Below are 57671 nucleotides of genomic sequence, written 5' to 3' on the forward strand. Positions count from 1 at the left end.
AGTCAACATCGGGCAGCGAAGCTCACCGTGTTTCCTTTATCTCAGTTGGAGCGCTCCAGGCCATACGCCGCTGACCAGGGCGCTTACGCTTTTCTAATTATTGATGATTATAGCTTCTAGGCTTTGTTGATTTGCCGCCGGTTCTTTTTTCACCGCTTCTTGGTTTTACCGGTGCCTTTTTTCTGTTACGGTCACCGCCGCCACCGTATGACCCTCTCGAATCGTCTCTTCTGCGACGGTCACGGTCGTATGGTTTTCTCTCTCTCTTTTGCGGAAGCTGTTCTTCTGTTAATTTAATCGGAGTTGTATCCGGTTCTTTTGTTAACATCTTCAGCACTGCTGCGATAACGGTTGATGCATCATTTTCTTCCAGCAATTCTTGAGCTGCTGCCTTATAATAATGCAGGTTGTTTGATTCAATCGTTTGGACGATTCTTTCAACAACCGCTTTTTGTTGGCCTTCTAATGCTTCATCAAGCGTAGGTGCCTTCATTTTTTCCATTTTGCGTTTTGTTGTTCTTTCCACAACGGCAAGATAAGACTTCTCACGTGGTGTAATGAAAGTTAAGGCGATACCTTTTTTACCTGCACGACCCGTACGTCCGATACGGTGAACATAACTCTCTGGATCCTGCGGAATATCAAAGTTGTATACATGGGTAACCCCAGAAATATCGAGACCCCTTGCAGCGACATCTGTTGCGACAAGAACATCGATTGTACCTTCTTTAAACTTACGAAGGACTGATAAGCGTTTGGCCTGGCTTAAATCGCCATGAATACCTTCTGCTGTATATCCTCTTAACGTTAATGCTTCTGATAATTCATCAACACGGCGCTTTGTCCGGCCAAAAACAATCGCAAGCTCCGGTGATTGAATATCAAGCAGCCTTGTTAATACATCGAATTTATTTCTTTCTTGAACCTCAAGATAATATTGTTCAATCGAAGGCATGGTCAATTCTTTCGTTTTCACACGAACAATTTGCGGATCCTTCATGAACTTTTCTGCCATTCTTTGAATCGGTCCTGGCATTGTTGCTGAGAATAACAACGTCTGGCGTTCGGACGGTGTCGCAGCAAGAATCGATTCAATGTCTTCAATGAAGCCCATGTTTAACATTTCATCCGCTTCATCAAGAATCACTGTGGTTACTGTATCAAGGCGCATCGTTTTTCTATTAATATGATCAAGAACCCGGCCAGGAGTTCCAACGATGATGTGAGGGGCTTTTTTTAATGAACGGATTTGTCGGCTGATATCCTGTCCGCCGTAAATTGGAAGGACACGGACTCTTTTCCCGGACCCGAGTTTATAAAGCTCTTCTGATACTTGAATCGCTAATTCACGTGTTGGGGCAATGATAATCCCTTGAATGGCATCCCTTGTTACATCTACTTTTTCAACCAATGGAATCCCAAATGCAGCCGTTTTACCCGTTCCTGTTTGAGCTTGCCCGATCAAATCAATATTTTTCAAACCCAATGGAATCGTTTCTGCCTGGATTGGTGTTGCTTCCTCAAAACCCATTTTGAGGACAGCATTTAAAGTGGCCTGACTTAGGCCCAGTTCTTCAAACTTTGTCAATGTTTTCATTCTCCTTCATCTATTTGAAAATATTTTTGCAAAAGTGCTGAATATATTTCGCGTTACGCATCAAAATGCGGTAATAGGTACGTCTTTATTTTACCAAAAAAAAGACACTCTCCGCAGGAGTATGCCCTTTTCAATCGTTCTTTAGACACGTTGATGGTTATTGTACCACAATTGCTAGTACCTTGCAATAAAGACGAGTTTAATCGTAACATAAACCGGTTTTTATCACTCCATCAAAAAGTCTAAAACTTGAGAAAATAGGGCAGCCTTCTCCTCACAGTGACAAATAAGATGTTTGGATTGCTTAATAAACATCAGCTTTTTCTCTTTAGCACCAATGGTTCGATATAAGTATTCAGCACTTTTGGGCGGCACAATTCCGTCGCACTCTCCTTGTGCAATTAACGTCGGCACTTTCACCTGATTTAACAGCGGCTTAATAAAAGTAACAAGCCTGCGGAATTGCAATGTTGCCGCAAAAGGGGTCTCTGTTATTTTTCTTTTATAATGCAGAAATAATTCATTTTCGCGCAAGTTTCCATGCAGGGAATCCAAAATCGCCATTTTTATATCAGCAGCGAGTTGCCTTGGATTAATATAATATGCTGCAGCACTAAGGAGAATCAGCTTTTTGACAGGATAATTTGCAGCAAGATAACTGGCAATAAGGCCGCCCATGGAAAAACCTATTACATACACTTCATCACAAATTTCGCTAAGCTTGCCTAGTTCAGCTCCAGCGTGATCGATCCACTGTTGATAATGAATTCCCTTTAAAGAGCTGAGTTCCCCATGTCCTGGCAGTGTAGGGACACTAAAAACCCAATCGGTCCGTTCCTGTAAATAGCCGACAAGCGGCTCCACTTCATAAGGCGCACCCGTAAATCCATGAATGCACAAACAGCCAATCATCCTTACTCCACCTGCCAATTACTCCCGATTTTTTTAAGAGATATGAAAGTATAAATTTTTGACTTTGAGAATTGTCCAGCTCCAGCGCCCTAGCGGCTAGTGTCCTTCGCTCTCCGCCCTACAATAAGTCAAGCACGGATGCGCTCCGCTCTCCGTGTTTCCTTTATCTCAGTTGGAGCGCTCCAGGCCATACGCCGCTGACCAGGGCACTTGCGCTTTTAGTTGTTTTGAAGCGCCATTACGATTTCTTCTAATTTCATACCCCGTGAAGCTTTAACCAAAACTAATGTGGATTCATCGACATACTGTTCTAACTTTTGAATCAGTTCTTCCTTGTTTGTATAAGCAAACACTCGTTGTTCTCCCAAAACCTTGCTTGCTCCTTTGGCAATGTCTTTTCCCAATGTCCCAAAAGTGAACAGATAATCAATTTTATCGGCATCTAAACCTTCACCTATTTGCAAATGGTATTGTTCCTCTTGCGGTCCAAGCTCGAGCATGTCACCAAGCACAAGGATTTTTCGCTTGTACCCTTGGATGTTGGCCACTAATTCGATTGCTGCCATCATTGAAGTCGGACTAGCATTATAGGCATCATTGATTATCTTTTCCCCACGGCGCCCCTCAACAAGCTCCATCCGCATATTTGTCAGCTTGATACCCGCTAAACCTGCATTGATTTTTTCAAATGGTATTGAAAAATACTGTGCTATCTCCATGGCTGCCAGTGCATTTAAAATATTATGGGTTCCTAGGACAGGCAGCTCAAAGAAAACGTCCGAACAGTTAATTTTGAAGCGGTTTCCTTGCTCCATTTGCGTGATTTCGGTTGGGTACATATCATTGGTTTCATTTCTGCCAAAGGTTTGAACCCGGAGATTGCCTTCATATTGTTGAATTCGGTCCATTAGCAGCGGCTCATCACCATTTAGCACAGCTAGTCCACCATCTTGCAGTCCTGCTAAAATTTCAAGTTTCGCTTCCGCAATTCCTTCTCGCGAACCAAGATCAAGCAGATGCGACTCACCAATATTCGTGATAACGACGGCATCAGGACAGGCAAGTTTTGTCAGAAACTCAATTTCACCCCTGCCGCTCATTCCCATTTCCAAGACGGCAATCTCTGTATCCTCACTTAAACCTAAAACGGTTAACGGAAGTCCGATATGGTTATTATAATTCCCTTCCGTTTTTTGAACCTTATACTGGATGGATAAAAGGCCGGCGGTCATATCCTTCGTCGTTGTTTTTCCATTGCTTCCCGTAATTCCGACTACTTTAACAGATAATTCTCTTCGATACTTTCGTGCTAGTTCCTGCAAGGCAACCAGGCAGTCATCAACCATAAGAATCGGCAAATCAGCTGGCGGGTTCGGAACATTCTTTTGCCAAAGAGCTGCAGCTGCACCCTTACGGATGGCTTCCTCGACATATTTATGTCCGTCCGCATTCTCCCCTTTAAAAGGAATAAACAAGTTCCCTGCTGCTATTTTGCGGGAATCAATTGTAACTCCATCAATCATTACTTCAGCAAACGGGCTGATATCATTTGTGGCGGAAACCATTTCTGCCAACTGCTTCATCGAACGTTTTATCAATTTGATACCCTCCTTTTTTAAATATAAACGGACACGGCAATCAGCCGTGTCTTCGAATGTTTTTAAAAAGTATATTTAATCTGTTGTTTTTCTTCATGTCTTTCTTTGGCAAGATTAACGAGACGCTCAATTAATTGCGGGTACGCAAGCCCGGTGTGCTTCCACAAAAGCGGGAACATGCTAAACGGGGTAAAGCCCGGCATAGTATTCACCTCATTGATTAACGCCTTTCCATCCTTCGTTAAGAAGAAATCAGCACGAACGAGACCAGAGCAATCCAATGCTTTAAACGCTTGAATCGCCATTTCTTTTATCTGCTCGTATTCTTCATCTTTAATGTCAGCCGGGATAATTAAGGCCGTATCGCCATCCTCATATTTGGCTTTATAGTCATAGAAATCCGTTTTCGGAACAATTTCACCGGGAATGGAGCATTCCGGATAGTCATTCCCTAAGATGCCAACCTCGATTTCACGAGCAACAACACCCTCTTCAATAATCACTTTACGGTCAAATTGAAATGCTTCCACGAAAGCCGTTTCTAGTTCAGCGCGATTCGTACATTTGCTAATACCAACACTCGAGCCAAGATTTGCCGGCTTCACAAAGCAAGGAAAACCGATCTCTGCCTCGACCTTAGAGTACGCCTCTTCTTTTGAGTGCTCCCATTCACTTTTAATAAAAGCAACATAGTTTACTTGCGCGAGCCCGGCTTGTGAAAAGACATTTTTCATCATCACTTTATCCATTCCGGCAGCTGAAGCAAGTACCCCGTTCCCCACGTAAGGTAAGTTTAACAATTCTAATAATCCTTGAACTGTCCCGTCTTCCCCGTTTGGTCCATGTAACAACGGAAAAATAACATCAAGCGGCGCTTCCTGTTTTTCAGCGTGGAATAGCGCTGGTGCAAGGGATAAAGGCGATAATTCATTGTCATTAGAAAACTCAAGCGCTTTAACATTTTCTACCGGCCCGCTAAGCTCTGGTCCTTTAATCCACCGGCCTTCAACATTTATGTAAATAGGATGAATTTCAAATTTTTCAAGATCCAATGCTTGAATTACAGCAAGGGCTGTCTGCAGTGACACTTTATGCTCAGCCGATTTTCCTCCATATAACAAACCTAGTTTTGTTTTCATACCAAAACCTCCATTTTCTCATTCACGTTTTTATTTTAACACTTTATTAAATAAGAAAGGAAATGCAGCAATGTTGTTTTTTAATGTTTTTTCTATACAGTATTTTATGATTCTTAGTGCTTAGTTAACAACAAAAAGAAAAGCGCAAGCGCCTTGGTCAGGGGCGTATGGCCTGGAGCACTCCAACTGAGATAAAGGAAACACGAAGAGCGAAGCGATTCGATGTTGACTTATCGTAGGGCGGAGTGCGAAGGACACTAGCCCCTAGGCGCTGGAGCTGGACAATTCTCAAAGTTCATTGATATAAAGCCTGATATTAAAATAAAACCTCCCCAATGCGGAGAGATTTAAATGACATTTAGCTTCCATTCCTTTGTTTTTTTATCAAAGATAATTTTAGCATGGCAGGGTTTATTGGAGATTTGCTCGTATTCCTCGTGCATATCATCCATATTAGCGAAATCGCCCATCACCCAAATGGGAATTTCAATTCTTGTTCGTTGATGGTCCGCATCCTTTAGAGAAATGCAAATACCTTCTTTGATGAAGGGTGTTAACGACAGGAGGATTTCCTTATTCACCTGCGGATAGGAACGTTTTTTTCTAATCCCAAGAATTGTTTTTTCCAGCTTTAACTCTCCAAGCTTGCCGGCAATTACTTCACTTAGTAAATGGAAAAAATCCTTAAAGCTTCGGTAATAGATTTTGTTTAACCAGCCATCATCATGTGCCAGGTAAACAAAACGGTTGCCTAACTTATTATAAAAAGGCGATTTTAAATGCCTCTTTTGATGACCTAGAAACAGTAATTCAGCCATTTCTTGGTCAGATAGTTCATTCAAGACATCTTCCTCAAGATAATCTATCCAGCAGAAATCTCCGTAACCATAAACATCTTCCTGCGCTAATTTGTTAATTCTTTCTTCCGGGCAATATTCGAGTTGGGTATGCATATTAAAATCAGCGTCATCAAAGCGGTGCTTTAACAAAAGCAATTGGTTTAATGAACCTGAAAAAGCAGCAGCAAATTCACCGAATTCGATACCGTAGGACAATACATACTGATCTGTTTGATTTAAATGGACATAGATGAGATCACGTATGTCTTGATGATGCTTTTTCAAAGCCGAACTCCTCCGATCAAACTTGGGTTAAATGATAATAATAAGACAATTTCCATGAAACTGCCAAATGGTTTTGTCAATACTTCCTCATTTTATCAAATAATAGGACAAATAGCTTATTTCAATTCTTTTACAAATAATATTTTTTGATTAACATCATGACTTTGCACTTTCCAATCGTTAACAATGTCAAGAATTCGATTTTCTTCCTGTTATTACATATACTATTTTTAAGGTTCTATAAACTATTATTTGTTTTTTTTATTTTTTAAGCCGCACCATGGGAAAGGAGCGTGTGCAAGTATGTTCAAAGATATGACGCAAGATGAAATCACCCTATATATCATTAAAACGCTAAAAGAAAACAAAAAAACAGAGTTTGAAGCGGGAATGGAAGAGCTTCATCCCTATGATGTCGCAAAAATCTATCAGGATTTACCCGAGAAACATAAAGCAAGATTTTTATTATTTTTGAAATTTGATGTCCTTGCTGACCTGATGGAGGAGCTTGAAAAGGAAGAGCAGCTCGATTTATTGAACAAGCTTGGAATTGAAAAGTCCAGTAAAGTTCTCGATTTAATGGATAATGATGACTTGGCGCTTCTATTAAATGAGTTATCTCCCGAAAAGAAGGATTCCCTCCTTTCAGGGATGAAGACAGAAGAGTCCAATGCCGTAAAGGGCATTATGAATTATCCGCCGGAAACAGCGGGAAGAATCATGACGAACCGCTTTGTCTGGATTCGCGATTATTTTTCCGTTAGAGAAGCAGTCGATAAGTTTAAAGTCTTCGCCGGATTTGCTGAATCGATTAACTATTTATATGTTATTGATGAAGCACGAAAGCTGGTGGGCGTTGTTTCTTATCGGGATTTACTGCTAGCGGAACCGGAGGAAAAAATCCGCACGATTATGTATGAACGGGTTATTTCCGTTCCCGTAACGGCTGACCAAGAGGTTGTCGCACAAATAGCGGAGCGGTATGATTTCTTAGCAATCCCCGTGGTTGATGTGGACAAAGTCCTTGTCGGGATTGTCACGGTCGATGACATCATCGATATTGTAATCAAGGAAGCAAATGAAGATATTGAAAAGCTATCGGCATCTGGGAAATCGATAGACTTTGAAACGAAAACGCTCGTTGCCGCAGCAAGGAGGCTTCCTTGGCTGATTTTACTGTTATTCATCGGGCTCATTTCAGGAAGAATCATCTCCAGTTTTGAGGATACGCTTCAGCAGGTTGTTGCTCTCGCCTTTTTTATGCCGATGATTGCCGGGATGACAGGGAATACAGGTACACAGTCGCTTGCGGTTGTTGTACGGGGGCTTATTTCACACGATATTGATAAAGGTGTCGTTACCCGTTTAGTGATGCGGGAACTCGGCGTGGGAATAACCATTGGGGTGACATGTGCCATCCTAATTTCGATTATTGCTTATATTTGGCAGGGCAATCTGATATTAGGCGCTGTGGTCGGCTGTTCACTTTTCTTCACGCTCATTATCGGGACACTTGCCGGAACAATTATTCCGCTCATTCTTTACCGCTTCAAGATTGACCCAGCGGTGGCGTCTGGACCGCTGATTACCACCTTAAACGATATCTTTTCCTTGCTCACCTATTTCGGAATCGCGACGATGTTTTTAAAGCATTTAATGTAGTTTCTAGGTAATAGCTTTTTGCAAGGCTTTGTTAAAGCACAATGTTGATTGGAGTGGAAGGCGCGAGACTCCTGCGGGAGCAGCGGGACAGGTGAGACCCCGCAGGCGCTTTAGCGCCGAGGAGGCTCACCGCCCGCCCCGCGGAACGCGAAGCGCCTGGAACGGAAATCAACATTCACTTTTTACACAGCCTTTTTGCAAAAAATAAAGTTGAAACATTTACTGGTAAGAATCGTCATGTTCTATAGATGGTTGTAATATTTTCCCTTAATAGGCTATTGTGAGCAAACTCTTTATTTGCTAGGCTAGAAGGGAATGATCTTAGAAAAATGGGTGTAGCTAATGGACAAACAAATGAAAAAAGCTGATCGCTTTGATTGGACGTTAACATTATTATTATTTCTTTTTTTCCTTGTTAGCTGTGCAGCCATTTACAGCGCCCAAGCCTCGGGACAATATGGCGGAAAGAACTTTTTAGTCATGCAAATTTTTTGGTATATTATCGGGGCCGCTATTATATCCGTTGCCATCTTTATCGATGGCTATCAATATAAGCGGCTTTCTTGGTATTTATATGGCTTCGGCCTCATTTTACTAATTGCCGTTTACGCTGCCCCGGAATCAATCGCACCTGTCAGAAACGGAGCGAAAAGCTGGTTTGTCATTAAAGGAATCGGGCAGATTCAACCCTCAGAATTCGTCAAAACCTTTTTAATTTTAGCCCTAGGCCGTGTCATTACATCCCACCAAGAAAAGCATCTTGAAAAATCACTGAAGACTGATTTTCTTTTACTATTAAAATTAGGAATCACAACGGCTGTACCGCTAGGATTAATCATGCTCCAACCCGACCTTGGGACAGGGCTTGTCATTTTATCAATTTTAACAGGGCTTATCTTTATTTCGGGGATTTCGTGGAAAATCATTATCCCGATATACAGTGCTGGTGCGTCGTTCGCAGCGCTTATTTTCTATCTTGTTTTAATCAAGCCTGAATTTCTTGTAAAATACCTGCACGTTCAAACCTATCAATTTAACCGAATTTACGCCTGGCTTGACCCAAATAATTACGCAACCGATTCAAGCTATCACTTGCTAAAATCAATGAGTGCGATTGGCTCAGGACTAATAACCGGCAAAGGTTTCGGCAATCGTGAGGTGTATATTCCTGAGGCTCATACCGACTTTATCTTCAGCGTTATTGGCGAAGAGTATGGCTTTGTCGGCGGCAGTATTGTAGTTGGGCTCTTCTTCCTGCTCATCTATCATTTAATCAAGACCTCATTGGACACCAAGGATCCGTTTAATACCTATGTTTGTACGGGCATTATCAGCGTGATCGCCTTTCATGTCTTTCAAAATATCGGTATGACGATTCAAGTGCTGCCAATTACGGGGATACCGCTGCCATTTATCAGCTATGGCGGAAGCTCGCTCATGGGAAATATGTTTGCTATGGGTCTAATATACAGCATTCGATACCATCATAAAACGTATTTGTTTTCTTCGGAAAATTCGTTAAGTCAATAGGCAGGAGCAATACTTTGTGCTTTATGATAAACTAGATAAGGTTATAAATAATACATTAGCGAAGGTGAACTATGACAGAATTTATTAACAATATTTTAGAATTCTTATCCCATTTAGGATATTTCGGTATTGCCTTAGGATTAATGATTGAGATCATCCCAAGTGAAATTGTTTTAGGCTATGGCGGCTATATGATTTCGCAAGGACATTTGAATTTTGTAGGAGCGGTTATTGCCGGAACAATCGGCGGTACGATTGCCCAGCTTTTTTTATATTGGGCCGGATATTACGGGGGCAGACCCTTTTTAGAGAAATACGGAAAATACGTACTTATTAAAAAGAGTCATATTGACCTTGCGGAGCAATGGTTTAATAAATATGGAGCCGGAGTTATTTTCTCCGCACGTTTCATTCCCGTTGTAAGACACGCGATTTCGATTCCAGCTGGAATTGCAAAAATGTCAGCTAAAAAGTTTATCCTTTACACGGTGGCAGCCGTTTTGCCATGGACAATCATATTCCTTTATGTAGGGATGGTACTAGGCAGTAATTGGGGCGATATTAAAGAAAAAGCACATCCATATGTACTGCCAACTATTATTGCAGCTGTCATATTAGGTGCTATCTATTTTATTATCAAGAAAACAAAGAAAACCACCGATTAAGCACGGTGGTTTTCTTCTTTTCCAAACTCAAGATAAGAAGATTATAGCATCAGGCCGGTGATTGTTGCTGTTAAAAGACTTACAAGTGTTGCTCCATAAAGTAATTTAAGGCCAAACCTTGCAACAACGTTCCCTTTCTTCTCATTTAAGCCCTTTACTGCCCCAGCAATGATCCCAATTGATGAGAAGTTTGCAAAGGAAACAAGGAATACGGAAACGATACCGATTGTTTTATTGGATAAAGAATGGCTGACTTTGCCTAAATCGATCATCGCGACAAACTCATTGGACAACAATTTGGTTGCCATGATTGTCCCAGCCTCTACGATATCGGATGCAGGCACGCCGGCGATAAAGGCGAACGGTGCAAACAAATAACCCAGCGCCATTTGGAAACTAATCCCGAAAATCCCAGCAAACACATGGTTTATCAAACTAATTAAAGCAACAAAACCAATTAGCATGGCCCCAACAATAATAGCCACTTTAAAACCATCTAAAATATATTCACCAAGCATTTCAAAAAATGTTTGTTTTTCTTCTTGGATATCAAAAATATCTTCTTCCTCACTAACTACATACGGGTTAATGATATTGGCAATGATAAATCCGCCAAATAGGTTTAAAACCAGCGCCGTTATGACGTACTTCGGGTCAATCATTGTCATATAGGCCCCTAAAATCGAAGCTGAAACCGTTGACATTGCTGATGTACACAAAGTATATAGCCGATGCTGCGGCAGATGAGGAAGTAGCTTTTTCACTGAAATAAAAACTTCTGATTGTCCAAAAACAGCCGAGGCGACGGCATTATAGGATTCTAACTTTCCCAGACCATTTATCTTGCTCAAGATTAAACCAAGATAACGTATGATGATTGGGAGCACCTTGATGTGCTGCGCGATCCCTATTAGTACGGAAATAAACACAATTGGCATTAGAACATTTAGGAAGAAAGGCATTTCCCCCTTATTGGCTATCCCGCCAAAAACAAAATTAATTCCGTCAGCTGCATAACTTAGAAGATAGTCGAACAATGCCGATACCCCTTTAATGATTAAAAGACCAAATTCGGTATTTAGTAACACAAATGCCAAAATTAACTGCAAAATAATCATCATGACAATCGGCTTAAACTTAATCCCTTTTTTATTGTAACTGACGATATAGGCGAGTAAAAAAATAACCGCTAACGCCGCTAAAAAAATAATAAATTTCAAATCTTTTTCTCCCTTTCCTGGTGTCAGATTAATTATGTAAAGAAGTGAGAAATAATCAAAATAATTCGACAAAAGTCGACAAAACTTCAAAACACAAATTCGATTATAGAATTAAAATGGAAGGGCTGTCAATTCAAATAGATAAAGTAACAATATTCAGGTTTCCCCTACTTTTCAAATTTATCCTATCTTTCTCGATCACCCCAAAAAGAAAAACAGCTTGGTTAGAAGCTGCTTATCCCTCCTGGGTCACACTTAACCGATCCTTATATAGGAAAAAGAAATAAAGCAACATCGAAATAAAAACGGATATCGCTGCCGCTAGATAAATACTGCTGTAGCTGAATAAGTAGCCAATTTGGCCAAACACGATGGCTCCTGTACCAATTCCCAAATCAAAAAAGGAAAAGAAGGTGGCATTTGCCATTCCTCTTCGATTTAATGGAGCTTTTTCTATCGACCATGCCTGCAGGGCAGGCTGCACCGTGCCAAAACCAAGACCATACAGACAAGCTGCTGTATAAAGAATGGCGCTATTAGGAAGCCAGGCTAACAAAAGCATCGCTGCCAAAATCAACATGGTTCCAGGGATATATACCGCCTGATGCCCCTTCCGGTCATATAGTTGACCGGCAAATGTTCTTGTCACCATTAAGGCGATCGCATACAGAAGGAAGTACCATTGAATGCCTCCTATATGTTCTTTTGCTGTGTACAACGGCAGAAAGGAGGCAATCCCGCCAAACGTGACTGTCAGAAAGAACATCAGCATCGATGGTCTCAGTGCACTTTTTTCGTACAAATCCAGCTTAGCATTTGTTTTTTTCGGTTGTGGTTCAACTTTTTTGTAGCTAATTCTTGAAGACAACAGAAAAGCAATCAGTCCTAAACCGGCACAAATTAAGAAAAAGAATTGAAATGATAGGCTCCCGTTGGTTAAGGCAAGCCCCAGCGCTGGACCGAAAGCGAGCGCCAAATTTCCCGACAAACCATAATACCCCATTCCCTCGCCTCTTCTTGATGGAGGGATTAAATCGGTTGCGATTGTTCCCGACGCAGTTGTGGAAAATCCCCAGCCTACCCCTTGCACCACACGCATGGCAAAAAGAAGCGCGATACTCGTTAGGAACCCAAATGACCCTACAGAAAGGACAAAAATCGCTAAACCGATTAAATAAACAAAGCCTCTCCCCTTTGTTTCAAGCGCATGCCCTGCAATCGGACGCAGAAGCAGGGCTGAGAAGGTAAAGATTCCGACAACAACGCCAATTAATTGATCATTTCCGCCTAATTGTTCAACAAAAAGGGGAATGGTCGGCAGTGTCATCTGAAAGCCAAGAAAGATAAAAAAGTTAGCAAATACAATAAGAACAAAATCCTTTGTCCAGATCTTTTCCTTAGGTCCTTCATTAATCATCTGTTTATCCATTTTTGCAGAGGACTTCCTTCCTATATAAATGAAAAAACGTCTCTACGGCTAGTAGAAACGAACTTTCATTAGATTGTTTTTTTACGATTGGGTCTTTTCTATCACACGCTTCATGGCTTGAATTTGTCCTAAGTGCAGCGACTCATGGAAGACTGCAAAGTTAGCGAGTTCACCAAAGGTTTCTTGACCAAGGAACGGTGTTTTTAGTTTTTCACTGAAACTCTCTGCTGGAATTTCTTTAATCCTTCCTAATTGCTCCTTAAGCTCCGTTGACAAATCTTGAACCGATGGAACGTCACCATTCCAATCAGCCGGTTTCGTGCCAGTCGCAAATAACTCCATATAGTTTGCCGGCAGATTTGTTGATTTTTTGGGAAAACCGAACATAAATTGTTCCGTGACAGTTAATGCATGGCCAATGTGCCAGTGAATCGTATTGTTAAATCCCTCAGGCTGTACATCAACAAGGCTTTCATCCAGCGAAGCTACATTTTTCAAGAAATAGTTCCTCGTTAACTCAAAGCTCTTAAATAGTAATTCACTCATTTCAAATTTCCCCTTTCTAATTTTCCTAGCTATAGTTTATACCATATTAAGCCAGTTTTGAAACAAAACGAACTTACATTTCTTCCGGTGCTTCAACGCCTAATAACCGCAAGCCTTCTTTAAGGACAACCGTAACACTGTAAACAAGTGCTAAACGTGCAGGCTGCTCCGCACTTTCCTCAAGGACTTTTACTTCGGCGTAATATTTATTGAAGGCTTGTGCAAGATCGACTACATATTTAGCAACCTGTGATGGGTCTAGATTTTCACTGGCCCGTTGAATGGCATTCGGGAATTCGATAAGCATGCTTATTACCTTCCACTCTTTTTCCCAAGTAGTATGGCAGTTGGCAGGAGGTACATCCGCCTGCCATTTTCCTTTTCGTAAAATTGAGCAGGCCCGGGCGAACGTGTATTGAACATATGGACCTGTTTCGCCTTCAAAGCGGAGCATTTCCTCTAAGGAAAATTCAATATCGTTCATCCGATTGTTCTTTAAGTCGTGAAAAATAACGGCTCCAACGCCCACCTGTTTGGCCACCTCATCTTTATTTGCCAGGTTTGGATTTTTTTCTTCGATATTATGTCTCGCCATCGCAATCGACTCCGTTAACACCTCTTCGAGTAAAACTACTTTCCCCTTCCGTGTCGACATTTTCTTGCCGTCCTTTAACATCATCCCAAACGGAACATGAACCATGTTCTCTGCCCACGGATAACCCATTTTACTTAACACGGCAATCAACTGTTTAAAATGAAGGCTCTGCTCATGGCCAACGACGTATAAGGATTTAGCAAAGTTGTAATTTTCCTTGCGATAGAGGGCGGCCGCCAAATCACGTGTCGCATAAAGTGTCGCACCGTCTGATTTTTTAATCAGGCATGGCGGCAGCTCCTCATTAGTCAGCTCAACCACCTGGGCTTGATCGGATTCTACCAATAATTGTTGTTCCTCAAGCAGTTGAACAACTCGGTCCATTTTATCATTATAAAAAGCCTCACCAGCATATGAATCAAATTGGATGTTCATCAACTCGTATATCCTTGAAAACTCCTTTAATGATTCATCACGGAACCATTGCCAAAGCATTAACGCTTCCTCGTCGCCATCCTCGAGCCGTTTAAACCAGCTCCGGCCTTGGTCTTCAAGCGATGGGTCGGATTCTGCCACATCATGGAACTTAATATAAAGTGCGAGTAGCTCCTTAATCGGGCTTTGTTTTACCTTCTCGACATCACCCCATAGTTTATAGGCGGTAATTAACTTCCCGAACTGTGTACCCCAGTCACCAAGATGATTAATTTTGATTGGTTTATAACCGCACTTTTCTACGATGAGTGCTAACGCGTTACCAATAACGGTTGAGCGCAAATGCCCCATTGAGAATGGCTTGGCGATATTCGGTGACGACATGTCAATTGTGACATTTCCGCCGCCCCCGAATTCATGGGCTCCGAAATGGCCTGTTTGCGTGATAATTTCACTGACTGCCTTTTCCGAAACCAACTTTTTATTTAAAAATAGATTTAGGTACGCTCCCACCACTTCTGTCTGTTCGAAAATTGGCGATTGAATCTTTTCACCTAGTTCTTGGGCAATCATATTTGGGGATTTCCGTTTTAATTTTGCCAACGTAAAACACGGAAAGGCTAAATCACCGTGCGACGCGTTTTTTGGTTTTTCAATCATCAGTTCCAGTTCATCTGCTGAAATTTCTTGTTCAAGCAGTTCAAACAAGATGGCGGCAAGATCCTTTTTAAAATTCATGCTATAGACCTCCTTTATTGTTAGAAAACAAAAAACCCCCGCCTCTATAAAAGAGACGAGAGTTTGACTATCCCGCGGTACCACTCTAATTGTTCAAAAAGAACCAGCTTTCCCTTTGTAACGGAGTATTCTCCGGCATACCCTACTTGGTTTCGGGTTTGCATCTCAAAAGTGCGCTTCATTATCTAATCTGTATCAGGCTCACACCACCCCCGACTCGCTAAAACATCCTCGATAACTACTCTCTTTTTCATTGATTTTTCCATCTTGATTATCAGTTATTATACTGGAAAGATAAGGATTTATCCAGTCACTATTGAATGTTTTTTTTAGGCAATCCTATTAGTAAAGGAGGGATTTATATGGCGAGAAGAAATAAAATACTTGTTCCGGAAGCGCGAAGTGGATTAGATGCGCTTAAAGCAAAGGTCGTTCAATCTGCGAGCCCGGAAAATGCCAAATTTGAAGCAGCCGAAGAGGTCGGCGTTCCATTGAAAAAGGGCTACAATGGAAAGCTTACATCCGAACAGGCCGGAAAAGTCGGCGGCAGGCTAGGCGGCAGCATGGTTCGCGAGCTTGTGAAAATGGCTCAGGAAAACCTAAGTAAGAGACAGTGACGCTTGGGATCTATTTTGTAGATCCCTTTATTGATTCGATTACCAACTATTGGATTCATTTTTCTCCCTTTCGAATCGGGTTTTGCATCCAAATACCCCTTATTAGATTCATCTTTCTCCTTTTCGATTCGGGTTTTATGAATTACTCTCCACTTTGGACCCTTTACTCTCCGGTTCTGTGGATTTACTGTCCGGTTTTGACTTTTTACTGTCCACTTTTCCTCTTTTACTGTCCACTTCCCTAAATTCACCCGCAAACTCACGAAAAAGCCAGGCGGGGAGCCTGGCTCAGGTAACTTTCCCCTTTACTATCTGGGATAGGGCCCTTTTTGATTGAAGATTCCTTCCAATAACTCCTTTTGAATGACCTTTTTAAAAGGACTTTGTGATTTACTCTCCACTTTGGACCCTTTACTCTCCGGTTCTGGGGATTTACTGTCCGTTTTTGACTTTTTACTGTCCACTTTTGCCCAGTTACTATCCACTTTTCCTCTTTTACTGTCCACTTCCCTAAATTCACCCGCAAACCCACGAAAAAGCCAGGCGGGGAGCCTGGCTCAGGTAACTTTCCCCTCTACTATCTGGGATAGGGCCCTTTTTGATTGAAAATTCCTTCCAATAACTCCATTTTATTGACCTTTTTAAAAGGACTTTGCATTCAATACCCCTTATTGGATTCATTTTTCCCCTTTTCGATTCCGGCTTTGCATCCTATACCCGCTTTTATGGGAACACTCCGTAATAAATGAGAAAACACTCAAAAATAGAAAAACGACTTAAGTCTTAAACTAAGTCGTTTTAGTCTTTTTTTGAAGACCTTTCAAAAGAAACACCTTCATAATCTCAGCGATCTGCTCAGAACTCAACGGTTCGTGGTTCCTTTCCCAGTCATACACAAGGGCAATATACATTTTTAATAAAAGAAAGCTGGTGACTTCTGTGTTAGCTGCAGGAATGGCTCCTTTAGCAATGGCGGTCTCAATTTTTTGCTTTAAATAGTCGATAATCTCATTTTCAACATGCTGGAGCATTTCCGAAACCGCTAAGGTCCCCATTTCCGCTTCCTCTTGAACCAGCTTAATCATGAGCTGGTGCTGGGAGCGGTATTCTAATAATCGGTACAAAGCGCGATGGACATTTTCTGTAAACGGTAATTCCGGCTGAATGGCTGAGTCCGCCTCGACAATCATTTCCTTCACCAGCGAAGAAATAATCTCCTCAAACAATTCTTCTTTATTTTTGAAAAAAGTATAAATGGTTCCCTTTCCGACATTCGCAAGCTTCGCAACCTGATCCATGGTCGTTGCTTTATAGCCAAATAACGAAAAGGATTTTGTCGCCGCTGCAACAATCATTTTCCTTCTGTCGGGTGCCATAAAACCCACTCTCCCTATTGACTAATTTAGTTTTTCGGTCAAGATCATCTAATTTCACTATAGCATAGTCAATATTTCGTTTCAATTTATTTGGAAAGCTTTTGGAAATCAGAAAAACTTTTCTGCATAATGGGCAATACTAGCCAAACGTTTGATTAAATCCGGATCAGAAGGTGTTATACTAATCAATCATTTGATTAAATGGACGCCGGAAATGTACTATACTAATCAAACGTTTGATTAATTACAAGCTTTATGGGTAAAGCAAACTTATCTTTTCTAACGATCACTCAATGATTAATATAAATGAAAAACCACGGCACCTTTTTGATTCGTGCCATGGCTTCTATCGTCAGTATTTTTTACTTATCTTGCTATTATGGAACTAGATTTCTTTAAAACAAATGACAAGCAACCCAATGATTTGGTTTCGCTTCTTTCCAAATAGGTGTTACTTGTGCACATGTATCTGTTGCCATAGAGCATCGTGTTCTAAACCTGCACCCACTTGGCGGGTTACTTGGACTGGGAAGATCACCACTTAGAATAATACGATTGCGCTTCTTTTCAATATCAGGGTCTGGGACCGGGACAGCTGAAAGCAAAGCTTGGGTGTATGGATGAAGAGGCTCCTCATATAAATCGTCGGAGGTAGCTAACTCTACTATTCCCCCAAGATACATGACACCCACACGATCACTTATATGTTTGACCATCGAAAGATCATGGGCAATAAATAAATAAGTTAATTCCTTTTCCTTTTGAAGCCTTTTCATTAAATTAACAACCTGTGCTTGGATGGATACGTCTAAGGCACTAATCGGTTCATCCGCGATGATAAATTCCGGCTCAACAGCGAGCGCCCTGGCAATCCCAATTCTTTGCCGTTGGCCTCCTGAAAATTCATGTGGATACCTGTTTGCATGGCTTTTATTCAATCCTACTGTTTCCAGCAGGCGGAATACCTTTTTCTGTCGTTCTTCTTTAGTTGCTGCCAACCCATGAATATCAATTCCCTCAGCAATAATATCCGCTACTGTTTTTCGAGGATTAAGCGAAGAATATGGGTCTTGAAATATCATTTGCACTTTTCGGTTAAATTGTTTTAACTGGGAAAGATTCTTTTTCCCGTGAACCTGTTCCCTTTGAAATAGTACTTCTCCATCAGTAACGTCATACAATCTCATCAAAGTTCTTCCTGTTGTTGATTTACCACATCCAGATTCCCCGACTAGACCTAGAGTTTCCCCTTTATAAATCGTAAAGGAAACATCATCTACTGCTTTCAGCACTTCATTCTTACCCGTTTTAAAATACTTTTTAAGATTTTTGATTTCCATTAATGGTTCTTGCTGAAAGGGTGCTTTTTCGTTCTGTTTCGTTGCCGGACTTTCTACCACTTTTATTTTCTTTCTTAAAAAATCTGATCGCTCCATTTTTGGCGCTTTTCCATGAAGCAGCCATGTAGCCGCATAATGAGTTTCTGAAATTTTATACATCGGTGGTTCACGAAGATAATCAATTTTTAATGCGTGTTCGTTTCTTTCAGCAAAAGCATCCCCTGTTGGTGGATGGAGTAAATCTGGAGGGGTTCCTGGTATAGCAGCAAGCTCCCCTTTCGTTTCCAAATTAGGCATTGAACCTAATAATCCCCATGTATATGGATGCTGCGGGTTATAAAATACTTCTTCGACTGTCCCGGTTTCAATAATCTTTCCGGCATACATGACGGCCACTCGATCGGCAATGTTGGCAACTACCCCTAGATCATGGGTTATGATGATAATCGATGTATCCATTTTCTTTTGAATATCTTTCATGAGATCTAAGATTTGCGCTTGAATAGTTACATCTAATGCTGTTGTCGGCTCATCAGCAATAACCATTCTCGGATTACAAGCAAGAGCAATCGCAATGACAACCCTTTGCCGCATACCACCCGAAAATTGATGTGGATATTGGTTTACCCGCTGTTCAGGATTCGGTATCCCAACAAGCTTCAATAAATCAACTGTTCGTTGCTGTGCTTGCTGCTTATTTAGTTTTTGATGGGTCATGATACTTTCAGCGATTTGCTTTCCCACTGTCATCGTTGGGTTTAAGGCTGTCATTGGGTCCTGGAAGATCATCGAAATTTCCGAACCTCTTATTTTTTCCATTTCTTTCTCAGAAAGGTTCACTAAGTTTTTCCCTTCAAAAAGGATTTCTCCCTCTTCAATTTGAGCAGTTTTGTTAGGTAAAAGTTTCATAATGCTTTTCGATGTGACCGATTTTCCCGAACCAGATTCCCCAACAATTGCTAGCGTTTCACCCTTTTTTAAATAGAGATTAACCCCTCTGACTGCCTGAACTTTACCGGCATACGTTTGAAAAGAAACATGTAGGTTGTTGATTTCTAGTAATTTATCCACAATGTCTTCCCTTCCTCTCTCCTAATTAAAAACTCCAGAAATAAGCCGGTTTTTATCCACTTATAAATTGGTAACCGTTTCACCGTCAATTTTTTCATTATGATGCTTAACTAGCTCAAAATTGGCCTCAATCCGTCCGATCCGGTCCTTTCTCGCGTTTAGTACCGGTGCATTTACATATTGATCTAGTATTTGATAAATGGATTCGTCACCAATTTTTAGTTTCTTTAATACTTCCATTGCAACGACGCTTACTGCTCGCGCATTTCCATCCTCTGCCTTAATGATAATACCGAGGCCTAAATCCACTACCCCAATACATTGAACACCCTCTGCTCCGCCTTTTGCGACAATTTTCCCATTGAAAGCAGCCATTAAATCAGTATCAAATCGGTCCGTTCCGCCTACCATTTCTGGATGCTTCATCATCGCATTGCGAATTCTTTCGAGTGCCTGTGCTCGTTCGCTTTGCTCCCAAGCATTTGGATTTGCTAAGCGGGCAAACCCTAAGGCAGTATTCCTTAATGGAAGTCGATGGACAGGAACACCGCAACCATCAACGCTGATGTCAATTTTCTCCTTCGAATATTGACATACATCCTCAATGGCATGTAATATCCGCTGTTGATGAGGGTGCGTCAACTCTCGATAACTACTTACGTCCTCATTCATGTGGACCACTGCCGTTAACATTCCCGAATGTTTCCCTGAGCAGTTACTATAAACAGGTGTAAGCTCGCCGCCCGCTTTCATTAATGCATTATAGCTTTCAATATCCCTTGGAATATGGGTTCCACATTGGAGACTGTTTTCTTCTAAATGAATATGGTTGATTATGTTCATTACACGGTCCCGATGCCTTTGTTCTCCACTATGTGAAGCACAAATGAGTGAAATATCCGCTTCCTCAAAATCATAGGCATCTGCCGCTCCTGTTTCTAAAACTGCGATTGCTTGAAATGGCTTCATGGATGACCTTGGGAAGGTTAGCCGTTCTGGATCCCCATATGAATAAAGCAGATCCCCTCGTGTGTTAACTACGGCGACATGGATATCGTGTGTACTTTCAAGATACGTTCCACGGTAAACTTTTACTGGTTTTTCCATAACATATTCCACTCCATAAAATTGATATTTAGTTTTCACGTTTTTTACTTACGATGATGATCATTATTTTCTCATTTTCGGATCTAAGGCATCTCTAAGTCCATCCGCTAAAATATTAAAACTAACCATAATTCCAATAATGACTAGTGCCGGATAAAGAAGAAGATAAAAATGGTTTCTCATCCCATGAAAACCATCATTAATTAATACCCCTAAGGACGCAAGCGGCTCTTGCAGCCCCAGGCCAATAAAGCTAAGGAAAGCTTCTGTGAAAATAGCAGAGGGAATGGTGAACATCATATTAATAACAATTAACCCAATCGTATTAGGGATTAAGTGGTGTAAGATTAATCGTGTATTGGATGACCCAAGCGATTTGGCAGCCAAGATATATTCCTGTTCCTTCAATTTAAAGATTTGGGCCCGGACCAATCTCGCCATATTCACCCAACCGGTAATAACCATAGCGACTGTAATGGTGATAATACCTGGTTTCATTAACATAATTAATAAAATAACAACGATTAGATGAGGAATACCTACTAAAACTTCAATTAATCGTTGCAAGGCATTATCGACCTTACCTCCTAAAAGAGCGGAAATTGCGCCAATGGTTACCCCGATGATTAAGTCAAGCAAGGCTGCAAGGATGGCAATATAAAGAGAAATTCTTGTTCCCTGCCAAATTCTAGTCCATTGGTCTCTTCCAAACTTATCCGTCCCTAACCAATGCGTTTGGCTTGGCGCTTGATAGGATGCACCATAATCTGTCTGATAGTATTTAAACTCATTCATATAGGGACCAAATATGGCTAGCAAGATAATAATTAGTAACGTAATTAAACTTATAACCGCACCCTTATTCCTCTTAAGCCTTAGCCAGCTATCTTTGTAAGCGGATAATGTCGGCCGCTCATTTTTTTCACTATCTTCTACCTTTCTTCCAACCACTTCAAACAAATCATCGGAAAATTCATCTGTCGTAAGTGCTTCTGTGTTTTTCATCCTACTCACTCCTTTGCACCGCTAATGCGAATTCTTGGATCAATAAGGCCATAAAGAAGGTCAATGATCAGCATTGTAAGAACAAAAAAGGCACTATAGAAGAGGGTAAGACCCATTATTGTCGTATAATCATTCACTTTAATAGAATCCACGAATAAACTTCCAATTCCCGGAACCCCAAAGATATTCTCAATAACAAGCGATCCTGTTAAAAGACTTACACTAATTGGACCTAAGACGGTAATGACCGGTATTAAAGCATTGCGGATTGCATGCTTGTAAATAATTTTCAACTGTTTTACACCCTTGGCTTTTGCAGTCAGCATATAGTCCTGCCCAAGTACCTCAAGCATTTCATTTCTGGTATAACGTGCAATCAATGCAATAACAATTAATGATAAAGCAATACTTGGCATAATTGAACTCGAATAGGATTCCCAAAATGCTACAGGCAATAGCCCAAGCTTTAATCCTACATAATATTGCAAAAGTGCGGCAAAGACGAAGTTAGGCACCGATATCCCCAAAACAGCAATAAACATCGTCGTAAAATCCCATATTGAATTGTGTTTAAAGGCTGCGATAATCCCTAAAATGAGTCCAATAGTTAAACCTAAAATGACTGCTTGTGTTCCGAGAAGAGCGGATGGACCAATTCGGTCAGCTATGATCTCTTTCACATCCTGGCCTTTAAAATAAAAGGAAGTTCCCAAGTCTCCTTGAACTAAATTCCCAAGGTATATGACGTATTGGGTTGTCAGCGGCTTATCTAATCCATACCTTGCAAAAAACTCTGCTCTTTGATCCTCTGATAAATCAGCAAGCTTCTCTTCATCAAATGGAGAACCTGGAAGCTGCTTCATTAAAAAAAAGGTTACTGTAGCAATGACAAACAGTGTAATGATGATATTCAATACTCTGACAAAAAAATACTTTTTCAACCTCTCACACCTCCACTTTTGCGGGGTTAGCACCATTTAATATGATTTAAGGAGAAGAGGTAGACCTCTTCCCCATCAAAACTAGTTATTTGACTTTGGTATATTTCAACTCTAAAGGTGCCCCGTAAGGATGGGTTACAAATCCCTTTACGTAAGGCTTTTGTAAAAATGCTGACCCTTGGTAGTAAAGCGGACCTAAAACAGAATCATCAGTAAGCATGATTTTCTCAGCTTCAAGAAGCTTATTCATCCGCACTTTATCATCAGACTCATTCTTAGCTGAATCAACCAGTTCATCATATTTCGCATTTGCATAACTGCCGCGAAATGGTTTTGAAGGTGACATCCATAAATCCAAATATGTCATTGGGTCGTTATAGTCCGCGCCCCACTTCGAAACGGCCATTTGGTAATCATTATCTCTCATCGTTTGAAGTCGTCCACTATATGGCTTTGTTACAAGTGAAATATCAATACCTAAGTTCTTCTTGTATTCACTTTGAATGAATGTGCCAGTATCCTTAGATATCGTATCATCGGCGGTTAATAGGGTAATTTCAGGAGTTTTACCCAGTTCCTTTACTCCCTGTTCCCATAGTTCCTTCGCCTTTTTAAAATCTGGTTTAATCACATCACCCTTAATCTCGCGGAAGGTCTTTCCGTCGACTCCTGCCATTTTAGGAGCAATCAATCCATAAGCAGGCTCTGAACCATTATTTAAAACAACATCGGTCAATACTTTGGGATCATATCCTAATTGAAGTGCTTTTCGGATATTTGGGTTAGAAATCGGCTCTTTTCCAAGGTTGAACTGAATATAGTAAGAGGTAAATTCTGTTTCAGTTCCAAACTCTTTACTATCTTTAAATGAATTAACATCTGCGGATGACAGGACTACCCGATCAAGATCTCCAGCTTCATATAAATTTAAAGCTGTACTTTGTTCTTTAATGACTTTTAGGTTGATTTTTTCAACAGCCACATTTTTCTTATCCCAATATTCAGGATTTTTCTCTAAAACTACTCCTTTTGCCTGATCGTAATCAGTTAGCACATATGGACCGTTATAAAGAATATTGTCATACTTTAGAGCGAATTGGTCGCCCTTTTCAGTAACAAATTTTTCATTTAACGGAAAATAAGTAACAAATGCAGTCAAACCTACAAAGAATGGTGTTGGTTTTTCTAGATGAACAACAAGTGTTTGATCATCTTTTACTTCGATTCCGACCGTATCGGCCTTAGCTTCTCCAGCCGTAAATGCTGCTCCGCCTTTAATATAGTCCGCAAGAATAAAAGAATACGACCCAGCCGTATCCGGATTCATCGCTCGTAACCAAGAGTATTGAAAGTCATTTGCGGTTACCCGGTCCCCATTGCTCCATTTAACATTGTCACGAAGATGGAAGGTATATGTTAGCCCATCATCAGTTACATCGACGCTTTTCGCCATTGCTGGTTCCGGCTCATTATCCTTATTTAATCGGTATAAACCTTCCATGACATTATTTAAGACAGAAAAAGAAATCGCATCTGTCGTTTTAACTTGATTTAAATCAGGAATATCATTGTCAAGGCTTAGATTGAGTACATTTTCGGGCTTTCCATTAGAACTCTTTACGTCTTTTCCATTCTTTGATTCAGTTGAGCTTTCCTTGAAATTACAGCCCCCTAGTACAACCATCAAACTGAGTAATAGCAAATACAACATTTTCGGCCATTTTTTTCTCACATTAGTTTCCCCCTAAAAGTTTTTTCATTTATTATCAATGCAATTTCCATGCCAACAATAGAAACTCGTTATTTTACACCAAAATTTGAATAATCAACCTTTTCTAAAAATAAATAGGTTAACCACTTTTGCATAATTTAAGTGCTATTTAGATAATTGGTTAGCCAATTTTCCTCTGAACACTATTCCCATGAGAAAGGAAACTTGGTACAAAACTTGCATCTATGGTAATTGAACTGAAAAGGAGGGGCTTACCATTGAATTGGAAGGACGAAGTAAATAAAAGGAAGGAATTATTAGTAGATGATTTAACTTCTTTATTAAAAATTCCGAGCGTGAAAGATTTATCAACCTCATCTAAACAAGCACCGATGGGAGCAACAATTAAAGAAGCGCTTGATTTTATGCTGGAAAAAGCTAAACAGGATGGATTTAGGACAAAAAATATCGATAATTATGTTGGATTCGCTGAACTAGGGCCTGAAGATGCACCACACTATATTGCTCTCTTATGCCATTTGGATGTAGTTCCTGCCACCGGTGAATGGGAAACCGATCCTTTCTCCCCTGATATAAGAAACGGCAAGTTATACGCCAGAGGAGCAATTGACGATAAAGGGCCCACAATGGCTGCTTATTATGCACTAAAGATAATAAAAGAGAATGAATTATCTTTAAAGCATAGAGTAAGGATAATTTTTGGAACAGATGAAGAAAGTGGAATGACGTGCATGAAAAAATATGTCCAAGTGGAGCCTGCACCTTTAACAGGCTTTGCCCCAGATGCAGAATTCCCGATTATTCATGCTGAAAAAGGCCAAATTAATGCTGTATTAAAATGGAGAGCGCAGGATATCCAAAATGACAAACCATACAAGGTCGTTTCTTTTTCCTCGGGAGAAAAAGGAAATATGGTACCGGATCAAGCACAGGCTACACTTCTTGGCGATAACCTTGAATTTGTAGAAAGAGAGTTTATTAGATTTGCAACTAGTCAGAGGCTTGAGTTCTCCTATGAAAATGATGGAAATACAATCGTACTAACACTAAAGGGAACATCTGCTCACGGAATGGAACCGGACAAAGGGATTAATGCGGGGATTACATTAGCTCAGTTTCTCGTTAAAAATTCAATTGACAATGGATCATACTTTACATTTATTTCAGATTGTTTAGCGGAGGATTTTTGGGGAGAAAAGCTAAATATCTCGTTTTCTGATGAAATAACAGGACCACTCACGGTAAATGCAGGAATTTTCCGCTTTGCTGACCAAGAGGATGCCTATATCTCATTAAATATACGATGTCCTGTTGAAACTCCTTATTTAAGGACAATAGAAAAGTTAAACGAAACCGCTCAAAAATATGGATTCGATGTGGAAGAGATAAGAGAAAAGAAACCGCATCACGTTGACCAGAATCACCCAGTAATCAAGGTCCTTCAACAAGCATATGAAGAAGAAACAAATACTCAGGCGACTTTGTTAACCACTGGTGGAGCCACCTATGCTCGATTTATTGAAAACGGAGTAGCCTTTGGGGCGGTTTTCCCTGGTAAAGAAAATACTGCCCACCAAAAAAATGAATATGTTGAAATAGAAGATCTTAAAAAAGCCACAGCCATTTATGCTAACGCTATTTTCCATCTAGCAAACCTTGATTATTAATAGCTTCTTTATAGAAAAAAAGCAAGTGTGTTCACTTGCTTTTTTCGACTATCAGGAACGTATCTGTTCAACTACATCTCTGTCTTCGCCCTTCAAAGTTCTCCAGCCAGCGGATTTTCTTTATAATACTCAAGGAATTTCTTTCCCTTTTCGGCAATCCTGCTTCCTTTTCTTCCTTTTTCTATGATGATTAATTCATGATGATTGAGTAACCCCTGTCGGTACCTTAGCTGCTGGTCTGTCAGAGTGAATTCCCGCTTATTCAAATAGTCTACTATCGCCGACCTGCCAGCAGATGAAACATGCTCAGAATTTAAAAACTCTAACATAACCAATATCTCAGAAAGGAACCCTTTTCTTTTAAATTCTTCCCCAATCACTTTTAACCCTTCATTCATAGGAAGGTCTGACTGGTATGTAAATGCGCTACTCCCCATCGGAAGGTCTTCTTTAAAGACAATATCACCAGAAATATGAGCAGCATATTCTACAACATTGCGGAGCTCTCTTATATTCCCTGGCCAATGGTATTCCCGACAAAGCTCTAAGGCTGCTTTTGAAAAAGAAAATGAGGGTCTACCAAGCATTTCTTGAAATTCTTTAATAAAAATATTGATCAACAGTGGTATGTCTTCTTTTCTTTCCCTTAATGGCAGTAGCCTCAAAGGTAAAACATTTAGTCGATAAAATAAATCTTCACGGAATGTCCCTTCAGCAATCAGTTGATGCAGGTCTTTATTGGTTGCCGCGATCACTCTAACATCTAAGGGAATGACTCTGTCCCCGCCTACCCGCATGATCTGCCTTTCCTGAAGAACTCTTAACAAGCGATTTTGAATAACGGCTGATGCATCGCCAATCTCGTCGAGAAAAATACTCCCCATATGGGCTTGTTCAAACATCCCAATACGACCACTTTTATTTGCACCAGTAAACGCACCTGGCTCATAACCAAAAAGCTCACTTTCCATTAAACTCTCAGAAATAGCCGCAAAGTTTACCCCAATAAAGGGTTGGGATTTTCTAGGCGAATGATTATGGATGGCTTGTGCCAGCACTTCTTTGCCTGTACCAGTTTCACCTAAGATTAGGATGGTTGAATTGCTTCTGGCCAGCCTTTGGGCTATTTTGATCATATTTATAACAGATTCATTGACTGTTTTGACGTCATCGAAGTAATACCTTGCTACTAAGTTTTTTTGCTTTGCTTTAAAACGGTAGTCATGCTCGATTTTTCGATAATCCTCCGCTTTCCGAAAAATGATAAGCGTTGAGTACACCTGTGCATCGATAATAATTCTCTTTTTCCTCATATAAAAGGTTGTTTCATCAATTTCGACAAAGCTTTCTTGACCGACTGCCATATTCTTAATCGCGTCACGATAGGAGTCACTTAAATCATTCAAATAAGGTTTGGTCGACTTTATCGAGTTGAGTTCCAGAATTTCTCCCGCATGTTGATTGAATACTTCTATTTGTGAACTATTATTATAAACTAAAACCGCGTCATCCATATTTTTGATGATATTTTCCAAACTCTTTTGCAATAGTTTCGAGCGAAACATTTCGTCACTAAGTTCTTTTGTAATATCAACCAACGATTGCATAAATCTTGCAGATAAATGAGTAGTTGAAGAAAATGGTGAAATTTGAAAGTGATTAAATAATTCTACTAATGTTGAGATATCTATTAATCGACTTCCAATATTAATCACTTTTTTAATATGCGCTGGCACTAACTGCGGCTCCCCGGCCGTCACAGCTATCGTAATATCTTTGTTTGGTTCTTCTTGTGAATAAAACGGACGAAACTCTAGATCAATTCCCGTTTCTTTAAGAATCCGGATTGTTTCCTCTGTTGACTGCTTTAAATCACTTACTAAATAAACCATTGTACCTTTCGGAATTTCCAACAATCCCCTTATGTTTGCATAATTGATTGTTCTTTTCGTAATGATATACTGCATATCTTCAGGCAAATAGGGTTTTACCATTTTATAAACAATCGCGCTTGAAATAAGCACGAGGGAATACTTTCTTATTGAAAGATGATCCAACTCATCTACTTTTCTAGCATCAATGTGAAAATAATCTTGTAGGCCAATTTCAGTTAATTGGGATACAAGCGACTGTAAAGTGTTCTTCATATATGCTACAACAAGAATACTGTTTTTTTCCAAGCATACTTCCCCACCCCTCCATAGTAGAACCTCTAAAGAATATTTTATCATATTTCGATATTTACTCTTCGTTACATACACATTAACATTCTCTACCAATACCTATCCACTTGCCCTCTAGAGGTAAATATTTTTTAGTCTAAAATTAACCTTCATCTTTCATTAATTATGAACCCGTTGACCGATAGTGCCTGACACCAAATTGCCAGACGAGAAAGCAAGGAAGGATAAACAAGCTCCCCAGAACGGGTGTCAGCATATGGATCAGCTCGTGTCCGTCAGCTTTTCCGAGAATAGATTGTAACGGCAGATAATTTACGGTTCCAAAAGGAATGACATAGGTAAAGAAACGGGCAACCCATTTTTGATAAATATTTAATGGGTATTGCGCCATCTCTCTGCCGCCATCGGTAAAAATACTTGCTACCTCGAGACCTTGGACTGTCCAAAAGCACATCGCAGCGGCAAGCATATAAATGCCAGTAAAAATAAACACACCACTCACAATCATCAGCATAAGGGTAATGGCTTTGATTGCGCTCCACTCGATGGGAAGATTGCTTAAAGCCCAGACTAAAACAAGCAAACTCTGAAGCAGTCGGCCAACTCTTGTAAACTCAAATTTTGAGCCGAGGACTTGAACAAATGTACTCCGCGGACGCACAAGCAAGCGATCAAACTCCCCTTTGACAACAAGGCCGGAAAACATATCAAAGCCGCGGGCAAAACATTCGCTCAAACTGAAGGACATGTGGATAATGGCGAAACAAAGGGCCACCTCGAAAAATTGCCAGCCCTTTATTTGCCCAAACCGTTCAAACAAAAAGTACAGTCCGGCAAAAATGGAAAATGGAATAAAAAACTGACCAATCGATAGCAGCCAAAATGAAGTACGGTATTGCATTTGCGATTTGAAATGGATTAGCAGATATTTAAAATATAGGCTCATTGCAGACTAACCTCCTTGGACAACTACCTTTTTTAATACACCGTTAAGGGCCGCTCTTCCTAGCAAAACAAGGACAGTTAGAAAAGCCAGTTGAATAAAAATGCCAACGACAGCTTCAGACTCTGGAATATGCCCTGAATAAACGCGGAATGGGAAATCGGCTGTCCAGCGAAATGGAAGCACATAGGCAATTTTTTGCAGCCAAACCGGCATCAATGGCACAGGAATAACTAATCCGGCAAAAAATTCACTAAGAACGCCAAATACTAAGAGCGATCCCATCGGCGACAATGTGATAAAGACAGATATATATAAGAACATCGAGATAGCAACTAACAGCAGTAAGCCCAATAATAAGGCGCTTAAAAACAATAAAAATGCCCATATGCTAGGCGGGGGTTCTAACTTGTACGGTTTAGGCAAAAGAAAAGCAACGAGTAGAATTGGGAAACAGCGCAACAAAGCACTCGACAAACGTTGTGCGAGGAGCTTGGCATACCAAAATCCGTAAAGTCCGCTTGGCCGGCAAAGTTCATAAGCGATATTCCCGCTTGTAATTAGATCGAACAGTTCATTATCGCGAAACCACATCATGACGAAAACAAGAAACGCCTGCTGTAGCCATATGTATTGAATCAATTCTTTAATGGAAATGGGCTGAGTCATGGCAGCGTGTTCGTAGAATGCTTCAAATACCATAATAATAATAAATCCCCAGAAAAATTGCGTCGCCACCCCGGCGAGTGCCGCCGCCCGATATTGTAACCCCATGTTAAGCCGCAGCCTCAAAACCGCTATATACATCTTCATATTTGATACTCCTTGTAGAGCTGGACGATAATGTCTTCGATTGGCTGGGTTTCGATTGTGACATCGAGGAGTTCAACCTTGCTGGACAATTGGGTAATGACCTCTGAGGTTTTTACCTTTTCCGTATCGATGCTCAGCACTACTCGTTCCGGCGTCCATGAAAGTGTGGCAGTCCCGGGGATTTGGAAGGGAACCGTATTTTTTGCATAATCAGCCGTGATTATTTTAGTGGTGCCGAAGTGTTTCCTTAATTCCTCTAGGTGTCCATCATATAATAGGCTGCCTTTGCCGATTAAAATGACCCTGTCGGCTAATGCCTCAATATCATTCATATCATGCGTTGTCAGAATGACTGTGACTCCTTTTTCCTTATTAATTGTTTTGATAAATTGGCGGACAGCAATCTTTGATACAGCATCAAGTCCGATGGTTGGTTCATCTAAAAATAATATTTTCGGATTATGAATCAGGGAAGCAGCAATCTCGCAGCGCATCCGCTGCCCTAAGCTTAGTTGACGGACAGGTGAATTGACAATCGTTTGCAGGTCCAGAGTTTCGATGAGTAATTCAATCGTAGGTTTATATTTTTGTTGTGGCACTTTGTAAATATCTTTTAGTAGTTCAAACGAATCCATCACCGGCACATCCCACCAGAGCTGGGAGCGCTGACCAAAGACCACACCGATATTTTTCACATATTGGGTCCGGTCCTTCCAAGGTGTATAACCCATAATTGTGCATTTCCCGGTGTCAGGCACCAAGATGCCGCTCATGATTTTGATGGTTGTCGATTTGCCCGCCCCGTTCGGACCGATATAGCCGACGATTTCTCCTTGATTAATAGAAAAAGAGATATCCTCCAGCGCGTTAATAATAGTATGTTCTCGGTAGAAAAGTGCTTTTGCTGCTTGCCGCAGTCCCGTTTGACGCTTGGCAATCTTATAGGATTTGCTTATCCCCTCTAAATGTATCAACGTGATCCCCTCCCCTGTTTTTTTGAGTCACAGAGGAAAATAATAGCATTTAGGGCGGTGAAGTGTCAAGAATTTTCTAAATATTGTTTTTCAAAAGTGTTTGCAACATGTTTACTTCGTCTTTTGCATCCAATACCCCTTATTGGATTCACTTTCTCTTTTTTCATAGGTTTTTTGTCCTGCTTTACTGTTTTCATATTCGGGACCGCCATATAGTTGAGAAATTTCTTTTGCCAATTCGTCTAAAAACTCATCTGTTAATATCGGTTTCTTTTGTGTAGACACGTTATCCATCCTTTTCTGGTCGGAAATATCATTATTATTTACCTATCATGGTTAAAGGATTCACCAGTCCTAATAATAAAAATTTTTTATTTACTTTTTCTAAGCACGGGAGTATGATAATCAACAGTTTCAAATTTCTAAATCGCTGAAACCTTTTGGTACGGGGGAACCATTTTTTCGGGTTATTTATAACCCAAGGGGTGAATCCTAATTAGGTAGGGCTACTCAATGGTCCGAATCCGACAGCTAACCTCGTAAGCGTTATATGAGAAGGAAGGTGGAGCTTGTGGGACATGGAATCTAATGTCTACAGGTCTTATTCATTTATGACTTGTAGGCTTTTTTTGTTTTAAAATCAGCTTTTGTTTTCAGGAATTTTTTAAAAAAAGAATACTAACTATTCGGCGGTGAACAGTAATGATTTCTTCAATCAAAAGGTTTTTAATCGGACGCCCTTTAAAATCAACGGCTTTAGGGGAACAAAAGCTTTCTAAAACGAAAGCATTAGCGATTCTTTCTTCGGATGCGTTATCGTCTGTTGCATATGGTCCTGAACAAATATTGATTGTTCTTGTTACATTGGGAACGCTCGCCTTTTGGTATTCGATTCCCATTGCTGCCTGTGTTTTAATTCTATTAGCTGCTTTAATTCTATCTTACCGGCAGATTATCTTTGCTTATCCGCATGGTGGAGGGGCGTATGTGGTTTCGAAGGAGAATTTGGGGGTTACTCCAGGACTAATTGCTGGAGGTTCGTTATTAGTTGATTATATTTTAACGGTCGCAGTGAGTATCTCTGCTGGCACAGATGCCATTACATCTGCTTTTCCTGCTTTACATTCTCATAAGGTAAGCATTGCGATTATATTTGTCCTGTTAATAACAATCTTGAACTTAAGAGGGCTAACAGAGTCCGCTTCGATTTTAGCCTACCCTGTTTATTTATTTGTGTTCGCTTTATTTATCCTAATTGGAGTCGGATTATTCAATGTCATAACAGGTAAGGTTTCACCAGATTTATCCGCACCGCTCGGTACACCTGTAGCAGGAATTAGTCTCTTTATTCTTTTAAGAGCATTTGCCTCCGGCAGTTCAGCGCTTACAGGTGTGGAGGCTATTTCCAATGCGATTCCAAACTTTAAAGACCCAGCTCCGAAAAACGCAGCCAAAACGTTAATGGCCATGGGAACTTTACTAGCTTTACTTTTTTCTGGTATCGTATTTTTAGCCTATTATTATGGAATTTCTCCTCGCGCTGAAGTGACGGTCGTCTCTCAAATTGCGGAGGCAACCTTTGGACGGAATGGAATGTATTACTTTATCCAAGGGACAACGGCATTGATTTTAATCCTTGCTGCCAATACGGGGTATTCAGCTTTTCCATTGCTGGCTGTGAATTTGGCTAAGGATAAATTTATCCCAAGAATGTTTACCATTAGAGGTGACCGATTAGGCTACTCCAATGGCATCATCATCCTTGGTTTTGCCTCAATCCTTTTAATTATGGCTTTTAAAGGACAGACAGAACATCTCATCCCCCTATATGCTGTTGGGGTTTTTATTCCCTTTACGTTGTCGCAAACAGGAATGATGCTGAAATGGATTCGTGAAAAACCTAGCGGATGGATCGTAAAGCTGCTTATTAACACAACCGGGGCATTGATTAGTTTCACTGTTACGATCGTGTTCTTCTTAACTAAGCTCGACCGGGTATGGCCTGTGTTCATTTTCCTACCCCTAATCATTTTTGTCTTTCTCAGAATAAGAAAGCATTATGAGGCAGTAGGCGACCAACTACGGATTACTACTTGTGAGCCTGCAGTTCCGATTGAAGGAAATGTCATCATCGTACCTGTTGCGGGGATTACGCATGTGGTTGAAAACTCAATCAATTATGCTAAATCTCTTTCAGCTGATCAAATCATTGCTGTTTACGTTGCTTTTGAAAGGGAAGATGAAAAAAAGTTTGAAGAGAAATGGAAGATGTGGCAGCCCGATGTTCGACTCGTGACCCTTCACTCTCACTATAGAAGTATTATTCAACCATTGACTAAATTTGTTGATACGGTTGAACATAAAGCGAGTGAATCAAATTACCAAGTCACCGTGGTGATACCGCAGTTTATTCCCAAGAAAGGCTGGCACAATATTCTCCATAACCAATCAAGCTTACTGATCCGTTCATTCTTACTATATCGGAGAAACGTAATCATCACGACTGTGCCTTATCATTTGAAAAAGTAACCTTCAAAATGAAGAGCGGTGAAAAAGCAGAGAAAAATCTCTGCTTTTTTTTCGCCAAAATCAACACTTCTTCACTTTAAATATGGGGACTGGAACCCAAGGCAAATGGAGACTAACGCATGGGTTCAAAAAAAGGTTAACAAAATATTCATTTATTTAGGTCCCTCTCATTGGTATTTTCTTATAAAATGGACATGGGGTTTTCAATATTATGGAAGGACGTGTCGTATGGCTTATAAACCTCGTACTAAGTCTACTGAATTAATTATTCTCGGATTCTTAAATACACGGATGACTTTACCTGAAAAAGACATGCAGCACTATTTCAGCCTAAAAAAGGGTTATGAAGGGGAGGTCCTGTTTGATTCACTTACAGAGAAGCTTCAATGTGAATGCTATATCTTAAATGATTTGCTGTTCAAGGTGAACAACACTATGTTTCAAATTGACTCGCTTATTATTTCTGAAACTATTTACGTTTACGAAGTGAAAAATTTTGAAGGCGATTATTTTTACGATGCGGCTGCAGACAGATTATATAAGAAGCCCAAAAAGGAATATAATAATCCACTACATCAATTGAATCGCGGAGAATCCCTGCTCCGTCAATTATTCCAGAATATTGGGTATAACTTTCCTATTGAGGCCCAGGTAGTGTTTATCAATCCCGAGTTCACCCTATACCAAGCTCCCCTCGACAGGCCTTTTATTTTTCCAACACAGGTAAATAGCTATTTGAAAAAGTTTGATTTGTCACCATCAAGATTAAGTGGAAAACATAAGTTGCTGGCTGACAAATTAATTTCACTACATATTGAAGAAAACCCTTATACACTTTTACCTCCTTATAAATATGAGGATCTTCGAAAAGGGAATATTTGTGAGGTATGCAACTCATTTTCGATTACTGTCAGTGGGCAAAAATGTATATGTGGAGATTGTGGGCATGAAGAATTGGTTACATCTGCAGTTTTGCGAAGCGTGGAGGAATATAGGCTTCTTTTTCCTGATCGGAAAATTACTACCAGTGAGATACATGAATGGTGCAAGGTGGTTGAGTCTAAGAAGAGAATTAGCAGAATTCTTAGAGGATACTTTAAAACTGTTGGGGACCGTCGATGGGTTTATTACGAGTAAAAAACAGGACTTTTCTAAATTTAATTTTCCTAGGAATCCTTTTCCATAAGAATCTCTTTTGAATACTACTATCTTGGAGGACTTTACTTTAAATAAGCCTTCTATTAGACAGATTCAACAGGGCATTTGCCCGTTTTGTCCTTTAGACTTCTCCTATCGGACATTTTCTTGGAGGACCCGTCCATTTTGTCCTTTAGACCTATCCTATTGGACTTTTTCTTGGAGAACTCCGCCCGTTTTGTCCTTTAGACCTCTTCTATTGGACTTTTTCTTGGAGAACTCCGCCCGTTTTGTCCTTTAGACTTCTCCTATCGGACATTTTCTTGGAGGAATCCGCCCGTTTTGTCCTTTAGACCTATCCTATTGGACATTTTCCCGGAGGAATCCGCCCATTTTATCCTTTAGGCCTATCCTATTGGACATTTTCCCCGGAGGAATCCGCCCGTTTTGTCCTTTAGACCTATCCTATTAGACATTTTCCCGAAGGAATCCGTCCGTTTTGTCCTTTAGAACTCTACTATTGGACATTTTCTTGGAGAGCGCCGGCCTTTTTGTCTTTAAGAACCCTTATTAACGTCCTTTTTTCCGCCCCTCTCCTTTCCTACTTTTTTCGGCACACATAAACAAACGCAGGCGGGAAATTAAGTGGCACAAAGCTGATTTTTTCAATCTTAAAAGCTTTTGCTAACTGCTTTTTCATTTGAAAAGAATATTGAAAGGCTATAAAGTATCCCCCTGATTTTAATGAGCTTATAATTTGGCTAATAAACAATTCTTGAAGCTCCGTAGGAAAATTAAAGAACGGCAGCCCGCTAATGACACAGTTTAATTCCTCAACACCGTGTTGCATAATTGCATTCTTTAAGTGAACGGCATTCGTGTGACACATATATTTCGGGTATTTTTTTTGTAAATTTTCTCTCATGGTTTCATCTTTCTCAAACAAGAAAACCCTTGCCTTTTCTGATACACGAGATTTTATTTCTTTCGTAATAACGCCTGTACCAGAACCAAGCTCTGCAATTGCGCTTACTTCGTCCCATGGCAGCGATTGAACCATTTTTCTTGCCAAAAATCGCGAACTTGGCCACAAGCTTCCGATTTGCTTTGGGTTTTGGAAAAATTTTTGTAAAAATAATAAGGAATTGTTACTGTTCAAAAAAAGTCTCCTCCTGTGCTTTGTTTTATTTTTCTCAATTGCAGATTTATTCATGTATCAATGCATGGCTGGATTCTTCTGAAGGAGATTGGATTTTTAAAGGGTTTTTTTTTAGGAGGGGTCCTACTGGAATTTATTTACACACAAAAAAAAGAGACAATGGCACTTGTCCATTGTCTTTCATACTTACACAAAAATTACATTCCTGTTTCTTCGCTCTCATAGCTGAATTGCCAGTTAACTCCAAACTTATCTGTTAAATGACCGTAGCATTTGCTCCAGAATGTTTCTTGAAGGTCCATGCCTACCGTCCCGCCTTCTTTCAGTTGATTAAATGAAGATTTAATTTCATCCATGTTCTTACTGACTATTGCAAGATTTATATTATTTCCTACAGTAAAAGGCATACCGGGAAAGGTATCAGAAAACATGACATTACTTCCGCTAATAGTAAGCCGTGCGTGCATGACTAAGTTTTTTGCTTCCTCTGGAAGAGGATATTCCGGGTTAGGAGGCGTTTCTCCAAAAGTCATAATTTGTGGCTTTTCCGTTCCAAAAACCTGTGCGTAAAACTCTACTGCGTCACGACAGTTTCCGTTAAAATTAAGATAAACATCAACAGACATTTGCTTCACTCCTAGTAATTAATAATTGAATTATACCCAGAAAACTCCATATAAACAAATTACCAGCAATTTATTGAAGTTTACTTTTGCAGATTATTACGCTTTGCCACTATCCTGCGCCATTAGTTCAGATACATCCTTTCACAATCCCTAACATAATTTTGACACGTTTGTTTAGTTTTTTTGATGAGGGACTAATCTTTTGATTTCTCGATTTTAGGTCGCCAATAGCTCTGATTGACTACTCGAATTTATTCTTTTTTTATTTTCGACCAATAAAAAAGGCACCGCAAATGCGATGCAATTAGTTAACATTTTCACTTATCTTCTTAATGCTATTTAAAGTTTTTCGATAGGAAACGGAGCCCGCCAACTAAGCGCGTTTTCCTTTTTGCCTATTACCCTTGTTTGGAATTCATATATACCTCTTCGTATGGCTGAACGACCACAAATCCATCTCCTTCAAACCGCATTTGAATCGACTCGCCGCTGCCTCTGCCAAGGAAGGTTTTGAAGCTAATATCGGTTTGAATGACCGGCTGAAGGTTTCCAGACCAGGCGACGGTTGCATTTGGGTCGGTAATTACAGGCTGGCCCGGTGTAACTCTTAATGTAAGTGGTTCATAATGGGTGGTAAATGCAATCATCCCGGTTCCTTCGCAAAAGACATTAAATAGTCCGCCGGCCATCATCCCGGCAATCCGTTTCATTAATTTAATCTTCCACTTAATACTTGGTTCAAACGCAAGCAGATCATTACCGTTAATAAAGATAGAATCGTTTTGCAACTTTAGGATAACAATCTTTTTACCGCTATCGGCAAGATATAATTTCCCCCTGCCATTTGCTTTCATTAACGAGGCACCCTCCCCGGTTAGTGCCTTTTTGAAGGCTGTCCCAAGACCGTGCTCCAGAATTCCTTCTCGGACAAATTTCATTTCTCCGTGGTAGGCAACCATCGATCCTGCCTTGGCCCATACTTGACCATCCAGGTTTACTTCGAGCAAACGAGGGGTCTCTAATTCAAAGAATCCCTCACCCTTATCCACTTGCTCCGTTTGTTTAATAAATTCTTCAATTGAATATCTGCTCATTCAGCACACCTTCCTTCCCTACCTATATGTACGAAAAATAACCATGAATGTTTCAAAATAAAGAAAAACGAAAAATCACAAGCGATTACATATACATTTAATTGATTTTAAAAAAAACGAACAGTGCCACCAGCATTGTTCGCTTTTTACTATGATGCTCTTATTTCAGCAGTCTGGAACCGTTCTTCTATAGTCCTTTAAGAAGACATCTTTGTGTCTTGATATGGTTGTTTTTAACATTGAAACTGTTAAAATTTCAATTAAAAGCAAAATTGCACCACATAAATAAAAAACAAAATTTGGGCTATGGCAATAATTATAAAAAATAAAACACGAAACCCCATATAATAGGAATAAAAACAATCCAAACAAAAATGCAGTAAAGACAAACAATAAATAAGAAATAACAACTTTTTTGTGAAATACGTGTTTTAGAGTAAGACCTTCCCAACAAAGATTAGCTATTATCCCCAACTCCATCACCTCAGGTAGACATACTTTATTACACAGTATATCCACCTGATGCGGATTCCTTACCACTTTGTTAGGGAACTGTACTCTTGTCGTTTACGGTTTAGTTTACAAAAAATCTACGGTTTTGGATTAATTACTAACGATACGATGATCATTAAAAGGGTAAATAGTAATAAAAAGCTGCATAAAGAAAGGCCCCAAATTGCGTATAGTCTGGACCTTCGTCGGGTAATTAGCCCAAATAGCCCGAGGAAAAAGCCCACAATCGGGAGCTGGACGATAAAGATTCCGGGAAACACTGGCACTTTCATCAACAGGGCGACATTTAAACCGGCTAACGAAATAAGGGCAATCAGGAAAGATAAAAATCCTGATATAGTTGGCAGACGCCGGCCTCCGCCTTTTTTCTTTATTCCCAATTCCATAATTTAACCTCCCCTACCTTCACTGCTCGGATTTCCTGCAGATCTTGAAGTTTTCGTAACTCTTCCGTCGGGCCGGTGATGACCGCACCAAAAACATTAATGCCATGTTTTTTGATATAGGCAAGGCGGCCGCCCAACGCTAAGGATTTGGCGCGGGCCACTTTAGTTGCCACTGCTTCATTATTTTTAAGCTGTAATAAAATTTCAAGAAAAGCCTTCTCATTATCATCCGTTTTAAAAGGTGACCAGGTCGTCGGGTCGTACTGTGCCGGATAACCTAACGGTGTAATCGGCACCCCCGCTTGATCTACCTGGGCTGCGTCCATTCCGGTATCGACGGCCAACCAGCGAAGCTCCATATTTTTCGGCAGACTCTCTTTCAATTCTTCAGGTTTCATGACTTGATTTAAAGAAACATAAATCTCGGCAACCGATCCATCCGGAATTTTTTTCAACATATCCCACCCCGTATATGCCGAAAAGGGAAGAGCCGCTTTTGGGTGGACCATGAACTCTGTCTCCTTGCTTGGGTATTCATCCAACGGTCGATCCAAGATTAGGTCCCTCTTCGGAAATTCAGGCTGATTCAACAAAAAGTCGATATCATAGCTGCCAACCTTGTAATCCTCTTTACCAATCCTTTTAAAAACATCAAAGTTGATATTCATGGAGAAAAAGCCAATCTTATGTTCCAATCTAAGTTCTTCCAAACCCATATTTGGCTCGGTTACATAAATGGTTTTCGCCGCAACATCGATTAACTGGTTGGCCCTGTCGCCAGTTGCGTAATACATATAGGAGGCCAAAGTCATCAATGGTACAACCAGTAGCAAAATTGCCAGACTGACCATAATATTCGTTCTTCGTGCCAGATTTTTACCGATTGTGACAATTTCTGTTTGGCCTTCTTTTGAATAAGATTGAAGCCCGCTAACTTCATTTAAAGAATCCTTTAGATAATTTTGATAATCCTCTTCAAAACCTTTCTTTTCATCACTCATCTGCCTTCTTCCTTTCCTTTACTCTATCCATAACTTTCTTCCGGCCCCTATGTAAATGGCTTTTCAGCGTATTTATTTTCATATCCAGAATTTCCGCGGCTTCATCATACGCAAGCTGATGCAAATCACATAACAGCAAAACATGTCTTTCCTGCTCCCTTAAGGTATGAATGTCATTCAACAGCAATTGAAAACCTTCTTTTTCAAGCAGCCTTTTTTCTGGTGTTTCCTTAGAGGAATTCCTCTCTTCCATCTGCTCCTGAATGACAAGGCGTTTATTTTTCCGTTTAAAATCAATAAAGGCATGGTAAGCAACCTTAAACAGCCAGGCACGAATATTGGAAATTTCATAATCTTCTAGGTGTAAATAGGCCCGGTAAAAAGCCTCTTGAACCAAATCCTCGGCGATAAAATGATCTTTTGAAAGGGAGAAAAGATAGCGATACAAATCATTTACGTTTTCTTGATATGCTTGATCAAGTTCCAAAGCTGTTCCCCCTTTCATCCTAACCACGTTTAACGATAGCAAAAGGTTGCAACTTTGGAAAATTTTTATTTAGAAAAACACCATTCGCAAAAATTGGAATGGTGTTTGATTCTCTTCTATTTATTTATGAACGACTAAATGCGCAAAATGAAAATGGTCGAAGGCGTGCAATCCATCTTCCCGGCCCGCGAAGTATATTTCATCAATATTCGCAGGTGAGAGATTTTCATATACTAACATATTGCATTCTTGCAGTTCGCGATCTAGTTCAAACGGATCAAAGCCGGTAACCATTGGTTCACCTGTTTGGGCGGTAATTTGCCTCATTTGAGTTAATTTTTTTGATGCCTTTTTTTCATTGAAGGCGGTGTCGTCGAGGTAATCAAATACGAACGAGCTTCCGTTCATGGACATAGCTGAAATAGAAGAAAGAAGGTTGTAAAAATCTCTTTTCTCTAAGTACATCACGACACCTAACAAACTAAAATAGGCATATTTCTGTTCATCATAGCCGCTTTGCTTCAGCCCGTCGCTTAATGAATCATGTTTAAAATCTAAGGGTACAAATTTCAGATTAGCAGGAATGGCAATACCCATTTCTTGAAGGCGGTTTATTTTAAATGCTTGGGTTGCGGGATGGTCTACCTCATAGATGATAAAGTCTTCTGGGAGATGTTCTTGTCTTAAAGCAAAGGTATCAAGGCCGGCACCTAAAATGACATATTGTCTTACCCCTCTTGCGATAGCCGACATTAGACCGTCTTCTGCATACCTTGCCCGGCTGACTAGTTGTGGAATCGTCTGGTTATTCATCACCCATTCCAACTTTTCGTCAAACGTCTTTAATGCAGCACCCACCTCCGGATCAAAGAAAGCGATAGCATTGGCCCAGTTAGCAGCAATGAACTGTTTTTCCTCATCTCGCAAAAGTGAATGAGCAACACGGTCATTAAAAATGGGCTTACTGCTCTTCAACGCATGATATCCCCGGGCAAAGCAGCTGACTAGCGCAGTTAAACTCTCTTTCGTTTTTTCCAAATTAACTCCCCCTTCGTTTAAAAGCAAAAAACTCCCAGCTAAAATATAACCAGGAGTTCATAATACGACGGAAGTTAAAACGTGTCAATAAACATTTAATTATAGCACAAATAAAAATTTTTTGTCAAGAGTTTTTTGGAAAATCTGACCTCGTTTGATTGGGTGTCAGGCACCGCTGTGGATAAGTTAATCAAATCTCAATCACTTTAATCGTGGAAAGGATTTCTTCCTCCGCTGTTTTGTGGTTCCATTCGTAGGGATAGTAGCCCAAGGGGTTGCAAATGATTTCGATTCCTTTATAAATCTCATGATATCGGGTATGAATATGCCCAAAGATATACTTTTTCACACCATATTTCACCGCTAATTCCCCGAAGCGCGAACTTCCCATCATCGCATTGAAAAAGTCCCAACCGGGGTCGTCCTTACATACGACAAACTTTGAAAAGGGCACCATATGTGTCATCATGATGATATTTTTTCCTTGATAAACCCTCAACCAATTTTCTATTTTCGCTAAATACCGTTCCGTTTCGTCCTTATCATGTCCCGGCCAGTGGGCATATATCTTATCCGGCCATGTGAAGTCATGAAACCTGCCCAAGGTAAATTGTTCTTCCGTGAATCCGTTGATCCCAAAAGTGTAGTCATACCAGCCGCCATCACCGATTACAACCCAATCTTCATTTAATTCCACCGGACCATTTCCGAGATTACCTGGGAATCTTAGTAGTGTTTCGCAGGCAGATTTTGAGTCTTGATGATAGATATCGTGGTTCCCATGGACAAATAATAACTTCGTTCGTGGAAATTCATTTTGCAGCTGATTCAAAAGGGTAAGGCATTTTTCCGAATCATTAGTCATGTCACCGCTAATGATAAACACATCCGGAGAATGGTCAGCCAGCCAACTATTTAGCAGTGCCATAATATCCGTCTGTGTATTTTCTCGATTGATGCCTTCATGAATGTCTGATAGAACGGCAATTTTCATTTAGACCCCTCCTCGTCGAACTTGTAAATTAGACGCTTTTTCCAATCGTCCTTTTGCTCTCATATTATTAAAATAAGAAAAGGAGCCAGAGATTTCAATTCTGATTCCTTTTCCATTTTGGCTATATGTTCCTTATTGGTTCAATTGTTTAATAAATTCCCTCATGAAGCCCGGCAAATCCGGCCAGGCATGACCGGAAACAAGATTTCCTTGAACATGGAGAGGATTCTCGATATAGGTAGCACCCGCCGCTTCTACATCTGGTTTGCAGGCGATATAGGCGGTCAGCTCCCTGCCTTCCATGTATTGGCGAACCGTTGTCAAAACTAGACTTGCATGGCAAATGGCTCCAACTGGTTTATTCGCTTCAAAGAAATGCGCGACAATTCTTGGAACATTTTCATTTAAACGAATGTATTCCGGTGCCCTTCCACCAGGAATAATTAATCCATCATATTCTTCAGGGTTCACATCTTCAAAGGCTATTTGGGATTCAATTAAGTATCCTTTGCTTTCCGTATACGTATCCCAGCCGATAAAGTCATGCACAACGGTTTGGAGCTTTTTCTTCGATGGCGCCGCAATATGCACATCATAGCCTTCTTCTAGACAGCGAAAATATGGATAATAAATCTCTAGTGCCTCAACGGCGTCCCCGGCGATCAATAGAACTTTTTTTGACATGATTTCATTCCCCCTCGTAAAAATATGGCTATTCCACCTTTATTTATATATTCTAGCTTTTCCCTTTCATTCCCTTTTTTTATCCTAAGAGTTTATTCCCCATCTTTCGGAGACTCAATTTTCGATTCATTCAAATACATGAGGAAATCTAAGTCGCCGCCTCCTGTCGAAAATCCATTGTTATTATTACCCTTTGGGAATGTCTCTTTTCCGAGTTTGTCATAGGCAGTCCAGCCAAAATATATACTTTTATCAAAGAAGAAATGATTGGAAAATATATCAGGATTTTTAACCGATTCTACATTTTTTAATGAGTTCATGAATACTGCCCAGTCATCCGGCAGCTGCAATACACCATAAGATTTCCCCTGAAGGGTGACCTTTTTCGCCATTTGAACTCCGGGGTCATACGTTACTTGCCCATCCCGGCTATGATATCCTCTCTGTCTGATTAAATAAAACGTTAGATAACCGACTTGATCAGCAGGATGAATATTCCATATTAGGCGAAAGGTTGTTGGATCTTCGCTATTAATCTTCCAAATATATGGCTGTTCCATTGTATTAAAGGAGACAATCTCCCATTTATGCTGCTGCCATTCCCAATTACTAAAGCCGTACTTGTCTCCCTCAGCAACAAACGGGACAACCCGATGTCGTTCATCGATTGAAATCGTGCCTTGAATGACTTTTACTGCCGCTTCTGGAAAGACCTGATTCATTTCCTCAATCAATTGTTCATTTGTTAGAAAAGGATCAGGTTTTGAAAAATAAAACCAATAAATCGCTGTTGCTGAGATGACAACTACAGCTAACAAAGCAAAGAACCAGATTCTTTTTTTCATCAGATTATTTTCCTCCTTTCAGCAAGGAGTCTTTTGAGCGAAAATAGAGCTGTTTATTCGGTGCCGTTACCAAAATTCCTTTTCCATCAGCTTCAACGTATATGATTGATTCCATGCCACTCCCCCATTTTGGTGAAGCTCCGCTGAGTTGATAGGGAAACCGTTCGTTTATCTTTTTAGAATCAGACCCCATAAATGTCTCTTCATACCACTCTTCGCTATAAATCGTTGCTTGACTCATGTTATGTAATTGACTCTGCAGCTTTTCTATATTTAGTGAGTAATTTCCCGCCGAAGGATGGATATTGATAATAGCGGCATTTTCTACATTTGAGATATACGTTGAAATCTCGTCTTCAGGATATAGTAGCAGATGGGCAGGAATGGCTATGAGCGTTGCCGCTAAGAAAATAAAGTTTGCGTAAAAGCCTAACCAAGCGAAACGCCGATATATCTGCCAGCGCCCTTCCTTTCTCTTCAATATTCCAAACAAAATCCAAACACCAAGTGGTAAGATTGGGATTTTGAGCAGCGAACCAAAAAATTGCAAATTAATTGAAAAACAAAAAATACCGACCAGTACACTAACGATAACTTTCCAAACCTTTGGCTTCTCAGCTTGTTTTTTATAGATACGATAGACAATAAATCCAATAACACACCATGCTAAAAATCCAGATATAAATGCAATGAGATCAAACGAAAAATCAAAATGAATGTCCATTCCCCACCTCCTGTTTTACATAATTCACCATAAACCTACAAATTCCCTGCAAAAGCATTATGCTTTTTCAAGAGGGACATAGGGACAGGCTCCTTGTCCGAAAAAAGAATCTTGAAGATGAAACTCCTTTTGCAATGATAAAGTTAACCTTTTTAATAGATACCTAATAAAACCGTTTAGAATGTAAAAAAAAGGTCAGTCCCACGACGCTTTAACTTAGCGGGAGACTGACCCTTTAATTGACTTCTCATTTCCTCGAGCACCGCCCAATTTAAAAACAAAAACGCCGCCAACAATGACTAATACACCAATTAACTGCTTGAATGTAAACGGAACTTTACCAAGACCCAGCCAGCCAAATGAATCCCACAGCAATGCAAACCCGAGCTGTGATGTCAGCGCGATAGAGATGGCAAACGTAGGGCCAAGCAGCTTTAATCCCTGAACGAGACAAACCACTACTCCTACTCCAAGCAGACCGCTGAACCAGTACCAGGGCTGCATATTTTGTAAGGAAAATATCTGCTTCCCTTCAAAGATGAGACCCATTGTCATGGAAGCCAGGAATCCCAACCCTAATACTAGAGTCGTTGTCGCCCAAGACCCTGCTCGTTCATTCACCTTACTGTTGAAGATATTTTGCAAACTGACCAGCGAACCAGCAATAAGCGCCATTATTAATCCTAGTATCATATTCATGTCTCTCCCATTTGCTGCCTTTTTCTCATATTTGCCCGCTGCATGATTGAATAAATCTACTCGTAGATATTTTCACCTGCGAGTGCCCTTAGTCCTTCCCTGTCCTTAATAAGGATGAACCCTTTGTTACGCTCAATCAGACCCTCTGCGCAAAACTGTCCAATAACTCGATTCAGATGTCTTGCGCTTGTTCTGATTAAGTTCGCGGTATCCTTAATACTAATGCTTATTTGCTCTTTAAATAACGAGTCGGATTCATCAAAGGATACGGCTAAAAGATAACTTGCCAAGCGTACTTCCACTGGATAAAGCAAATTGAAGCTCAAAGTATTGGATTTGACGGTAAACTTTTGTGTAATGATATCCAGCAAGAATTGCAGCAGCGGCGCGTAATCACTTCCGTATTTTTTCAACCAGCGATGATGTACACCAATCATACAGACAGGCGATACTGCCTCAACCGTATTAATAATCTCAATATCTCGTAAATATTCAATATCCCCAATTACCTCAAGCGGTGTCTTAAACGAGAGAATAAGTGTTTTGCCTTCTGCCGACGTGGTGTAAATTTTGAGCTTCCCCTTAACAAGGACGTACAGAAACTGTGCGGGGTCACCTTGAGAACAGATAAGTTCCCCTTGATCAAAGCTGTATAGCGACAAATGAGATAATAATGGGGCATTAAATATCGATTCGATTTTATGAGCTTGCAAATAAGATTTTAGCTGCTCACGATCTTTTATTTCTTCCATTGATTGTTTCGCCTCCAGACTTTCACCTGTCACAAATGGGGACATTTATCGATTCAAAATCTTAATATTACCACTCCGGCTATCATCATCCCAATACCGATGAACTGCGGCAGTCTCATCTTCTGTTTTACCAAACCGAACCATCCGTTACTATCTATGAAAAAGGTCATACTCAGCTGAGCAATCAGGATCGCAGATATTGTAAGGGTAACACCAATATGCTGAATAGCCGTGACATTAGTGAAAATAATCACTGCAGCAAAGGCCCCGCCCGTTAAATATAATGGTTTCACCCGCTTAAACGCTTGCCATTTTCCGTCTCGGACGAACATCAGGATAAGCAGGGCCATAAGGAAGCCGGTGAACTGGGTAACCGTTGCCGCCTGCCAGGTGCCAATATCTTGACTAATCTTGGTATTAGCCACTCCCTGTAAGGTTATAAAGCCTCCGCCTAAAAATGCAAATAAACTTCCTTTCATCTATTCTTCCCCCCAAACTAGATCTCTCTTTTATTAAAAGCTATATTTAGGTTTTGAGGGAAGGACATATGTCCTCGCCTCCAGCAATTTAATCAAACGTTTAGTTAGTTTTTGCACGCCTGTTATCAAAAAAGGGCAGTCCCCACCATTTTGCCATAGTAGGCTGATCTTGAAATTTATTGTTTTTTCCACTTTTTCACATATTAATTCTTAAGGGAATTCTCTAGGGTAAAAATAATTATTGGGGGAAGTGCCCTTCATAAGGTCAATGAAGGATAAAAATCAGTGGGAAATGGGGGAAATATCCTTCATAAATCCGATGAAGGACAAAAATCAACAGGAGATCGAGAGAAATGTCCTTCATTAGGCCGATGAAGGACAAAAATCAGCAGGAGATCGAGAGAAATGTCCTTCATAAAGCCAATGAAGGACAAAAATCAGCAGGGGACTGAGAGAAATGTCCTTCATAAGGCCGATGATGAACGCAATGAGCAAAATGATTGCGATAACAGGATTTAGCTTTTCCTCTCCTAACGCAATTTTACACTGTAGTACCTCATCGCGATCAAGCTGCCTTCTACATCAAAAACCCCTTTTTCTATTAGCTTTCTTAGGCGATACTCCAAAAATGCATCGCCAACATATTGGTCTAAATGCCCCAGCACCTCGCCAATTAATCTGGCAGATTTCATAAAGTCTTTTGTTTCCTGCCTTCTATGTAACTTTTTAGCTTTTTGGATGATAAATGGGTCGTAATAGTCTTCAGGGACACTCACAATCCTTCCATTTCTCCAGATTCTTAAAGTTTCACGATTCTCGGTTAAAAAATTCCATTCATCTCCATAATCTTCTTTATCATGGTCAGTTAGAACTCTTCCTTCTCCTTGATCATATATTATTTGGAGTTTGTCAGGATTTATTTCGCCTGAATGCAAAACTGTATATTGTCTTCTTCCTGCGTTAAAAAGTTCTCCATATGACTTTGTCGTGTTGATAACGGTTATATCGTTATTTTTTCCCTTCAATATATCCAAAACAAATCGCAGTCCTGTTTGTTCATGCGCATTGTCAGCAGTCCAAATAAAAATTAGCAACTCTTCTGGAATGGACAAAATTCGATCAATTGTCTTTTGAAAGCTTTGTATATATTCCTGAAATTCTCCAAATTCATCATTCATTACGTCCTTCATCCAATCAAATCGTGCCTCCAGCCCTGTTTCTTCGTGTAACCGCAAGACTGGACCAATCGAGAACATATCCCAAAAAGAAATGATTTGTTCTTTTTTATCTATCCCTTTCTTCCTAAAGGCAGCTCTTAAACTGCCCGCAGAAGATTGGCCAAACAGAATATGGATCATCTTTAATGCTCCTTCCAACAGAAAAAATATTTATCACGGCTAATAATAGAGTACCCCTATCCGCTCCATCAAGAAAAATAGCACAATGACAATAGGCAACATGCGTAAGCGTTGAAAATGATTGGCAGGCAATAGGAAGAATAACAAAACAGCTGAGATGATATCAAATCCTTGGGGGATCCCGAACGTATAGAAAAAACTATAGCCTTCCACCAAAAGTACACTAATTGGTAAAGCAGCGCAGAGTGCAGCAATCCAGCCATTTCCTTTGGCGTACCACACCGCATACCCACCTACCGGCGAAAGTAAGGCAATTCCGCCCCAAGCAATAAAATGATTCATTGGGAAAAATCCAAACAACACCATGGAATAGAAATAATAAACAAGAAGCATTGCCAGTAGAAAAATAAATGTATGTAATGCAGCAGCTTTAGGCGAGCGACTTCGAACGGCAATAATTGATGTAACTACAATCCAAAAGCCAAGGTAAGTCCCCATTTGCCCAACAACGGTACCATCTGTGAATTTAGCCAAGAAACCTAATAAAGCTCCCAACATAAATACAAACAATACTCTTACTAATCTCTTTTGTAACGGCGGCACTTGATCCGATTTAGCTCTTATGTAAACCAGTTTTTCTTTCATATCATTTTTCGTGAAAAGTTTATTTCTTTTATTGAAGCTACTTGTTTCTCATTCATAATCATCACCTCTATTTACATATTTTACTATGATTCCGGGAAATATCGAGTACGCCGTCTTTCTATTTTATCCAGTGACCCTGGCTTACTAAATGAAGTGGACCTGCTAAAGTGACTGCATATCAAAATGGATATGGAAAAGCGTTCATTGACCAGCGCAAGGCCACGCAAAATGATGATTTGATATGGACGGTTATTTAATCCGCCTAAGCCTCATTATTCCCAATAAAATTGGAAGACCAAATCCAATAAGCGCTATCGGTAAAAACCATATCCCAAAACCTGCACCCCAGCCTAGAGGAATAGAAATGGATTCAACTAAGATGAGCGAAAAAAGAATGAGACAAATGTTTTTTAATTGATTAACAAGTTTTCGACTTTGTAAATAAAACTGTTCTGCATTTGATTCATTTAATCGGTTAGGATAATTATGTATTTCGGGGAATTTTTCTAAAATGCTCAATAGAAGTGCAATGAATATCCCCACAAACGGTAAAATTAGAAGTTCCCATTTTGATCCCCAGCGGTCCACCTCACCTGCTGCATTGTAATGTGCTGGGACTTTATCCGGGAGTGTTCTCCAAACATAAAGTAAAACAATAATCGATCCGAAAAAACATAAATAGCCGATTATATTCCAAATCCATTCACTCTTTGTCTTGGGTATTTTTAATTTTGGCCTTCCCAAATAATTTGACATGCTCATTTCTCCCTCCTTAAAAGTTTTTTCCTATTGAATATACCCACTTATTATAGGGAAGCCCTTTTCATCACAAAAATTCGTAATTTGATACACGCATGAAACAAGCCTCTATTAGTCCCATTTTATATTATCTTTTACAGCAAAAGATAGATATTATAAAAAGGAAAAAAGGGAACTTCTCACCATTAAGAAGTTCCCTTTTTACTTATACTAGTTAACTGTCAGAAATTCCATTTACATACCAAATTACTTTATCTCTGCTAATGCCACTTCCTGATAGGCTTTAAAGAAGGAACTGCAGAAAGTATCCCACTCTATTGCCGCTTCCATCGATCCTTCACTTACTTCTCCGAGAACCGGCCGCTGCAGCAGGTCTTCCAGTTGCTCTGAACATGTTTGGATGGTTTCCTGTGAAGCCCCGTCTAGAACATGACGTACAAAATCAGATGGGGGATACCAATCTGCCACTCTACTTATATCACGATAAATTTGGGTTAATAACAGATTTCTTGGTCCTTCCCATTGTTCGTTAACCACGACATCCCGGAATATCCGCGGAAGTGAGGAGAACTCCTCCATGACGCCATGACCGGCAAACACCGAGATTGCTTCGCGTAATACTTCCACCCCCTCTTTGGTAGCGCCAATTTTCTGCAATAAAATTAATTCGCGCAGGTTAAACAGTTGTTTTCTGATTTCAAGTGGGTGGTCTGATTTAAGTCCAGGGTTAAGCGGCTTTTCAAGACGTAAGAAAAGGTCATATATTTTAAAGGCGCCTGCCGTTGTCCGTTGTGCTGCATTCTCTATTAGCTTTAATTTACTTCCTGCAAGTGGATAATCTTTTATTTTTTTACCAAAAACGGAACGGAATTCGCTATAAAGATTGGCTTCTCTTGATGCGCGGAGCATAAATCCGGCACAGGCAATGCCGATTTCAAGACGGGATAATGTCAGCACAATTCCGACTGCCACGGCTATGCCTTTATCTTTTGGTCCGATTGGATAAGCAAGAGCCCCATTATATTGGAATTCGCCGGTAGGAACCTCAGCGGTACCCATTTTCCATTTAATCCGGTTAATTTGATAGTCATTTCTCTTTTCCTTCTCTTTATCTCCTGGCAGCCATGATGGGACAATAAAGGTGGATACTTTGTTTGAGCCTGAAATTTTGGCGGTGACAACGGAATAATCAGCATGGGCGACGGAGCAGAAGAATTTATTACCATATAATCGATAGTTTTTTCCATCAGGAACGGCTTCTAATAGATTCGCAGGCAAATCAGAGCCGCCCTGGATTTCCGACATATACTGGGCGCCAATGGCGTATTCGCCGTTAACCCCTTCTTTTGTATGCATTAAAATCTCATGGAGTTCTGGATGATTTTCATCCGGAAATTCTTCAATTAGGGCAATCAATCCGTGAGTACATGTTAAAGGACAGGTAACCCCCGCTTCCCCTAGTTGATGAATTAACATTCGTTTCACAAAACTCTCCCAAGCTGTCATTTGACTAGAGAATAGGCCTTCACCAAAAACTCCTTTTTCTAAAAGCTGTGTTTCCATTGGCCGCACCACTCTGTCGATCCTGTGGTTAAATGCATCATAGTGAAGCATATGCGGACGGACTTCCGGCCTCGAGCTTTGTACGGCTAAATGATTCCATTTAGAAGAAACTGTTGGAGAAAAGGAAAGAATTTTTTCATGAATTTGTTTAAAATCAGAGCCAGTGAATTTTTCCACTGTCTTTTGCAAAAATGGTTCATCACGATACCAATCAAGATTTTCACGGTTTGCAACAAATTCATCAAAGCTGTAGGAATTTTTCCCTTTAGTATCTGTGTCTTGGGAGGTTATGCTCATCAAATTCACTCCTTATTTTCAATTGACAAATTATATTATTCAGAATTATTATAATATTTATCCATCCACAAGAAAAGGTATCTCTAAAATAGTGATTCTAAAGAGTAAGACGTTGGTGGATAATATTAAGTGATGAATAGAGTAATGGTTTTTACAAATGTTAATCAAACGTTTGGTTAACCTCCACATGCCAGCCATACCAACGGCTTCAGCTATTCAATCAAACGTTTGATTGGTTTTTCATTCCAGAGTCACATAGTGTCAAAAATTTAATCAAACGTTTGATTGGTTATAACAGCTAGATCATGTACTCTTTACATTCACTTTTTTAGCGCCATAGGATGATTCAGGGAAATAGTTAATTAAAATTCAGATGAACAAACAAAGTTCTGCTTTTTTAGAATTTTACTTTCAGAAATTTGGGTCTAATTGTGCTAGTATGATATGGTAATTAGAAAAAACTATTGGGGGTTATAAAAAAATGGTACTACCAAATTTTGAAGCAAATTTACAAAAGTACGCTAAACTTTTAGTTGCGAAAGGAATTAATGTTCAACCTGGTGATTGGGTAAAAATGACCATTACTGTTGATCAGGCTCGATTAGCTCGATTAATCACAGAAGAAGCTTATGCTTTAGGCGCAGAAAAAGTAATTGTTAAATGGTCCGATGATGAAATCAGCAAACTTCATTACATACATCAGCCTGTAGAAGTGCTAACCGACATTCCTGAATACGAAATTCAAGAATCCGAAGACCATGTACTAAATCATCGCGTAAGCCGTCTTTCTATTGTATCAAGCGACCCAGGCTTACTAAATGAAGTTGACCCTGCTAAAGTGGCTGCCTATCAAAATGTAGCTGGAAAAGCGTTCAGCGCCCAGCGCAAGGCCACGCAAAATGATGATTTGAAATGGACCGTCGCGGCTGCTGCAGGAGCTGGTTGGGCGGCAAAAGTGTTCCCTAACCTTGCAACTTCGGAAGAACAAGTTGATGCCTTATGGGATCAAATCTTTAAAACCTCCCGTGTTTATGCAGAAGATCCAGTTGCTGCCTGGGATGAACATAAAAAGACATTGAATGAAAAGGCAACAAAATTAAATGAAGTTCAATTTGATGCCTTGCACTACACAGCTCCTGGTACGGATTTAACATTAGGCTTACCGAAGAACCATATTTGGGCATGTGCTGAAAGCTATAATCCAAAAGGCGAAGAATTTATTGCCAACATGCCGACAGAAGAAGTTTTCACTGCTCCTGACACTCATCGCATGGATGGTGTGGTCCGCAGCACAAAGCCGTTAAGCTATGCCGGGACATTAATTGAAGGCATTGAAGTCCACTTTAAGGATGGCAAGATTGTGGACATTTCTGCAGAAAAAGGCGATGCAGCGATTAAGAAATTGGTGTTTGATAACGAAGGCGGAACTGGCTTAGGTGAGGTTGCCTTAGTACCAGACCCATCCCCAATTTCTCAATCAGGGATCACTTTCTTCAATACTCTGTTTGATGAAAATGCCTCCAATCACTTAGCCATTGGTGCAGCTTATCCGACTACGATCGAAGGTGGAACGAAAATGAGCCAAGAGGAATTATTAAAACACGGCATGAATACTTCCACTGTTCACGTTGACTTCATGATTGGCTCTAACAAGATGAATATCGACGGCATCAAACAAGACGGCACCATTGTTCCGATTTTCCGAAATGGAGACTGGGCATTTTAAAAAAGCAATAAACGCAAGGCGACGATTCTTATGCTTCACTAAGCTAACGTATAGGAAAAAGCAAACGGCTCGGTAAATGACTGAGCCGTTTGCTTTTTTCGTACAAATTCATTTGAAGTTTTCCTAACATGGCAATACTATATTTAGAGAATGGAGAGGAGATTACTATGAAAGTAAATCAATTAATAGCCAACAATATTCACCGTTTAGATGCCGTCTTGCCGGAAGATCAGACGCTCGGAATTGCTGGTTTGTCTGGATCTGGTAAAACTACTTTTTGTCAAACCATTGGTGAAGAATCCAAGAAGCGTCTCGTTTCCTTATTGCCAAAGGCTGATTATCAGTACTTATTTCCAAATATTATGGAAACCAATTTCAGTGCTATCAAAATGGAAGAGATGCCTTTAGTACTTTTTCTTGGAAGATCATCTATTTCTTCTAATCCACGTTCAACAATTGGCACACATACTGGCGTGTTTACAGAGATCCGCGTGCGGCTTGCAGAAAAATATAATCTTTCTCCAGAAGTGTTTTCATTTAATAACGCACTAGGCTGGTGCCCAGCTTGTAAAGGACGCGGTACGACCAAAAATGTCGAATGTAAAAAATGTGAAGGCAGACGCTATAGTCCTGAAGTTGAGCAAAAAAGAATAGAATTATTGGATCATCCACATAGTATTTCCGATATCAACAACTTAAGCATGGAGACGATTCTATCCCTTGCAGAAGAATTACATATTAGTGAAGCGAAACAACATGTTCTTAAAAATATTATCAATATGAATATTGGTTACTTAACATTAAATCGAATTATGGGTACATTGTCAGGTGGAGAATTAACACGACTTTACTTGGCAGAATTCATGGCAGCAAGTGATAATACCGTGATTATTATTGATGAAATCTCCGTGGGTCTTGATCACCAAACACTATTGAAAATTTTAGAACAGATTAAACAATTAGGCTATAAGAATCAAATTTGGCTCATTGATCATTCTGACACCGTGCTCGATACATCAGATAAGCAATTATTCTTTGGACCTGGCAGTGGTAAATACGGCGGGAAAATTGTTGAAGAATCCCCACGTCCAAAACCGATTACCTGGGAACGAAATCAGGCAAAACCAATAGAATACTATCAATTTCATGATCTATATTGTCGAAATATTCAAATGGCTGAATTCCAGATTCCCAAAAATAGACTTGTAACCGTTACGGGGGAGTCTGGATGTGGTAAATCTACCCTTGTCAATGAGTGTATCTCCAAGGATTTCCTGAAGCGATATCCAAAAGATAAACTAGTAATGGTAGGGCAGGATCGAAACCAATCAATTACTAGCCGGTCAACCGTTGCGACGTTTCTTGATATTAAAAAGAAACTTACAAAATATAGTGAAGATATTGATGATATTTTCGAGCGCTCGATTGAAGATATTATTGATGAACTCCCAAATGAAGATATCGCTCATAAACGCTTAAGCTTATTGATCAAACTTGGACTTGGTTATTTGACATTGGAAAGAAAAACACAGTCTTTATCGACCGGTGAATTTCAATGTGTCCATTTAGTTTCGGAGCTGTTTGCCAACTCAAGAAACCCGCATACGCTGTTTATTTTTGACGAGCCTTCAAAAGGTTTATCACAAAATATTTTAAATCAATTTATTGATAGTATCAGGGGAATACTAAAGGATGAATCAGTCTCTATCATAATGATTGAACACAATGACTATATGATGAAAAGTTCTGATTTTATCGTTGATTTTGGTAAAAGACAGCTTGCACCTGTGGAACACCTTGAGACGATCAGTCATGATGATTATTATCGTGAACAAAACTGTGCTTATAGTGTTGCTCCATCGCCTATTTCTTCCACACTCAAGCAGCAAAAGGGTATTACCTATTTAAAAGAAAATCATATCGACTATTTTAAACATGCAGAAAATGTCTATAAGGGCGGCATTTTAAAAAGCTTATCATCAATGGCTCGTTTGATTTATGGCGAATACGAATCTGACACCATTGCACCTGTCATCGCCATTGATCTTGAAAGGCATTTGTATAGTCAATATAGTTTTCTCTATGAGATTGGCGGCCTGATCAACCATATTGTGGCTGCTCATCCGACTAATAAAGATACAAGAAGCTTCGATTTCTATAATCAAGAAAATCATTGCCCAGTTTGTTCAGGGCGCCGGGTTATTGAAAAGTTTGATTTTGATATTGTCATTCAAGACAAAACCGTTCCATTCTGGGATGGCCTATTGCATCCAGAGGTAATGGAGGTATTAAAATACTATCAATATCCGAAATTGCAATTTCTTTTTGATGAGATTAAGAATGAACTGGGTCAAGATATTAGTAAAAGCTACAATGAGATGACAGAAGCAGAGAAGCATACCTTTTTATACGGGTATTGGGAAAAGTCATTCTATGATAAAGCAGGTAAGACGCGGAGGACATGGGAGGGCTTTAATAAGATCCTTGGAATGTATATAGTCATTTCAAAATCGGTTATTAAAGAGCAGATGAAAGCATCAAAAGAGAAGATTACCTGTCCGATTTGTCACGGAACCGTGTTAAATCATCATAAAAAGCTCAAATTTGGCGACATAGATATTCGTGAGATTATCGCACAGCCGCTTGATCAGGTGATGAAAACAGTAGGAAAGTTACCGGAACTGGAAAAATTGAAAGCTATTGTTGGCGGCGATATGCCTTTGACGGAGGATGTCTCCTTACTGCCAAGGGAAACACAAGTCGCCCTGAAAATGTTTGAATTGGAACAAGCAAGCTTTACGGGTTATGAAATGGTATTACAAAATGTCTTACCATTCTGGGACAGAATCAAAGGCAAAATCGAATCCATCAGCATTAATAATCAGATTACCATCTGTGATTTTGCCAATATCACTGAGACGAGAGAAACCATCATTGATAAGTATTTCACCAATGGAAAATACAAAAAACTAACGTATGTTTATGAAGCGTTTGGTTACAAAAAACTTGTCACTCAAATTAATAAGATTAAAGCAAGTCATCCATGTCCTTTCTGTAAAGGTAAGAAAGTAATTTCAGAAGATAATCTCCATGATGGCGTATTTAAATTAACAATTCCATGTGTAAGTTGTTATGCAAGTGGCATCAATGATGAAGGGCGTAAGGAAATCGTCGAGGGTATAGAAGTAAAAACATGGCTTACAGGCAAAGTAAGGGATGTTGTGGCTGAGGGCTTACATCTTGAGGCAGTTGCAGATATTCCAATTTTCAATCGTATTCGTGAGTTGAATAAACAAGATTTAATGGCGGTTTACCAATTCCTTGAGCAAAACAATTAAAGTAGAATGATTAAAACAAGCGATATTTAAGTAAAGAGCTAGCTACCAGTTAATCAAACGTTTGATTGGTTTCTTCGGGCCAGTCATACCAGCAGGTTCGGCCATTTAATCAAACGTTTGATTGGTTTCTCCGGGTCAGTCATATCAGCGGGTTCAACCATTTAATCAAACGTTTGATTGGTTTCTCCGGGTCAGTCATATCAGCGGGTTCAACCATTTAATCAAACGTTTGATTGGTTATTAGAGTTAGAACATTTGTATAGTTAAAATGCTTTTATCTTGTTGATGAATGAACCAAATAATTATATTCTTCTTCAATCAACTGAATATCTAAGCGTTCGAACAACGGTAATACGGATTCTACTTTACTTGGCAGTTGTGATTGTTCATGCCATTCAACTGTTGAGACACCTAACATTTTTCGAATCTTTTCTGAGGAAAAGGGCAAAAATGGCTGCAGTAATTGAGCTAAATTCAAAATGATATACGTACACGTTGCTAACGTAACATCCCCTTTAATAGGATTATCCTTTACTTGAATCCATGGTTGTTGTTCATCAAAATAACGGTTCGTACTACGAATATACTGGAATATCTCCTCTAGGGCTTGTTTAAAATGCCCGTTTTCAATTAAATCTCCTGTAGAGTTGTAAAGTTCAATTGTATTATTCTTAATCTCCGTTTCTACTTCAACTTGCGGTATGCTTCCGCCAAATGATTTTTCAATAAACTTTAACGTGCGATTAACAAAATTACCAAAGGCCCCAAGCAATTCACCGTTGTGGCTATAGATGAATTCACGCCATGAGAAATCGGTATCGCGATTTTCCGGAGCATTGACAGTTAAGAAGTAGCGGATGGAATCGGGATCATATTTGCTTAAAATGTACGGAACCCAAACCGCCCAATTTTGACTCGTTGATAACTTTCTTTTCTCCAATGTTAAATATTCATTCGAAATAATATGCGTCGGCAATGCTTTGCTCTTAATACCCATTAAAATAGCGGGCCAAATAACCGTATGGAATGGAATATTATCCTTCCCATGGACATAATAAGAAATTGTGTCTTCGTTCCATATTTGCTCAATACTTTCTCCATTTTGTTTAGCCCATTCTATGCTGGCCGTTAAATATCCCGCAACCGCTTCAATCCAGACATATATCTTCTTCCCTTCAAATCCTGCGACGGGAACATCCACACCATTAGGCAGGTCTCGTGTAACAGCTCTATCTGGAACGCCTTCTTGCAGATATCTTTTCGTTAACGCCAGAGCATTTTCCCGCCAGCGATGATCCGCATCTGCTTTGCCGACGAAGTCCTCTAACTCCTGTTGAAATTGACTAAAAGCAAAATAAAAATGCTCCGTTTCCTTAATTACTGGCTCATTTCCGCAAATTTTACATCGTTTTTCAAGTAAATCCAGCGGGTCGAGAATTTTCGAACAGTTATCACATTGGTCTCCCCTCGCCTTGGCCCCACAATTAGGACAAATCCCCTCGACAAAACGATCCGGTAAAAACTGCTTGTCATGCTCACAATACGCTTGTTCAATCTTTTTTGTATATAAATAGCCATTTTCCAACAGATTTAAAAATAGCTTTTGAACGGATTCATGATGATGTTTTGCATCTGTTCTTGTGTAAAGATCATAGGTAAAACCTAATTTCTTAAAACACTCAGCAAACTCTTCATGATATCGGTTAGCAATTACATCTGTTGTCGTATGTTCTTGATTAGCCCGAATCGAGATGGGTGTGCCGTTACAATCACTTCCTGAAACGTAAACGACTTTTTCTCCTTTTTGTCTGTAATACCTTGCTAAAATATCTCCTGGCAATAATGCCGCAATATGGCCTAGATGTAACGATCCATTCGC

The 57671-nt window shown here is 39.9% G+C and carries 48 protein-coding genes, 1 riboswitch and 1 other annotated feature (1 of these 50 running past the window's edge); of the genes, 9 read left to right on the top strand and 39 right to left on the bottom strand.

The genetic code is table 11. The features are described from left to right. Positions 1-97 precede the first annotated feature (97 nt). The 5 genes from cshA to ACIQCO_RS19270 all read right to left on the bottom strand — a co-directional run bounded on the left by cshA (position 98) and on the right by ACIQCO_RS19270 (position 6370). Positions 98-1588 (bottom strand): degradosome RNA helicase CshA, encoded by a 1491-nt coding sequence (gene cshA, locus ACIQCO_RS19250; protein ID WP_400431198.1) that lies wholly within the window; start codon positions 1586-1588, stop codon positions 98-100. Between the two features lie 234 nt (positions 1589-1822). Beyond that, complete coding sequence (locus ACIQCO_RS19255) at positions 1823-2509, bottom strand: alpha/beta hydrolase (protein ID WP_400431201.1); 687 nt, start codon at positions 2507-2509, stop codon at positions 1823-1825. Positions 2510-2727: 218 nt separating this feature from the next. Then, the gene (locus ACIQCO_RS19260) at positions 2728-4107 is read right to left on the bottom strand and encodes a UDP-N-acetylmuramoyl-tripeptide--D-alanyl-D-alanine ligase (protein WP_400431204.1); all 1380 of its coding nucleotides are present in this window, start codon (positions 4105-4107) and stop codon (positions 2728-2730) included. 62 nt (positions 4108-4169) lie between these two features. After that, a complete protein-coding gene (locus tag ACIQCO_RS19265) occupies positions 4170-5246 on the bottom strand; it encodes a D-alanine--D-alanine ligase (RefSeq protein ID WP_400431207.1) in 1077 nt (358 codons plus the stop codon). Positions 5247-5593: 347 nt separating this feature from the next. Further along, positions 5594-6370: a hypothetical protein gene (locus ACIQCO_RS19270; RefSeq protein WP_400431210.1), complete on the bottom strand. Its 777-nt coding sequence runs from the start codon at positions 6368-6370 to the stop codon at positions 5594-5596. Between the two features lie 303 nt (positions 6371-6673). Here ACIQCO_RS19270 and mgtE point away from each other — a divergent pair, with 303 nt between their 5' ends. From mgtE to uptA, 3 genes are all read left to right on the top strand, one after another. Continuing rightward, a complete protein-coding gene (gene mgtE / locus ACIQCO_RS19275) occupies positions 6674-8032 on the top strand; it encodes a magnesium transporter (protein WP_400431213.1) in 1359 nt (452 codons plus the stop codon). A gap of 342 nt (positions 8033-8374) precedes the next feature. After that, a complete protein-coding gene (locus tag ACIQCO_RS19280) occupies positions 8375-9562 on the top strand; it encodes an FtsW/RodA/SpoVE family cell cycle protein (RefSeq protein ID WP_400431216.1) in 1188 nt (395 codons plus the stop codon). Between the two features lie 71 nt (positions 9563-9633). Further along, the gene (gene uptA, locus ACIQCO_RS19285) at positions 9634-10227 is read left to right on the top strand and encodes an undecaprenyl phosphate transporter UptA (RefSeq protein ID WP_400431219.1); all 594 of its coding nucleotides are present in this window, start codon (positions 9634-9636) and stop codon (positions 10225-10227) included. Between the two features lie 41 nt (positions 10228-10268). On the opposite strand, the gene ACIQCO_RS19290 is transcribed toward uptA, so the two are convergent. The 4 genes from ACIQCO_RS19290 to argS all read right to left on the bottom strand — a co-directional run bounded on the left by ACIQCO_RS19290 (position 10269) and on the right by argS (position 15190). Further along, positions 10269-11447, bottom strand: a complete 1179-nt coding sequence (locus ACIQCO_RS19290) for a NupC/NupG family nucleoside CNT transporter (protein WP_400431221.1) — start codon at positions 11445-11447, stop codon at positions 10269-10271. 235 nt (positions 11448-11682) lie between these two features. Beyond that, positions 11683-12876: an MFS transporter gene (locus ACIQCO_RS19295; RefSeq protein ID WP_400431224.1), complete on the bottom strand. Its 1194-nt coding sequence runs from the start codon at positions 12874-12876 to the stop codon at positions 11683-11685. An 81-nt stretch (positions 12877-12957) separates the two neighbouring features. Continuing rightward, positions 12958-13422: a DinB family protein gene (locus tag ACIQCO_RS19300; protein ID WP_400431227.1), complete on the bottom strand. Its 465-nt coding sequence runs from the start codon at positions 13420-13422 to the stop codon at positions 12958-12960. A gap of 73 nt (positions 13423-13495) precedes the next feature. Next, positions 13496-15190 carry an arginine--tRNA ligase gene (gene argS, locus ACIQCO_RS19305; RefSeq protein ID WP_400431229.1) on the bottom strand — a complete coding sequence of 565 codons (1695 nt, stop codon included), beginning with the start codon at positions 15188-15190 and terminating at the stop codon, positions 13496-13498. A 48-nt stretch (positions 15191-15238) separates the two neighbouring features. Further along, positions 15239-15453 (bottom strand) — a binding site (T-box leader). 99 nt (positions 15454-15552) lie between these two features. Here argS and ACIQCO_RS19310 point away from each other — a divergent pair. Further along, positions 15553-15807: an alpha/beta-type small acid-soluble spore protein gene (locus ACIQCO_RS19310; protein WP_400431232.1), complete on the top strand. Its 255-nt coding sequence runs from the start codon at positions 15553-15555 to the stop codon at positions 15805-15807. Positions 15808-16595: 788 nt separating this feature from the next. Here ACIQCO_RS19310 and ACIQCO_RS19315 read toward each other — a convergent pair. The 6 genes from ACIQCO_RS19315 to ACIQCO_RS19340 all read right to left on the bottom strand — a co-directional run bounded on the left by ACIQCO_RS19315 (position 16596) and on the right by ACIQCO_RS19340 (position 24379). Beyond that, on the bottom strand, positions 16596-17183 hold the full coding sequence (locus ACIQCO_RS19315) for a TetR/AcrR family transcriptional regulator (protein ID WP_400431235.1): 588 nt from the start codon (positions 17181-17183) through the stop codon (positions 16596-16598). 395 nt (positions 17184-17578) lie between these two features. After that, positions 17579-19594: an ABC transporter ATP-binding protein gene (locus tag ACIQCO_RS19320; RefSeq protein ID WP_400431238.1), complete on the bottom strand. Its 2016-nt coding sequence runs from the start codon at positions 19592-19594 to the stop codon at positions 17579-17581. Positions 19595-19654: 60 nt separating this feature from the next. Continuing rightward, entirely contained in the window at positions 19655-20701 is a 1047-nt protein-coding gene (locus tag ACIQCO_RS19325) for an asparaginase (RefSeq protein WP_400431241.1), read from the bottom strand. Between the two features lie 63 nt (positions 20702-20764). Further along, complete coding sequence (locus tag ACIQCO_RS19330) at positions 20765-21706, bottom strand: ABC transporter permease (RefSeq protein WP_400431244.1); 942 nt, start codon at positions 21704-21706, stop codon at positions 20765-20767. A 5-nt stretch (positions 21707-21711) separates the two neighbouring features. Then, positions 21712-22647 (bottom strand): ABC transporter permease, encoded by a 936-nt coding sequence (locus ACIQCO_RS19335; RefSeq protein ID WP_400431247.1) that lies wholly within the window; start codon positions 22645-22647, stop codon positions 21712-21714. A gap of 85 nt (positions 22648-22732) precedes the next feature. Then, positions 22733-24379 carry a peptide ABC transporter substrate-binding protein gene (locus tag ACIQCO_RS19340; protein ID WP_400431250.1) on the bottom strand — a complete coding sequence of 549 codons (1647 nt, stop codon included), beginning with the start codon at positions 24377-24379 and terminating at the stop codon, positions 22733-22735. Positions 24380-24636: 257 nt separating this feature from the next. On the opposite strand from ACIQCO_RS19340, the gene pepV reads away from it, so the two are divergent. Beyond that, positions 24637-26046 carry a dipeptidase PepV gene (gene pepV / locus ACIQCO_RS19345; protein WP_400431253.1) on the top strand — a complete coding sequence of 470 codons (1410 nt, stop codon included), beginning with the start codon at positions 24637-24639 and terminating at the stop codon, positions 26044-26046. Positions 26047-26138: 92 nt separating this feature from the next. Here the strand turns inward: pepV and ACIQCO_RS19350 are convergent, their stop codons facing one another. The 5 genes from ACIQCO_RS19350 to ACIQCO_RS19370 all read right to left on the bottom strand — a co-directional run bounded on the left by ACIQCO_RS19350 (position 26139) and on the right by ACIQCO_RS19370 (position 31244). Continuing rightward, positions 26139-28226 (bottom strand): sigma-54 interaction domain-containing protein, encoded by a 2088-nt coding sequence (locus ACIQCO_RS19350; protein WP_400431255.1) that lies wholly within the window; start codon positions 28224-28226, stop codon positions 26139-26141. Positions 28227-28392: 166 nt separating this feature from the next. Further along, positions 28393-29175 (bottom strand): ABC transporter permease, encoded by a 783-nt coding sequence (locus ACIQCO_RS19355; protein WP_400431258.1) that lies wholly within the window; start codon positions 29173-29175, stop codon positions 28393-28395. A 6-nt stretch (positions 29176-29181) separates the two neighbouring features. After that, on the bottom strand, positions 29182-29985 hold the full coding sequence (locus ACIQCO_RS19360; RefSeq protein WP_400431261.1) for an ABC transporter permease: 804 nt from the start codon (positions 29983-29985) through the stop codon (positions 29182-29184). Continuing rightward, the gene (locus ACIQCO_RS19365; RefSeq protein WP_400431264.1) at positions 29982-30959 is read right to left on the bottom strand and encodes an ABC transporter ATP-binding protein; all 978 of its coding nucleotides are present in this window, start codon (positions 30957-30959) and stop codon (positions 29982-29984) included. Before ACIQCO_RS19365 ends, ACIQCO_RS19360 begins: the two co-directional genes overlap by 4 nt. Before the next feature lie 111 nt (positions 30960-31070). Then, complete coding sequence (locus tag ACIQCO_RS19370; protein ID WP_400431267.1) at positions 31071-31244, bottom strand: hypothetical protein; 174 nt, start codon at positions 31242-31244, stop codon at positions 31071-31073. 133 nt (positions 31245-31377) lie between these two features. Beyond that, positions 31378-31521: riboswitch (cyclic di-AMP (ydaO/yuaA leader) on the top strand. A 140-nt stretch (positions 31522-31661) separates the two neighbouring features. On the opposite strand from ACIQCO_RS19370, the gene ACIQCO_RS19375 reads away from it, so the two are divergent. Further along, a complete protein-coding gene (locus tag ACIQCO_RS19375; protein ID WP_400431270.1) occupies positions 31662-33488 on the top strand; it encodes an APC family permease in 1827 nt (608 codons plus the stop codon). Between the two features lie 228 nt (positions 33489-33716). Continuing rightward, positions 33717-34625 carry a nuclease-related domain-containing protein gene (locus ACIQCO_RS19380; protein ID WP_400431273.1) on the top strand — a complete coding sequence of 303 codons (909 nt, stop codon included), beginning with the start codon at positions 33717-33719 and terminating at the stop codon, positions 34623-34625. A 601-nt stretch (positions 34626-35226) separates the two neighbouring features. Here ACIQCO_RS19380 and ACIQCO_RS19385 read toward each other — a convergent pair. The 18 genes from ACIQCO_RS19385 to ACIQCO_RS19470 form a co-directional block, all read right to left on the bottom strand. Next, entirely contained in the window at positions 35227-35784 is a 558-nt protein-coding gene (locus ACIQCO_RS19385; protein ID WP_400431275.1) for a class I SAM-dependent methyltransferase, read from the bottom strand. 197 nt (positions 35785-35981) lie between these two features. Then, a complete protein-coding gene (locus tag ACIQCO_RS19390) occupies positions 35982-36410 on the bottom strand; it encodes a VOC family protein (protein ID WP_400431278.1) in 429 nt (142 codons plus the stop codon). Positions 36411-36808: 398 nt separating this feature from the next. Continuing rightward, the gene (locus ACIQCO_RS19395; RefSeq protein WP_400431281.1) at positions 36809-37504 is read right to left on the bottom strand and encodes an AIM24 family protein; all 696 of its coding nucleotides are present in this window, start codon (positions 37502-37504) and stop codon (positions 36809-36811) included. 590 nt (positions 37505-38094) lie between these two features. Then, positions 38095-38403, bottom strand: coding sequence for a hypothetical protein (locus ACIQCO_RS19400; RefSeq protein ID WP_400431283.1), 309 nt, complete (start codon positions 38401-38403; stop codon positions 38095-38097). Next, entirely contained in the window at positions 38388-39404 is a 1017-nt protein-coding gene (locus ACIQCO_RS19405) for an anti-sigma factor (protein ID WP_400431286.1), read from the bottom strand. The genes ACIQCO_RS19400 and ACIQCO_RS19405 overlap by 16 nt, the downstream gene beginning before the upstream one ends. Further along, a complete protein-coding gene (locus tag ACIQCO_RS19410) occupies positions 39397-39891 on the bottom strand; it encodes a sigma-70 family RNA polymerase sigma factor (protein WP_400431288.1) in 495 nt (164 codons plus the stop codon). Before ACIQCO_RS19410 ends, ACIQCO_RS19405 begins: the two co-directional genes overlap by 8 nt. Positions 39892-40011: 120 nt before the next feature. Continuing rightward, positions 40012-40929, bottom strand: a complete 918-nt coding sequence (locus tag ACIQCO_RS19415; protein WP_400431291.1) for a class I SAM-dependent methyltransferase — start codon at positions 40927-40929, stop codon at positions 40012-40014. A 190-nt stretch (positions 40930-41119) separates the two neighbouring features. Further along, positions 41120-41923: a metallophosphoesterase gene (locus ACIQCO_RS19420; RefSeq protein ID WP_400431294.1), complete on the bottom strand. Its 804-nt coding sequence runs from the start codon at positions 41921-41923 to the stop codon at positions 41120-41122. Positions 41924-42055: 132 nt separating this feature from the next. Beyond that, the gene (locus ACIQCO_RS19425) at positions 42056-42607 is read right to left on the bottom strand and encodes a DJ-1/PfpI family protein (protein ID WP_400431297.1); all 552 of its coding nucleotides are present in this window, start codon (positions 42605-42607) and stop codon (positions 42056-42058) included. Positions 42608-42699: 92 nt separating this feature from the next. Next, positions 42700-43452 carry a hypothetical protein gene (locus ACIQCO_RS19430; RefSeq protein WP_400431300.1) on the bottom strand — a complete coding sequence of 251 codons (753 nt, stop codon included), beginning with the start codon at positions 43450-43452 and terminating at the stop codon, positions 42700-42702. A gap of 4 nt (positions 43453-43456) precedes the next feature. Continuing rightward, a complete protein-coding gene (locus tag ACIQCO_RS19435; protein ID WP_400431303.1) occupies positions 43457-44176 on the bottom strand; it encodes a hypothetical protein in 720 nt (239 codons plus the stop codon). Between the two features lie 216 nt (positions 44177-44392). After that, positions 44393-44869: a DMT family transporter gene (locus tag ACIQCO_RS19440; protein WP_400431533.1), complete on the bottom strand. Its 477-nt coding sequence runs from the start codon at positions 44867-44869 to the stop codon at positions 44393-44395. 62 nt (positions 44870-44931) lie between these two features. Continuing rightward, on the bottom strand, positions 44932-45627 hold the full coding sequence (locus ACIQCO_RS19445; RefSeq protein WP_400431306.1) for a Crp/Fnr family transcriptional regulator: 696 nt from the start codon (positions 45625-45627) through the stop codon (positions 44932-44934). Positions 45628-45680: 53 nt separating this feature from the next. Continuing rightward, entirely contained in the window at positions 45681-46106 is a 426-nt protein-coding gene (locus tag ACIQCO_RS19450) for a DMT family transporter (protein WP_400431308.1), read from the bottom strand. Between the two features lie 530 nt (positions 46107-46636). Continuing rightward, a complete protein-coding gene (locus ACIQCO_RS19455; protein ID WP_400431310.1) occupies positions 46637-47464 on the bottom strand; it encodes a DUF1835 domain-containing protein in 828 nt (275 codons plus the stop codon). Between the two features lie 39 nt (positions 47465-47503). Further along, positions 47504-48109: a DUF6518 family protein gene (locus ACIQCO_RS19460; protein WP_400431312.1), complete on the bottom strand. Its 606-nt coding sequence runs from the start codon at positions 48107-48109 to the stop codon at positions 47504-47506. A 249-nt stretch (positions 48110-48358) separates the two neighbouring features. Continuing rightward, positions 48359-48865, bottom strand: a complete 507-nt coding sequence (locus ACIQCO_RS19465) for a DUF1648 domain-containing protein (RefSeq protein ID WP_400431536.1) — start codon at positions 48863-48865, stop codon at positions 48359-48361. A gap of 249 nt (positions 48866-49114) precedes the next feature. Then, positions 49115-50728, bottom strand: a complete 1614-nt coding sequence (locus ACIQCO_RS19470; protein WP_400431315.1) for an acyl-CoA dehydrogenase family protein — start codon at positions 50726-50728, stop codon at positions 49115-49117. Between the two features lie 481 nt (positions 50729-51209). Between ACIQCO_RS19470 and ACIQCO_RS19475 the strand changes: the two genes are divergently transcribed. Together ACIQCO_RS19475 and ACIQCO_RS19480 are read left to right on the top strand one after the other, a co-directional pair. Further along, a complete protein-coding gene (locus tag ACIQCO_RS19475) occupies positions 51210-52454 on the top strand; it encodes an aminopeptidase (protein ID WP_400431318.1) in 1245 nt (414 codons plus the stop codon). Positions 52455-52621: 167 nt separating this feature from the next. Continuing rightward, on the top strand, positions 52622-55792 hold the full coding sequence (locus ACIQCO_RS19480; protein ID WP_400431321.1) for an ATP-binding cassette domain-containing protein: 3171 nt from the start codon (positions 52622-52624) through the stop codon (positions 55790-55792). 274 nt (positions 55793-56066) lie between these two features. Here ACIQCO_RS19480 and metG read toward each other — a convergent pair whose 3' ends face one another. Continuing rightward, a protein-coding gene (gene metG / locus ACIQCO_RS19485; protein WP_400431324.1) for a methionine--tRNA ligase crosses the window boundary here: on the bottom strand, positions 56067-57671 show its 3' portion. It continues 33 nt past the right edge of the window; 1605 of the gene's 1638 nt are visible here — the last part of the coding sequence; its start codon lies off the right edge, out of view — the gene reads right to left on this strand; it ends in the stop codon at positions 56067-56069.

Source organism: Neobacillus sp. NPDC093127 (assembly GCF_044754175.1).
Lineage (GTDB): Bacteria > Bacillota > Bacilli > Bacillales > Cytobacillaceae > Neobacillus.

What these genes read in the sequence shown, in the direction of transcription:
- ACIQCO_RS19295 (WP_400431224.1), bottom strand. Translation starts at nt 12,876, where the DNA reads ATGGATAAACAGATGATTAATGAAGGACCTAAGGAAAAGATCTGGACA.
- ACIQCO_RS19310 (WP_400431232.1), top strand. Translation starts at nt 15,553, where the DNA reads ATGGCGAGAAGAAATAAAATACTTGTTCCGGAAGCGCGAAGTGGATTA.
- ACIQCO_RS19395 (WP_400431281.1), bottom strand. Translation starts at nt 37,504, where the DNA reads ATGAGCAGATATTCAATTGAAGAATTTATTAAACAAACGGAGCAAGTG.
- mgtE (WP_400431213.1), top strand. Translation starts at nt 6,674, where the DNA reads ATGTTCAAAGATATGACGCAAGATGAAATCACCCTATATATCATTAAA.
- ACIQCO_RS19420 (WP_400431294.1), bottom strand. Translation starts at nt 41,923, where the DNA reads ATGAAAATTGCCGTTCTATCAGACATTCATGAAGGCATCAATCGAGAA.
- ACIQCO_RS19255 (WP_400431201.1), bottom strand. Translation starts at nt 2,509, where the DNA reads ATGATTGGCTGTTTGTGCATTCATGGATTTACGGGTGCGCCTTATGAA.
- ACIQCO_RS19425 (WP_400431297.1), bottom strand. Translation starts at nt 42,607, where the DNA reads ATGTCAAAAAAAGTTCTATTGATCGCCGGGGACGCCGTTGAGGCACTA.
- ACIQCO_RS19280 (WP_400431216.1), top strand. Translation starts at nt 8,375, where the DNA reads ATGGACAAACAAATGAAAAAAGCTGATCGCTTTGATTGGACGTTAACA.
- ACIQCO_RS19405 (WP_400431286.1), bottom strand. Translation starts at nt 39,404, where the DNA reads ATGAGTGATGAAAAGAAAGGTTTTGAAGAGGATTATCAAAATTATCTA.
- ACIQCO_RS19315 (WP_400431235.1), bottom strand. Translation starts at nt 17,183, where the DNA reads ATGGCACCCGACAGAAGGAAAATGATTGTTGCAGCGGCGACAAAATCC.
- ACIQCO_RS19300 (WP_400431227.1), bottom strand. Translation starts at nt 13,422, where the DNA reads ATGAGTGAATTACTATTTAAGAGCTTTGAGTTAACGAGGAACTATTTC.
- ACIQCO_RS19450 (WP_400431308.1), bottom strand. Translation starts at nt 46,106, where the DNA reads ATGAAAGGAAGTTTATTTGCATTTTTAGGCGGAGGCTTTATAACCTTA.
- ACIQCO_RS19435 (WP_400431303.1), bottom strand. Translation starts at nt 44,176, where the DNA reads ATGGACATTCATTTTGATTTTTCGTTTGATCTCATTGCATTTATATCT.
- ACIQCO_RS19330 (WP_400431244.1), bottom strand. Translation starts at nt 21,706, where the DNA reads ATGAAAAACACAGAAGCACTTACGACAGATGAATTTTCCGATGATTTG.
- ACIQCO_RS19355 (WP_400431258.1), bottom strand. Translation starts at nt 29,175, where the DNA reads ATGAGCCTATATTTTAAATATCTGCTAATCCATTTCAAATCGCAAATG.
- ACIQCO_RS19475 (WP_400431318.1), top strand. Translation starts at nt 51,210, where the DNA reads ATGGTACTACCAAATTTTGAAGCAAATTTACAAAAGTACGCTAAACTT.
- ACIQCO_RS19440 (WP_400431533.1), bottom strand. Translation starts at nt 44,869, where the DNA reads ATGATACTAGGATTAATAATGGCGCTTATTGCTGGTTCGCTGGTCAGT.
- ACIQCO_RS19480 (WP_400431321.1), top strand. Translation starts at nt 52,622, where the DNA reads ATGAAAGTAAATCAATTAATAGCCAACAATATTCACCGTTTAGATGCC.
- uptA (WP_400431219.1), top strand. Translation starts at nt 9,634, where the DNA reads ATGACAGAATTTATTAACAATATTTTAGAATTCTTATCCCATTTAGGA.
- ACIQCO_RS19360 (WP_400431261.1), bottom strand. Translation starts at nt 29,985, where the DNA reads ATGAAGATGTATATAGCGGTTTTGAGGCTGCGGCTTAACATGGGGTTA.
- ACIQCO_RS19465 (WP_400431536.1), bottom strand. Translation starts at nt 48,865, where the DNA reads ATGTCAAATTATTTGGGAAGGCCAAAATTAAAAATACCCAAGACAAAG.
- ACIQCO_RS19400 (WP_400431283.1), bottom strand. Translation starts at nt 38,403, where the DNA reads ATGGAATTGGGAATAAAGAAAAAAGGCGGAGGCCGGCGTCTGCCAACT.
- ACIQCO_RS19445 (WP_400431306.1), bottom strand. Translation starts at nt 45,627, where the DNA reads ATGGAAGAAATAAAAGATCGTGAGCAGCTAAAATCTTATTTGCAAGCT.
- ACIQCO_RS19430 (WP_400431300.1), bottom strand. Translation starts at nt 43,452, where the DNA reads ATGAAAAAAAGAATCTGGTTCTTTGCTTTGTTAGCTGTAGTTGTCATC.
- ACIQCO_RS19265 (WP_400431207.1), bottom strand. Translation starts at nt 5,246, where the DNA reads ATGAAAACAAAACTAGGTTTGTTATATGGAGGAAAATCGGCTGAGCAT.
- argS (WP_400431229.1), bottom strand. Translation starts at nt 15,190, where the DNA reads ATGAATTTTAAAAAGGATCTTGCCGCCATCTTGTTTGAACTGCTTGAA.
- ACIQCO_RS19325 (WP_400431241.1), bottom strand. Translation starts at nt 20,701, where the DNA reads ATGGAAAAACCAGTAAAAGTTTACCGTGGAACGTATCTTGAAAGTACA.
- ACIQCO_RS19375 (WP_400431270.1), top strand. Translation starts at nt 31,662, where the DNA reads ATGATTTCTTCAATCAAAAGGTTTTTAATCGGACGCCCTTTAAAATCA.
- ACIQCO_RS19470 (WP_400431315.1), bottom strand. Translation starts at nt 50,728, where the DNA reads ATGAGCATAACCTCCCAAGACACAGATACTAAAGGGAAAAATTCCTAC.
- ACIQCO_RS19455 (WP_400431310.1), bottom strand. Translation starts at nt 47,464, where the DNA reads ATGATCCATATTCTGTTTGGCCAATCTTCTGCGGGCAGTTTAAGAGCT.
- ACIQCO_RS19390 (WP_400431278.1), bottom strand. Translation starts at nt 36,410, where the DNA reads ATGTCTGTTGATGTTTATCTTAATTTTAACGGAAACTGTCGTGACGCA.
- ACIQCO_RS19380 (WP_400431273.1), top strand. Translation starts at nt 33,717, where the DNA reads ATGGCTTATAAACCTCGTACTAAGTCTACTGAATTAATTATTCTCGGA.
- ACIQCO_RS19460 (WP_400431312.1), bottom strand. Translation starts at nt 48,109, where the DNA reads ATGAAAGAAAAACTGGTTTACATAAGAGCTAAATCGGATCAAGTGCCG.